The sequence below is a fragment of the Marinobacter sp. genome, from assembly GCF_048266785.1.
Lineage (GTDB): Bacteria > Pseudomonadota > Gammaproteobacteria > Pseudomonadales > Oleiphilaceae > Marinobacter.
Genome location: NZ_JBLWYX010000018.1, coordinates 1 through 56,066, shown reverse-complemented (window position 1 = coordinate 56,066; position 56,066 = coordinate 1). Strand labels below are relative to the sequence as shown.

At 55.3% G+C, this 56,066-nt stretch carries 58 protein-coding genes and 1 pseudogene (1 of these 59 running past the window's edge); 29 read left to right on the top strand and 30 right to left on the bottom strand.

Going from position 1 to position 56,066, the window contains the following annotated elements; translation table 11 throughout:
• Nucleotides 1-477, bottom strand: the 5' portion of a protein-coding gene (locus tag ACN0V1_RS18525; protein WP_417546412.1) for a succinyl-CoA synthetase subunit beta. Its footprint begins 459 nt before the window's first position; only the first 477 of its 936 coding nucleotides appear in the window; it begins with the start codon at nt 475-477; the stop codon falls past the left edge of the window.
• Nucleotides 478-757: 280 nt separating this feature from the next.
• Here ACN0V1_RS18525 and ACN0V1_RS18520 point away from each other — a divergent pair, with 280 nt between their 5' ends.
• The gene (locus ACN0V1_RS18520; RefSeq protein WP_417546411.1) at nt 758-1,117 is read left to right on the top strand and encodes a DOPA 4,5-dioxygenase family protein; all 360 of its coding nucleotides are present in this window, start codon (nt 758-760) and stop codon (nt 1,115-1,117) included.
• 66 nt (nt 1,118-1,183) lie between these two features.
• Here the strand turns inward: ACN0V1_RS18520 and ACN0V1_RS18515 are convergent, their stop codons facing one another.
• Genes ACN0V1_RS18515 through puuE form a run of 3 tightly spaced genes read right to left on the bottom strand, consistent with a single transcriptional unit; the run spans nt 1,184 to nt 3,473 of the window.
• Nucleotides 1,184-1,684, bottom strand: a complete 501-nt coding sequence (locus ACN0V1_RS18515; protein WP_417546410.1) for an ureidoglycolate lyase — start codon at nt 1,682-1,684, stop codon at nt 1,184-1,186.
• Between the two features lie 13 nt (nt 1,685-1,697).
• Nucleotides 1,698-2,546 (bottom strand): bifunctional allantoicase/(S)-ureidoglycine aminohydrolase, encoded by an 849-nt coding sequence (locus tag ACN0V1_RS18510; RefSeq protein ID WP_417546409.1) that lies wholly within the window; start codon nt 2,544-2,546, stop codon nt 1,698-1,700.
• Between the two features lie 9 nt (nt 2,547-2,555).
• Complete coding sequence (puuE, locus tag ACN0V1_RS18505; protein WP_417546425.1) at nt 2,556-3,473, bottom strand: allantoinase PuuE; 918 nt, start codon at nt 3,471-3,473, stop codon at nt 2,556-2,558.
• A gap of 175 nt (nt 3,474-3,648) precedes the next feature.
• Between puuE and ACN0V1_RS18500 the strand changes: the two genes are divergently transcribed.
• Nucleotides 3,649-4,392, top strand: coding sequence for an aspartate/glutamate racemase family protein (locus ACN0V1_RS18500; protein WP_417546408.1), 744 nt, complete (start codon nt 3,649-3,651; stop codon nt 4,390-4,392).
• 79 nt (nt 4,393-4,471) lie between these two features.
• Nucleotides 4,472-5,830: an NCS1 family transporter gene (locus ACN0V1_RS18495; protein ID WP_417546407.1), complete on the top strand. Its 1,359-nt coding sequence runs from the start codon at nt 4,472-4,474 to the stop codon at nt 5,828-5,830.
• A 132-nt stretch (nt 5,831-5,962) separates the two neighbouring features.
• On the opposite strand, the gene ACN0V1_RS18490 is transcribed toward ACN0V1_RS18495, so the two are convergent.
• The 3 genes from ACN0V1_RS18490 to ACN0V1_RS18480 all read right to left on the bottom strand — a co-directional run bounded on the left by ACN0V1_RS18490 (nt 5,963) and on the right by ACN0V1_RS18480 (nt 9,344).
• The gene (locus ACN0V1_RS18490; RefSeq protein ID WP_417546424.1) at nt 5,963-6,667 is read right to left on the bottom strand and encodes a GntR family transcriptional regulator; all 705 of its coding nucleotides are present in this window, start codon (nt 6,665-6,667) and stop codon (nt 5,963-5,965) included.
• Nucleotides 6,668-7,023: 356 nt separating this feature from the next.
• Nucleotides 7,024-7,719 (bottom strand): response regulator, encoded by a 696-nt coding sequence (locus tag ACN0V1_RS18485; protein ID WP_417546406.1) that lies wholly within the window; start codon nt 7,717-7,719, stop codon nt 7,024-7,026.
• Entirely contained in the window at nt 7,716-9,344 is a 1,629-nt protein-coding gene (locus ACN0V1_RS18480) for an ATP-binding protein (protein WP_417546405.1), read from the bottom strand. The genes ACN0V1_RS18485 and ACN0V1_RS18480 overlap by 4 nt, the downstream gene beginning before the upstream one ends.
• Nucleotides 9,345-9,528: 184 nt before the next feature.
• On the opposite strand from ACN0V1_RS18480, the gene ACN0V1_RS18475 reads away from it, so the two are divergent.
• From ACN0V1_RS18475 to ACN0V1_RS18460, 4 genes are all read left to right on the top strand, one after another.
• A complete protein-coding gene (locus ACN0V1_RS18475) occupies nt 9,529-10,506 on the top strand; it encodes a Bug family tripartite tricarboxylate transporter substrate binding protein (protein WP_417546404.1) in 978 nt (325 codons plus the stop codon).
• Entirely contained in the window at nt 10,503-10,949 is a 447-nt protein-coding gene (locus ACN0V1_RS18470) for a tripartite tricarboxylate transporter TctB family protein (protein WP_417546403.1), read from the top strand. Before ACN0V1_RS18475 ends, ACN0V1_RS18470 begins: the two co-directional genes overlap by 4 nt.
• A 2-nt stretch (nt 10,950-10,951) precedes the next feature.
• Nucleotides 10,952-12,478 carry a tripartite tricarboxylate transporter permease gene (locus tag ACN0V1_RS18465; RefSeq protein ID WP_417546402.1) on the top strand — a complete coding sequence of 509 codons (1,527 nt, stop codon included), beginning with the start codon at nt 10,952-10,954 and terminating at the stop codon, nt 12,476-12,478.
• A gap of 114 nt (nt 12,479-12,592) precedes the next feature.
• Nucleotides 12,593-13,417 (top strand): TSUP family transporter, encoded by an 825-nt coding sequence (locus ACN0V1_RS18460; RefSeq protein ID WP_417546401.1) that lies wholly within the window; start codon nt 12,593-12,595, stop codon nt 13,415-13,417.
• Nucleotides 13,418-13,577: 160 nt separating this feature from the next.
• On the opposite strand, the gene hmpA is transcribed toward ACN0V1_RS18460, so the two are convergent.
• On the bottom strand, nt 13,578-14,765 hold the full coding sequence (hmpA, locus tag ACN0V1_RS18455; protein ID WP_417546400.1) for an NO-inducible flavohemoprotein: 1,188 nt from the start codon (nt 14,763-14,765) through the stop codon (nt 13,578-13,580).
• 260 nt (nt 14,766-15,025) lie between these two features.
• Nucleotides 15,026-15,913, bottom strand: coding sequence for an alpha/beta hydrolase (locus ACN0V1_RS18450; protein WP_417546399.1), 888 nt, complete (start codon nt 15,911-15,913; stop codon nt 15,026-15,028).
• Nucleotides 15,914-16,023: 110 nt separating this feature from the next.
• On the opposite strand from ACN0V1_RS18450, the gene ACN0V1_RS18445 reads away from it, so the two are divergent.
• A complete protein-coding gene (locus ACN0V1_RS18445; RefSeq protein WP_417546398.1) occupies nt 16,024-17,028 on the top strand; it encodes a GlxA family transcriptional regulator in 1,005 nt (334 codons plus the stop codon).
• Between the two features lie 25 nt (nt 17,029-17,053).
• Here the strand turns inward: ACN0V1_RS18445 and ACN0V1_RS18440 are convergent, their stop codons facing one another.
• From ACN0V1_RS18440 to ACN0V1_RS18410, 7 genes are all read right to left on the bottom strand, one after another.
• Nucleotides 17,054-17,683, bottom strand: a complete 630-nt coding sequence (locus tag ACN0V1_RS18440; protein ID WP_417546397.1) for a DUF2894 domain-containing protein — start codon at nt 17,681-17,683, stop codon at nt 17,054-17,056.
• A complete protein-coding gene (locus ACN0V1_RS18435) occupies nt 17,683-18,330 on the bottom strand; it encodes an OmpA family protein (protein WP_417546396.1) in 648 nt (215 codons plus the stop codon). Before ACN0V1_RS18435 ends, ACN0V1_RS18440 begins: the two co-directional genes overlap by 1 nt.
• On the bottom strand, nt 18,330-20,189 hold the full coding sequence (locus ACN0V1_RS18430) for a DUF802 domain-containing protein (protein ID WP_417546395.1): 1,860 nt from the start codon (nt 20,187-20,189) through the stop codon (nt 18,330-18,332). The genes ACN0V1_RS18435 and ACN0V1_RS18430 overlap by 1 nt, the downstream gene beginning before the upstream one ends.
• A complete protein-coding gene (locus ACN0V1_RS18425) occupies nt 20,186-20,914 on the bottom strand; it encodes a DUF3348 family protein (RefSeq protein ID WP_417546394.1) in 729 nt (242 codons plus the stop codon). The genes ACN0V1_RS18430 and ACN0V1_RS18425 overlap by 4 nt, the downstream gene beginning before the upstream one ends.
• Before the next feature lie 155 nt (nt 20,915-21,069).
• Nucleotides 21,070-21,807: a glutathione peroxidase gene (locus ACN0V1_RS18420; RefSeq protein WP_417546393.1), complete on the bottom strand. Its 738-nt coding sequence runs from the start codon at nt 21,805-21,807 to the stop codon at nt 21,070-21,072.
• Between the two features lie 77 nt (nt 21,808-21,884).
• Nucleotides 21,885-22,739 carry a YihY/virulence factor BrkB family protein gene (locus ACN0V1_RS18415; protein ID WP_417546392.1) on the bottom strand — a complete coding sequence of 285 codons (855 nt, stop codon included), beginning with the start codon at nt 22,737-22,739 and terminating at the stop codon, nt 21,885-21,887.
• 19 nt (nt 22,740-22,758) lie between these two features.
• Nucleotides 22,759-22,962, bottom strand: a complete 204-nt coding sequence (locus ACN0V1_RS18410; RefSeq protein WP_417546391.1) for a PLDc N-terminal domain-containing protein — start codon at nt 22,960-22,962, stop codon at nt 22,759-22,761.
• A gap of 240 nt (nt 22,963-23,202) precedes the next feature.
• On the opposite strand from ACN0V1_RS18410, the gene ACN0V1_RS18405 reads away from it, so the two are divergent.
• The gene (locus ACN0V1_RS18405; RefSeq protein WP_417546390.1) at nt 23,203-23,646 is read left to right on the top strand and encodes a YHS domain-containing (seleno)protein; all 444 of its coding nucleotides are present in this window, start codon (nt 23,203-23,205) and stop codon (nt 23,644-23,646) included.
• Nucleotides 23,647-23,676: 30 nt separating this feature from the next.
• Nucleotides 23,677-24,003 (top strand): antibiotic biosynthesis monooxygenase family protein, encoded by a 327-nt coding sequence (locus ACN0V1_RS18400; protein ID WP_417546389.1) that lies wholly within the window; start codon nt 23,677-23,679, stop codon nt 24,001-24,003.
• 501 nt (nt 24,004-24,504) lie between these two features.
• Here the strand turns inward: ACN0V1_RS18400 and ACN0V1_RS18395 are convergent.
• The 7 genes and pseudogenes from ACN0V1_RS18395 to hutC all read right to left on the bottom strand — a co-directional run.
• Nucleotides 24,505-24,756, bottom strand: a pseudogene (locus ACN0V1_RS18395) (IS1380 family transposase); the annotation flags it as partial.
• Between the two features lie 155 nt (nt 24,757-24,911).
• Nucleotides 24,912-26,237: a YjiH family protein gene (locus ACN0V1_RS18390; protein WP_417546388.1), complete on the bottom strand. Its 1,326-nt coding sequence runs from the start codon at nt 26,235-26,237 to the stop codon at nt 24,912-24,914.
• A 64-nt stretch (nt 26,238-26,301) separates the two neighbouring features.
• The gene (locus tag ACN0V1_RS18385) at nt 26,302-26,955 is read right to left on the bottom strand and encodes a flavin reductase family protein (RefSeq protein WP_417546387.1); all 654 of its coding nucleotides are present in this window, start codon (nt 26,953-26,955) and stop codon (nt 26,302-26,304) included.
• A gap of 19 nt (nt 26,956-26,974) precedes the next feature.
• Complete coding sequence (gene hutU, locus ACN0V1_RS18380; protein WP_417546386.1) at nt 26,975-28,651, bottom strand: urocanate hydratase; 1,677 nt, start codon at nt 28,649-28,651, stop codon at nt 26,975-26,977.
• Between the two features lie 42 nt (nt 28,652-28,693).
• Nucleotides 28,694-29,635, bottom strand: coding sequence for a formimidoylglutamase (gene hutG / locus ACN0V1_RS18375; RefSeq protein ID WP_417546385.1), 942 nt, complete (start codon nt 29,633-29,635; stop codon nt 28,694-28,696).
• Nucleotides 29,625-30,842, bottom strand: coding sequence for an imidazolonepropionase (gene hutI / locus ACN0V1_RS18370; RefSeq protein WP_417546384.1), 1,218 nt, complete (start codon nt 30,840-30,842; stop codon nt 29,625-29,627). The genes hutG and hutI overlap by 11 nt, the downstream gene beginning before the upstream one ends.
• A 256-nt stretch (nt 30,843-31,098) precedes the next feature.
• The gene (gene hutC / locus ACN0V1_RS18365) at nt 31,099-31,812 is read right to left on the bottom strand and encodes a histidine utilization repressor (protein WP_417546383.1); all 714 of its coding nucleotides are present in this window, start codon (nt 31,810-31,812) and stop codon (nt 31,099-31,101) included.
• A gap of 294 nt (nt 31,813-32,106) precedes the next feature.
• On the opposite strand from hutC, the gene ACN0V1_RS18360 reads away from it, so the two are divergent.
• The 3 genes from ACN0V1_RS18360 to ACN0V1_RS18350 all read left to right on the top strand — a co-directional run bounded on the left by ACN0V1_RS18360 (nt 32,107) and on the right by ACN0V1_RS18350 (nt 34,656).
• Entirely contained in the window at nt 32,107-33,435 is a 1,329-nt protein-coding gene (locus ACN0V1_RS18360; RefSeq protein ID WP_417546382.1) for an NTP/NDP exchange transporter, read from the top strand.
• Nucleotides 33,432-34,376 carry an aldo/keto reductase gene (locus ACN0V1_RS18355; RefSeq protein ID WP_417546381.1) on the top strand — a complete coding sequence of 315 codons (945 nt, stop codon included), beginning with the start codon at nt 33,432-33,434 and terminating at the stop codon, nt 34,374-34,376. Before ACN0V1_RS18360 ends, ACN0V1_RS18355 begins: the two co-directional genes overlap by 4 nt.
• Nucleotides 34,377-34,437: 61 nt before the next feature.
• On the top strand, nt 34,438-34,656 hold the full coding sequence (locus ACN0V1_RS18350) for a VF530 family DNA-binding protein (protein WP_417546380.1): 219 nt from the start codon (nt 34,438-34,440) through the stop codon (nt 34,654-34,656).
• Nucleotides 34,657-34,705: 49 nt separating this feature from the next.
• Here ACN0V1_RS18350 and ACN0V1_RS18345 read toward each other — a convergent pair whose 3' ends face one another.
• From ACN0V1_RS18345 to ACN0V1_RS18320, 6 genes are all read right to left on the bottom strand, one after another.
• Nucleotides 34,706-35,968, bottom strand: a complete 1,263-nt coding sequence (locus ACN0V1_RS18345; protein ID WP_417546379.1) for a TRAP transporter large permease — start codon at nt 35,966-35,968, stop codon at nt 34,706-34,708.
• Nucleotides 35,965-36,483, bottom strand: a complete 519-nt coding sequence (locus ACN0V1_RS18340) for a TRAP transporter small permease (RefSeq protein WP_417546378.1) — start codon at nt 36,481-36,483, stop codon at nt 35,965-35,967. The genes ACN0V1_RS18345 and ACN0V1_RS18340 overlap by 4 nt, the downstream gene beginning before the upstream one ends.
• On the bottom strand, nt 36,484-37,479 hold the full coding sequence (locus ACN0V1_RS18335; RefSeq protein ID WP_417546377.1) for a TRAP transporter substrate-binding protein: 996 nt from the start codon (nt 37,477-37,479) through the stop codon (nt 36,484-36,486).
• A gap of 190 nt (nt 37,480-37,669) precedes the next feature.
• A complete protein-coding gene (locus ACN0V1_RS18330) occupies nt 37,670-38,287 on the bottom strand; it encodes a TPM domain-containing protein (protein ID WP_417546376.1) in 618 nt (205 codons plus the stop codon).
• A gap of 54 nt (nt 38,288-38,341) precedes the next feature.
• Nucleotides 38,342-39,127 (bottom strand): TPM domain-containing protein, encoded by a 786-nt coding sequence (locus ACN0V1_RS18325; RefSeq protein ID WP_417546375.1) that lies wholly within the window; start codon nt 39,125-39,127, stop codon nt 38,342-38,344.
• On the bottom strand, nt 39,128-39,685 hold the full coding sequence (locus ACN0V1_RS18320; RefSeq protein ID WP_417546423.1) for a LemA family protein: 558 nt from the start codon (nt 39,683-39,685) through the stop codon (nt 39,128-39,130). It abuts the gene before it with no gap.
• Nucleotides 39,686-40,075: 390 nt separating this feature from the next.
• On the opposite strand from ACN0V1_RS18320, the gene urtA reads away from it, so the two are divergent.
• From urtA to ACN0V1_RS18240, 16 genes are all read left to right on the top strand, one after another.
• Nucleotides 40,076-41,374: an urea ABC transporter substrate-binding protein gene (gene urtA / locus ACN0V1_RS18315; protein ID WP_417546374.1), complete on the top strand. Its 1,299-nt coding sequence runs from the start codon at nt 40,076-40,078 to the stop codon at nt 41,372-41,374.
• Nucleotides 41,375-41,481: 107 nt separating this feature from the next.
• Nucleotides 41,482-43,086: an urea ABC transporter permease subunit UrtB gene (gene urtB, locus ACN0V1_RS18310; RefSeq protein ID WP_417546373.1), complete on the top strand. Its 1,605-nt coding sequence runs from the start codon at nt 41,482-41,484 to the stop codon at nt 43,084-43,086.
• A gap of 3 nt (nt 43,087-43,089) precedes the next feature.
• Nucleotides 43,090-44,214: an urea ABC transporter permease subunit UrtC gene (gene urtC, locus ACN0V1_RS18305; protein WP_417546372.1), complete on the top strand. Its 1,125-nt coding sequence runs from the start codon at nt 43,090-43,092 to the stop codon at nt 44,212-44,214.
• Entirely contained in the window at nt 44,211-45,035 is an 825-nt protein-coding gene (gene urtD, locus ACN0V1_RS18300; RefSeq protein WP_417546371.1) for an urea ABC transporter ATP-binding protein UrtD, read from the top strand. The genes urtC and urtD overlap by 4 nt, the downstream gene beginning before the upstream one ends.
• A 17-nt stretch (nt 45,036-45,052) precedes the next feature.
• Nucleotides 45,053-45,751 carry an urea ABC transporter ATP-binding subunit UrtE gene (urtE, locus tag ACN0V1_RS18295; protein ID WP_417546422.1) on the top strand — a complete coding sequence of 233 codons (699 nt, stop codon included), beginning with the start codon at nt 45,053-45,055 and terminating at the stop codon, nt 45,749-45,751.
• Entirely contained in the window at nt 45,748-46,671 is a 924-nt protein-coding gene (locus ACN0V1_RS18290) for an urease accessory protein UreD (protein ID WP_417546370.1), read from the top strand. The genes urtE and ACN0V1_RS18290 overlap by 4 nt, the downstream gene beginning before the upstream one ends.
• Before the next feature lie 29 nt (nt 46,672-46,700).
• Nucleotides 46,701-47,003, top strand: a complete 303-nt coding sequence (gene ureA / locus ACN0V1_RS18285; RefSeq protein WP_292274427.1) for an urease subunit gamma — start codon at nt 46,701-46,703, stop codon at nt 47,001-47,003.
• Nucleotides 47,004-47,159: 156 nt separating this feature from the next.
• On the top strand, nt 47,160-47,471 hold the full coding sequence (locus ACN0V1_RS18280; protein WP_417546369.1) for an urease subunit beta: 312 nt from the start codon (nt 47,160-47,162) through the stop codon (nt 47,469-47,471).
• A 156-nt stretch (nt 47,472-47,627) separates the two neighbouring features.
• On the top strand, nt 47,628-49,331 hold the full coding sequence (gene ureC / locus ACN0V1_RS18275; protein ID WP_417546368.1) for an urease subunit alpha: 1,704 nt from the start codon (nt 47,628-47,630) through the stop codon (nt 49,329-49,331).
• 20 nt (nt 49,332-49,351) lie between these two features.
• Nucleotides 49,352-49,840 carry an urease accessory protein UreE gene (ureE, locus tag ACN0V1_RS18270; protein WP_417546367.1) on the top strand — a complete coding sequence of 163 codons (489 nt, stop codon included), beginning with the start codon at nt 49,352-49,354 and terminating at the stop codon, nt 49,838-49,840.
• On the top strand, nt 49,824-50,525 hold the full coding sequence (locus ACN0V1_RS18265; protein ID WP_417546366.1) for an urease accessory protein UreF: 702 nt from the start codon (nt 49,824-49,826) through the stop codon (nt 50,523-50,525). Before ureE ends, ACN0V1_RS18265 begins: the two co-directional genes overlap by 17 nt.
• Before the next feature lie 39 nt (nt 50,526-50,564).
• Nucleotides 50,565-51,203 (top strand): urease accessory protein UreG, encoded by a 639-nt coding sequence (gene ureG / locus ACN0V1_RS18260; RefSeq protein WP_417546365.1) that lies wholly within the window; start codon nt 50,565-50,567, stop codon nt 51,201-51,203.
• A gap of 42 nt (nt 51,204-51,245) precedes the next feature.
• Nucleotides 51,246-51,824, top strand: coding sequence for a HupE/UreJ family protein (locus ACN0V1_RS18255; protein WP_417546364.1), 579 nt, complete (start codon nt 51,246-51,248; stop codon nt 51,822-51,824).
• A 570-nt stretch (nt 51,825-52,394) separates the two neighbouring features.
• On the top strand, nt 52,395-53,777 hold the full coding sequence (locus tag ACN0V1_RS18250; RefSeq protein ID WP_417546363.1) for an ATP-binding protein: 1,383 nt from the start codon (nt 52,395-52,397) through the stop codon (nt 53,775-53,777).
• 103 nt (nt 53,778-53,880) lie between these two features.
• Nucleotides 53,881-54,624, top strand: a complete 744-nt coding sequence (locus ACN0V1_RS18245; protein ID WP_417546362.1) for a hypothetical protein — start codon at nt 53,881-53,883, stop codon at nt 54,622-54,624.
• A 2-nt stretch (nt 54,625-54,626) separates the two neighbouring features.
• Nucleotides 54,627-55,148 carry a hypothetical protein gene (locus ACN0V1_RS18240; protein WP_417546361.1) on the top strand — a complete coding sequence of 174 codons (522 nt, stop codon included), beginning with the start codon at nt 54,627-54,629 and terminating at the stop codon, nt 55,146-55,148.
• Nucleotides 55,149-55,524: 376 nt separating this feature from the next.
• On the opposite strand, the gene ACN0V1_RS18235 is transcribed toward ACN0V1_RS18240, so the two are convergent.
• Complete coding sequence (locus ACN0V1_RS18235) at nt 55,525-55,812, bottom strand: type II toxin-antitoxin system ParD family antitoxin (RefSeq protein ID WP_417546360.1); 288 nt, start codon at nt 55,810-55,812, stop codon at nt 55,525-55,527.
• Nucleotides 55,813-56,066 lie beyond the last annotated feature (254 nt).

Genomic DNA, 56,066 nt, shown 5'->3' with positions numbered 1-56,066 from the left:
CTGCGGCACCTGTCGGGTTATCTGCCACTGTTGGTGACCGATGGCGACCACGAGCCAAAGCTCCCATAGCAACAAAATGGCCACGCCAATACGGGCCAGCCACACGGCAAGTGGTTTTTTTTCTGACCATGAGAGACACACCAGCGCCAGCCATGCACCTACTAAATTGCGCAGCATATCGTGCCAATCAACGTCGCGGCCTATCCTACCCTGAACCAGCTCAATCAGCCCGCCCGAAACAAGTACCACCACAGTGGTGACAGTGACTAATCGCCAGCCACCAAGCTTGCGTTGCGGCTGAAGTAACAGTGTTATCAGAAAGAAGAACAGGATGTGACCCAGGTTCCACACGGCTTCATAAAACAGGCCGTCAGCCCAATCCGGGCCCCCGATGAAAAATAAAGGGAACAACGCAAAAATCAGGCTCACATGGATGACTTTAGCACCCCAATGCGTGGAGTCGTTTTTAAAACCCAATATCAGCTCCTGTAAGACTGGGTGATGGGCAGGCACAGCCATCGGGCATGTGATCGGACTGCGCTTTCACGAGCGCATTCTGAAAGCGAAGACACCGGTGTTTTTCCGCCAAAATATCAAGGGGACTCCTTGTCGCATTTTTATCGTGAAGGTGAGAGGCGGATTCTTATACTCTATGTTATGAGAGAGGAGCAACAGCTTGGAGCATTTATGCTCGGGAGCAGCTAATCTATCGCGTTGCTCGCCTTTTATGGCGGCGTTGAGGCAAATGGAGAGCTCAATGAAAGAAATTAAACGCCCTGTTAATTCTCATAAAGCTTATCATGCACATATATATTTTGAGAAAGAAACATTATCTTTTGCGACCGCTTTATGTGAACAGGCTGGTAAGAAATTCGGCCTGAAAGTTGGTCGCATTCATCAAAAGATGGTTGGGCCCCATCCAAAGTGGAGTTGCCAAATTACATTTGGCGCTCAGCATTTTGATGAATTTGTTACTTGGCTTGAATTAAATAGAGAAAGCCTCACAGTTCTAATACATGCTTTATCCGGCAATGATTTAGAAGACCATACAATATACGCTTACTGGTTAGGAGATAGCGTTGAGCTCGATTTATCAATGTTTGAGCCGAACAAATGATCGTCTTGACACTCTATATGAACAAGCCACTGCAATCGCCAGCCCAGACAACGTTCTTCGCCCCGATTACTCCAGCGTCACCCTCAGTGCCAGCGGATGCTCATCACAGTTGTGCCCTGCGCCGCCGCGATCCACTACCAGAAACTCCCCCTCACACTCGAGCACAGACTGAATGGCATGCCAGGTGCCTGCGCGGTAGTTGACGCCCTGTCGGCCATCGGTAACGAAAGCGCGCACCTGGGCTGGATCGATAACGTCCCCAGCCGGTGCCACCACAACCACAAAGCGTTCGCCGTGCAACGGCATAAAAGCCTGACTACCCAGCGGATGGCGCTCAAGAAAGGTCAGCTCCAACGGCATTTGTATCGGCTGGGTGACGAAGATACTGATCAGCGTTCTTGCTTCCTCGCCTAAGGTTTCGACCTTGGCCAGATCATGGTAGCGGCGGGTGCGCCCACCGTTAATTATAAAAAACTCGGAACTGCGGTGATCGATCACTTCGCCGAAGGCAACAAAAGCCTCCGGTGTCAGCGGCTCAGCTGTTAATTGCAATAACTGTTCACTCATCTGCATACTCCGCTTAACGACCGTAGGTCGGCAGCTTCATGTGTCGGTTCACATCCTTGTACAACAGATAGCGGAACGGACCAGGGCCGCCGGCATAACAAGCCTGCGGGCAGAAGGCGCGCAGCCACATGTAATCGCCGGCCTCAACCTCAACCCAATCTTTGTTCAGCAGGTACACAGCTTTACCTTCAAGCACATACAAGCCATGCTCCATCACGTGGGTTTCCGCAAAAGGAATCACGCCGCCGGGCTGAAAATTGACGATGTTCACATGCATGTCATGGCGCATGTCCTGAGTGTCAACGAAGCGGGTCGTGGTCCAGCATTCATTGGTGTCGGGCATGACCAGCGGGTCAACCAATGTTTCGTTGGTGACGAAGGCCTGCGGCACCTCAACGCCCTCTACCTTCTCATAGGCTTTGCGTATCCAGTGAAAGCGCACCACCTCGCCTGAGTTGTTGTGCGCAACCCAGTCACTGCTTGGCGGGATAAAGGCGTAGCCACCCGGCTCCATCGTGTGCTCTTTGCCGTTCAGGGTCAGGGTCAGCTCACCCTCGACAATGAACAGAACCGCTTCAGCGCCTGGGTCGATTTCTGGCCGGTCGCTGCCGCCACCCGGTTGTACTTCCATGATGTACTGGGAGAAGGTTTCGGAAAATCCGGTTAGTGGTCGCGACAATACCCACAAGCGAGTGCCGGTCCAGAACGGCAGATGGCTGCTGACGATGTCACGCATCACACCCTTGGGAATCACCGCGTAGGCTTCGGTGAACACCGCGCGATCTGTGGTTAGCTGCGTTTGCGGCGGGTGCCCGCCGGTGGGCGCATAGTAGGTTTTTGGTTGGTTCGGATGCTGAGTCACAGTAACTCCTTAAATAGGGTGATGTTCGGCCCAGTGATGGGCAATATCGATACGGCGAGTTACCCAAACGCGGTCATGGGTCTCGATATAATCCAGAAAACGCTGCAGAGCACGGAATCTTCCCGGGCGGCCAATCACGCGGCAATGCAGTCCCACGGAGAGCATTTTTGGTTGCTCGCAGCCTTCGGCATAGAGCACGTCAAACGCATCCTTCAAATAGTTGAAGAAATGATCGCTGGTATTGAAACCCTGCGGCGAGGCAAAACGCATGTCGTTGGTGTCCAACGTATATGGCACCACAAGGTGGTTGTGATGATCACCCTGGCTGTCGGTAGCGTGGGTCCAGAATGGCAGGTCGTCGCCATAATAGTCGCTGTCGTACAGGAAGCTGCCTTCATCCAGCAGCAAACGGCGGGTATTGGGGCTGTCGCGGCCGGTATACCAACCCTGAGGCTTCTCGCCATACAACCGTTGAAAAATGTCTATAGCATGCTGCATATGCTCTCGCTCAAGCGCCTCGGGCATATCCTGGTAATGCAGCCAGCGCCAGCCGTGGCAGGCAATTTCATGCCCTAGCTCCTTGAATGCCATGGCCACTTCGGGATGCCGCTCCAGCGCCATGGCCACCCCAAACACCGTCAACGGCAGGCCCCGTGTTTCGAACTCCTTGAGAATCCGCCAAACTCCGACCCGCGAGCCGTATTCGTAGATAGATTCCATACTCATGTGCCGGTCCGGGAACGCCTCGGCACCGACGATTTCCGAGAGGAATCGCTCAGAGTGACTGTCGCCATGCAGGATGCAGCTCTCGCCCCCTTCTTCGTAATTGAGCACGAACTGAACGGCAATACGGGCCTTCCCCGGCCATTTTGCGTGTGGCGGGTTGTTGCCGTAACCGACAAGATCCCGCGGGTAAAGGGTGCTGATGCTCATGACTGCTTAACCTTTTGTACGTGTATTAAGGACGGGCCGTTATGGCTGCAAAAAATCGAGGGCACATGTTCACCTCGGTGCGCACAAACTGTGTTATTAGTTTTTGACAAGATCAATTGTATACAATTACACTCGGCTTTGTGTACAAATACTTATACAGGCCAAAAAAATGCACATTCGCGTCATTAATCCGAACACCACTCGAGCCATGACCGATACCATAGGTGTCGCGGCACGGAGTGTTGCTTCACCTGGCACACGTATTACCGCCAGCCAACCGGAGAGCGGCCCCGTTTCTATCGAAAGCCATTTCGATGAAGCCGTGAGTGTTATGGGCGTTATAGAAGAAGTGCTTGCCGGTGAGCGCGAGGGTACCGACGCATACGTGATTGCCTGCTTTGGCGACCCGGGTATCTATGCCGCGCGTGAGTTGACCCGCGCACCGGTGATTGGTATTGCCGAAGCCGCCTTCCACATGGCGGGCCTGATCAGCACGCGATTTTCCATTGTCACCACGCTGCCCCGCACCATGATCATTGCCGAACACCTGCTGGAAAGTTACGGCCTCAGCCACAATTGCCGGCGTATTCGCGCGGCAGACATCCCAGTGCTGGATCTGGAAAACAACCCGGACGTGGCACTGCAAATGATCATCGATGAATGTCTGCGTGCCAAGCATGAGGACAACATTGGTGCCATCGTGCTGGGTTGCGGCGGCATGGCCGATCTGACCCCACAAATTAGCGAAGCGGTCGGGCTGCCGATCGTCGAAGGCGTCACCGCCGCCATCAAGCTTGCTGAAGCGTTGGTTGGTCTGGGCCTGGGCACCAGCAAACATGGCGACCTGGCGTTCCCCCTGCCCAAGCCGTTCCTAGGGGGCTTTGAGCGTTACTCGAACCTGAAAGCGGAATAGACCCTACGCTGAAAACTTTGCCAGCATTCGCAACAACTATGGATATAACAATGACAACTATCCACAACAAGAGCGTCTCATGAACACAACCACAGCAAAAGCAGGACCGCTGGACGGTCAGCAAGAGCATACGAAAGCCATAGGAGAAGAATCCCTGGCACCGCAACAAACCCGGATCATGGGGCGTGTGTCTTACTTGTTGGCCTGGTTTGGCGGCTGCGTGTCTATTGGCACCTTCACTATGGGCTCCAGCGTGGTCGGCACCCTGAACCTGATTCAGGCCACGGTGGCGATAGCCATTGGCTGCTTTGTAATCGGCATTGCCCTGGCACTTAACGGCGCTGCAGGCTACAAGTACGGCATTCCGTTTATGGTCCAGGCCCGCTCTGCCTTCGGTTTTTCCGGCACCCGATTACCGGGCCTGGTACGGGCCGTGCCCGCCATCGTCTGGTACGGTTTTCAAAGCTGGATTGGTGCCGGTGCACTCAACATGGTGTCCGCGACGCTGTTCGGCTTCGACAATCTGGTGTTCTTCTTCATCACCTTTCAGTTCCTGCAAATCGGACTGTCAGTCATGGGCTTTCAGGGTATCAAATGGCTGGAAAATATCGGCAGCGTTTTCATTCTCGCGTCGCTGGTGTACATGTTCTACAGCACGGTTCAGCGCTACGGAGATGAACTGTCGACCAACCTGCTGACCATGGAAGGTTCCTGGGGCGTACCCTTTTGGGGTGCGACCATGCTGTTTCTGGGCATTTACAGCACCATGATCCTCAACGTCAGCGACTATTCCCGTGAGCACAAGCACGGCACCGGGCCTGGCCTGCTGACCATAATCTACTCAATGTCGATTCTGCCCTGTACGCTGTTTATGGGTCTGATCGGTTACATGGTCTCGGAAGCAACCGGTGTCGCCGACCCGATCCAGGTGTTCGCCAACGCTGTCGATAACACCCCGCTGCTAATGACCACGTTGATGTTCATCGCTTTTGCCCAGGTCACCACCAACGTGCTGAACAACGTGGTGCCGCCAACCTATATCCTGATGGATGTGTTCAAGCTGCCATTCAAGCCTGCCACAATCATTGTAGGCCTGTTGGCGTTCGCCACCTTTCCGTGGAAACTGGTGAACGAAGAGTCCGCTGCCGGCCTGCAGGTATTCGTGCAGACTTACTCCGCTTTCCTGGGCCCGATCTTCGCGATCCTGGTGGTTGATTACTACATTATCCGCAAACGTACGCTGAATCTGGATCAGTTGTATGATGCCCTGGGGCCGTACAAAGGCTTTAACTATGCTGCGCTGATCGCAACAATAATAGGTGCGGTGGTGGCGCTGACGTTCTCTACTGTGTCCTGGTATGCCAGCCTGATACCGGCCGGTGTTACTTACTATCTATTGATGAAACACTGGGCACCCTGCCAGCGCTTCCGTCAGTAAATTGCTGTTACAGTTGCCGTAGTTGGCTACCGCTGGCTGGCCTCGACTAAACTCGAGGTCAGCCGCACATCATCTCCTTGCAAATACGCCTGGCGGGCACCGGCATCCAGGCTCTATCCAGCCTGTCCCCTCCTAGCCCTGATAGGCAGCAAACACATCGCCCAGATCCGGCGTTTCGTTCTCGGCTTCATCAATCGACAGGGAAGATTCGATCGCGTGCAGGTGTTTTCGCATGAACGCCACAGCAGCGTCACTGTCTCTCGCCTCAAGGAGATCAACCAGTTGGTGGTGGTCATTGCATTCACAGCCCAGATCGCCTGAATGGCCGTACACCGCCAGAATCAGTGAAGAGCGCGAGCATAACTGAGCTACAAAGTGCGCCAGTGCCTGATTGCCTGCCAGTTCGGCCAGGCGTCCATGAAAGGCGGCAGACACTTTGATCGCCGCGCTCTGCTCATGCCCTTGTAAAGCTTTTTGTTCGTCCTGAGCCATAGTGCGGAGTTCATTGACCTGTGCGGCGGTGATGCTCACAGCCAAGCGGGCCATGAGGGCACACTCGATCATCCGCCGCGCATCAAAAACCTCCCGTGCTTCCTCCGCTGAGGGTCGTGCCACGGTCGCGCCCTTGCCCGGGGTCAGGGTAATCAGTTGCTCCAGAGCCAGCCGCTGTAACACCTTGCGAATACCGGTACGACTGGTACCAAATACCTCGGCCAGAGCATCCTCACGCAAACGCGCGCCTGGCTTGAGCCGGTGCTCGATCACTGCATCGCTGATAGCTCGGTAGATCACGTGGTGACTGGAGCCTTTCGAATCAGGTTTTTCCTCACTGAGCATAACAGGGTCGTGATCGGCCTTTGCGGCGAAAGACTGTGGCCGGCGTGCTTTCATGTATAGGTGTCCATTAAATGAAGCTTGTGATTATTTGCGGATTTTGATTAGGTTTTATTCGATGCTCTCAACTACTGTAAGATCATTGGCCGATAAGGTATTACAAGACTTCAGCATCAGGATACTATCTATTAATAAAGCTTGTGATGCATGCCGAACTTTGACAGCTAATAATTAAGACAACCGGGTCAAAGCGAGATTGCTTGTTACTACTTCCCAAAGCCAGTTTACAGGGAGCATGTAGAATGGTGAAGCTGCCAAGAAAATTTCGATAATCGGCGTACTTGCTATCGAGTTAACGCTCAGGTCGGGAGACGCTGCATCCGGTAGCGCCGCTCCGGCCGGCCAATACTGCCATAGCTTACCTCGGCCACCAGAGTGCCGGTGCCGGTCATGTATTCCAGGTAGCGCCTGGCGGTGGTGCGTGATGCACCCATGGCGCTGCCCACCTCTTCTGCGCTCCAGGGCTTGCCGTCGGCAATCAATTCGCGAATCTTGTCCAGCGTAATGACATCAATGCCCTTTGGCAGTCTATGATGGCTGTCGTTGCTTGTGTCGCCGGCGTTGCGCGGGAGCAGGGCGTCTACTTCGTCCTGGCCCAGGTGTTTTAACGCCGACAAACGCGCATGGTGGTCACAGAAGCGGTTGATGGCGTCTTCCAGACGCTCGAACACCAGTGGTTTCAGAATGTAATCAAACACCCCACCGCGCAGGGCGGTACGCAGCGTGTCCACTTCTTTGGCGGCAGTAATCAGAATCACGTCGCTGCTGTTGTTGCCAGCACGCAACTCGCGCAATAAATCCAGGCCGCTGCCGTCGGGAAAATACACATCCAGCAGTATCAGGTCGGGCTGCAGCACCTCTGCCTGTTCCCGTGCGTCGGCCAGGGTGTGTGCGATGCCGCACAGTTCCACCTGACCCAGGCGCTGAATAAAGCGGCGCTGGATTTCCGCAATCTGGCGGTCGTCTTCGGCGATCAGCAGTCGGATGGGGGTCAAGGCTGGCTCCTGCCGGTGAATGATTTCGGTAAGTATAATGTGAAGCGGCTGCCGCCCGCATGGCCCAGGTTTTCCACGGTAATTGAGCCGCCCCAGGTATTAAGAAACTGGCGCACGAGATGCAAGCCAAAGCCATGCTCGTTTCCGGGCTTGCTGGTTACGCCTTTTTCAAAAATCCGGTCTTGTACCTCGGGGGCGATGCCGGGCCCCTGATCTTCTACCTCGAAGATAAGTTCCTGCCCCAGATCGGTCATCGACAGTTGAACCCGGCCGTTCGCGCCGGTGTGACGGCGGGTAGCCTCCAGGGCGTTATCAATCAGATTGCCCAGCACACTCACTAGCTGTTCACGGGGCAGGTTATCGGGCAGGTCGGCCATTTGGCTGTCCGGGTCTATTTCAAGTTGCAGGCCCATTTCCCGGGCGCGATTGTGTTTGCCCAGCAGGCAGCCGGCAATAATAGGGTCTGGCACGGCTTCCAGTAGCAGGTGAATCAGCGTCTGGTGACTGCTGACTTCACTACCGATTAGCTTCAACGCATCGTTATAGGCGCCTAGTTGAACCAGCCCGGCAATGGTATGCAGTTTGTTGGAGTACTCGTGGGTCTGGCTACGCAGGGTGTCGGCGTATTGCTGAATGCGGGTGAGTTGCTGGCTCACTTGATCCAGCTCGTTGCGCAGGCGGAAACTGGCGACCACGCCGATAATGTCGTCGCCCTGACGCATGGGCAGTCGGTTGACCACCATCTGCCGGTTGCGTAGCCATACCTCACGATCGAAATCCGGTATGCCGCTGCTCAAAACCGACATCAGATCGCTTTCCGGGAGCACCTCCAAAATGGGGCGCCCGGCCACTGGTATGTCGGTATTCAGGCCCAGCGTGGTCAGCGCCGCTCGGTTCACGGTGGTTATAATTCCGTCGCGGTTAATCGCAATAATACCTTCGCGCACCGATTGCAGTGTGGCGTCGCGCTCCTGAAACAGGCCCGCAATTTCTTCCGGTTCCAGGCCAAAAATGGCGCGCTTGAAACGGCTGGCAATCACCACTGCCGCAAGAATGCTTACCAGTAACACCACACCCAGAACGCCGTACAGTACGAAACTATAGCGCTGTACGGTGGTATCTACCTGGCTCACGCTGTAACCCACCGACACAACGCCAATAATGTCGCCGCTGTCGGGCTCGAACACGGGCGCTTTGCCACGCATGGACTCGCCCAGATTGCCCAGTGCACGGGCCACATAACCCTTTCCTTCTACCAGTGCGAGGTGGCCGTCATCGCCGTCATCGTCTGCCATGGAGTGGCCGATGCGCTCTGATACCGGGTGGGCCAGGCGAATAGCGTCGTGATCGCCAATCACGATAAACAAGGCTTCGTTGGTCGTGGCCATTTTGCGAGTAAGGGCGTTGAGAGCGTCAATGTCCCGTTCTTGTATACCCCGGATAACGGCGGGGCTGGCGGCAACGGTTTTGGCTACCATCAGCGCGCGTTGGCCAATTTCGTTGTACAGGGATTCGCTAAGATAATAACCCGCAAATACGCCGATAAACGCCGCTTGCAGCGCGCTCACCAGGCCCAGGGTGAGAATCATGCGGGTTTTGAGTTTTGTGCGTCGTTTTACAGGCATAGATTTCAGTCAGAGCTGTCCGTTGGTGGGTTGGGTAAAGGGTAGGGCACCACCGGTGGGTTTGCCCGTGAACTTTATGCACAAAATGCACAGTAGTTTTTTTAAATGCGTTACGTCCGCAAACTTCAGCAACTACGCATTGCCTTTTACTCTGTTTGTTCAAACAACAAGTGAGGCAATGTGTATGTTTCTCAAAACAACAATAGCATTTGCGGCTGCGGCCACCTTCAGTATGTCTGCCATGGCCTGGCAGCCTAGCGGCAAAGTTGAGTGCCTGGCACCGGCCGATCCGGGCGGCGGTTGGGATTTTACCTGCCGCAGTGTGGGCAATGTCATGCAGCAGCTTGATCTGGTAGATGGATCGGTACAAACCGTGAATATGGCTGGCGCCGGTGGCGGCGTGGCCTACGCGCACACCGTCAGCAAGCGTAAAAACGACGACAAGCTGATCGTTGCGGCGTCTACCGCCACCACCACCCGGTTGGCGCAGAAGCAGTTTCCCGGTATGGATGCTTCCATGGTGAAGTGGATCGGCGCGCTGGGTGCAGATTACGGCATCATCGCGGTAAGCAAAGATTCCAGATATGAAAACCTGAACCAGCTGATGGACGCGTTGAAAGAGAACCCGCGTGCAGTCAAATTTGCTGGCGGCAGTGCCCGTGGCGGCTGGGATCACCTGAAAGTACTTATCGCAGCGAAGGCCGCTGGCGCTGACAAACTGCCCTCCATCCCTTACCTGTCGTACAACAACGGCGGCGAAGCCATGACCCAGGTTGTGGGCGGCCAGGTGGATGCTTTCACCGGTGACGTATCGGAAGCGACCGGCTTTATGGAATCCGGTGATCTGCGCGTACTGGCGGTGCTTTCAGAGGAACGACTGCCGGGTAAGTTTGGCGATATTCCTACTGCCCGAGAGCAGGGGATTGATGCGCTTGGTCCAAACTGGCGCGGATTTTATATGCCGAAAGATACGCCTGAAGAAGCTCAGCAGTATTGGGTAGACGCAATCGACACCCTGTACGCCAGCGAAGAGTGGAAAGCGGTGATGAAAAGCAACGGTCTGATTCCGTTCCACCCCAAAGCCGCTGAGTTTGAAAGTTTTGTGACCAATCAGGTTCAGGAAATTGAAGACTTGTCCCGGGAAATAGGTCTGCTGAAATGACTGGCATGGGCGATCGTATTCTGGGTTTGTTCATGCTGGTGTTGGCGGTTGCCTATGGCTGGGTAGCGCAACAATGGCCTGAGCCCTTCGGCGGTGCCGAGGGCGTAGGGCCGGAAACTTTCCCCACCATACTGGCGATCGTGCTGGTGGTGGGCAGCCTGTATCTGATGATCAAGCCAGATGCCGATGCCAAGTGGCCGGTGGGCAGGTCAGCCCTGGAACTGGTGATTTCGATCATTGTGCTGGTGGTTTACGCGATGCTGCTGGAGCCATTGGGCTTTATTATCTCCACCACCCTGGCCGTTGGCGCCTTGAGCTGGCGCATGGGCGCGCCGCCAAAAGGGTCGTTTGTGACGGGGCTGCTCAGTGCCATTGTGGTGTTTGGACTGTTTAACTATGGGTTGTCGTTAAGCCTGCCCAATGGCTTGCTGGGGGGCTTTTGACCATGGAAACCATTGGCTTTTTGATGGACGGGTTTGCGGTGGCGTTGACGCCGTACAATCTGATGTTTGCGCTGTTCGGTGCCTTTGTGGGCACCTTGATTGGCTGCCTGCCTGGCCTGGGCCCGGCGAATGGCGTTGCCATTTTGATTCCGTTGGCCTTCACTCTGGGGCTGCCACCTGAAACCGCGATGATTCTGCTCACATCGGTTTACGCCGGTGCTATGTACGGCGGCCGGATTTCGTCGATTCTGCTGAATATTCCAGGCGACGAGCCGGCCATGATGACCTGCCTCGATGGCTATCCCATGGCGCAAAAAGGCCGTGCCGCAGATGCATTGGCTATTTCGGCGATTGCGTCCTTTGCGGGCAGCCTGATCGGTACCATAGGGCTGATCATGCTGGCGCCTGTGCTGGCGCGCTTTGCGCTCACTTTCGGGCCGGCAGAATATTTTGCGCTGTTTTTGCTGGCGTTCGCCACTCTGGGCGGTATAACCGGCAAAAACCCGATGAAGACGGTCATTGCGGCAACGCTGGGCATTATGATCTCTACTGTGGGTATTGATATATCCACTGGCACCCAGCGTTACACTGGAGGTGTGCTGGAGCTGTATGAGGGCATCGACTTCATTCTGGCGATTGTCGGTCTGTTTGCCATATCCGAGCTGCTGTTTTTTGTAGAAGCACGGATGGGCAAAGGCCGCAGCAAAGTGAAAGTGGGCAAGCTGACGTTGAGCTTCAAAGAAGTTGTATCGACACTTCCTACCCAGCTTCGTGGTGGCTTGCTGGGTTTTATTGCCGGCGTCTTGCCAGGTGCCGGTGCGTCTCTGGGCAGCTTTATCAGCTACACTCTGGAAAAATCGGTGCTGGGTAAAAAAGGCCGCTTTGGCGAAGGTGATATTCGGGGCGTAGTGGCGCCGGAAGCAGGGAACAATGGCGCAGCGTCTGGCGCTCTGGTGCCTATGCTCACTCTGGGTGTTCCGGGGAGCGGTACGACAGCGGTGTTGCTGGCAATGCTGATTTCCCTGAACATTACGCCGGGGCCTCTGATGTTCACCCAGAACGCCGACATAGTTTGGGGTGTGATCGCCGCGCTGCTGATCGGTAACGTGTTGCTGCTGGTGCTGAACATTCCGATGATCGGAGTGTTTGTGCGGCTGTTATCCGTGCCGCCGATGTATCTGCTGCCAATTGTGACCATGGTGGCATTTGTGGGTATTTACTCCATAAGTCACAGCACCTTTGATCTGTACTTCATGATCGTTTTCGGGGTTGGCGGGTTCATTCTGCGCAAGCTGGACATTCCCATGGTGCCCATTATTCTGGGCCTTCTGTTGGGGCCTGAAATGGAGAAGAATCTGGGCCACGCGCTGATCCTCTCTGATGGCGACTGGACAACGCTCTGGTCAAGCCCTTTGGCCATCGGTTTGTGGCTGGTGGCCGGGTTGGGCCTGGTGTTGCCGACCTTGTTCGGGCCTTTACTACGCCGGCGCATGCGTAATGCCATCAAGGAGGGGCCGGTCAGCGATTAAGTGTCAGGTAAGCCGCTTCGGCGCAGATATAGAAAATATGCACCGGGCTTTGCCCGGTGTTTTTTGTTTGAAACCCGTTAAACTTGAACGAGTTTTCTCACCGCTCAGGAATTTATGTCAGACCTTTCCCTATTCCAGTATGCCCTGATCGCGCTCATTTTCATCTGGAGTGGCTTTGTGCGCTCCGGGCTGGGCTTTGGCGGGGCGGTGCTGTCGCTGCCATTTCTGCTGCTGGTGAAAGACGACCCGCTGGTATTTCTGCCCATCATCGCGGTACACCTGCTGGTGTTTTCATCGCTGACCATCTGGATGAACAACCGCCGCAGTTACAACCGCAAAGGTGGTAAGAGCGGCCAGAAATTAACCGGATTTGGGCCTGACGCTGCCGCAAAAGCGCCGGAAGGCACGGTTGACTGGCCCTATCTGTGGCGCATGCTGGGCATTATGCTGGTGCCCAAGCTGATTGGCGTATTTGGCTTGTTTACGTTGCCAGCAAATGTGCTGAGTGCGATTATTTTTGTGATTGTCGCGATTTACTCGGTGTCGTACATTATTGACCGACCGTTTCGCAGTAATAGTAAAACCGTGGATGTGGCCCTGTTGATGGCTGGTGGTTACATTAGCGGCACCTCGCTGATAGGAGCACCGCTGGTTATTGCGGTTGCAGCGCAGCACGTGGCGCGGGAGAAACTGCGCGATACGCTGTTTGGGCTTTGGTTCATTCTGGTGTTGATCAAGCTGACAGCGTTTATTTGGGTCGGGCTTGATCTGCAGCTGATTCATCACCTGTGGTTGCTGCCCTGCGCCGCCGTAGGACATGTGATCGGACTGCGCTTTCATGAGCGCATTCTGAAAGCAGAGACACCGGTGTTTTTCCGCCTGCTGGGAGTGGTGCTGTTGGTGGTCAGCAGTGCCGGTATGATCAGCGTATTGCTTTAACGGCACTGATTGTGGGAAAACCGGAAACGCCAGGCTCTGAGAAATAAACTGTACCGGTTGTCCAAGGAGGTAAGACTGTGCGCTTGCGAATACTGTAGCGATCTGAGACTTCGCTGCGTATACGGACTGTGTACGCAGCGAGGGTAGTAGCTTTATGGCATCAGTGGGTTGCAGGCAGTTCGGTTGTGGGTCCGAACACTTCGTAGTGCAACTGATCGTCGGTGAATCCGATGCTGTTAAGTATGCCCTTGAGGGCGGCCATAAAGGGCATTGGGCCGCAGAAGTAGACGTGGGCAGTTTTGTCGGTCAGCCATTTATTGAGAATGTCAGCGGATAAGTATCCAACCCAGTCCGCACCTTCGCCAAACTCAAATGCCAGTCGAAGATCCAGCCCGGTTGACGCTTTCAGCTCTGCAAGCTCCGTGCGGAAGATCTGATGCTCGGCACTGCGGCAGCAGTCAATAAACTGTATGTCGTCGCCCGCGATGCCGGATGCCAGCGCTTCTCTCACCATGCTGTACAGCGGCGTGATGCCAACGCCACCGGAAATAAAGATGTGCTTCGGAGCGTTTTTGTTCAGCAGGAATTGCCCATTGGGCGCACTCAGTTCAACCGTATCACCGACCGCACACTGATGGAGTTGCTGCGATGCAGCCCCGTGAGTTTCGGCTTTGACCGAAATCCGGTAGTAATCCTCTGTGCCCCAGGACGACAGTGAGTACTGACGGATCTCATCATAGCTGTCACCGGTTCCAGTCAGCTTGATGCCAAGATACTGACCACCGGAATACGCGCAGATAGCGCCACCATCGGTTGGTTTGAGGTAAAACGATTTAACTTCCGGGGTTTCCTCAACAATCTGCTCAATGGTAAAGGGGCGAAATCCGCGCCAGCCACCGGGTTGAGTTTCTTTTTCGCTATACATGCTTTCTTCAGTTTCGGTAAAAATCTGTGCCAGCACGCCGTAAGCTTCTCCCCATGCGATGAGTGCTTCGTGATTGTCTGGCAACTGCAACACTTCCTGAATAGCCGCGATCAGGTTTTCCCCTACAATCGGGTAGTGCCTGGGCTCAATGCCAATGCTGGCATGCTTGCTGGCGATCCGCTGTACTGCGGGTACCAGTACTTCAATCTGGTCAATATTATTGGCGTAGGCAAACACCGCATCTGCCAATGCGGATGACTGGCCACCGCCACCGCTGCGTTGATTGGCCATGTTGAATATGTGCTGCAGATCGGGGTTGTTGGCGAACAACCGTTTATAAAACTCTTGAGTAATGGCCTGGCCATTTTCGGCCAGTAGAGGCACCGTCGACTTAACGGTAGCAATGGTATGTACAGTGAGCATGAAGTTGCCTTTTAACGAGTATGTAAAATGAATGTTAAATGCTACCGGGTGGTGAGAGTCGTAGTCAAGGTGGGTTGCTTGATAAAGGTCAAGCCGTGGGGCAGCGTCTTTCCAGGTTCACAATGCGGTCATGCGAGCAGTCAGTTAGCTTTCACGCCTTATCTCTGGGTCGAACTGAAACATGGAGAGGGCTTGGTAGCCCGCAAACCCTTGCGGCGCCTTGAACGGGCGCGGAACCCTCTCTCATGCCTTGGGTGAAGTTATCCGGCCCGGCTCAGATCCTGAAGAACGGTTTCAATGACCAGTGGGCTCCACAGCAGCCGGTGATGCCCCAGGCCATGCGTGCGCAGTACCTGGGCGGTTTGCCAGTTGGTAGAGATTCGCTCACTTTCATCTGGTGCTACCGAAGTATCGTCGTCGTCAATGACGATCACGCCACGCTGGGTCAGTGACCCGGACAGTGCTTCCAGATTCAGCTTATCCCAAACCGAATTCCCGAAACGCTCTTCCATTAGCCGAAGGTGAACGTCGAGAACGTCCTGATTTAACCCCCATTGCCGCCCCAGATTGTCCATCACAGCCGTTAAACTGAGTGGGGGCGCCAACATGGCCAGATGCCGGGAGTGAAGTCCGTCCTTAATTGCTCTTGCAGCCGCTATGCAGCCCATGGAGTGCGCCAGTATTCCGTGAACCCGGCCAACACTGTCAGCCACTTTCGCTGTGACCTCGGCCATCTCAAAGAGGTCGGTACTGCTGCCCTGGGCGCGCCCATGGGCTGGTGCGTCGAACAGCACCACGCGATAGCCAGCGTCTACCAGCGGATTCACCCAGGCACCAAACTGGATGCCTGCGCCGGCCCAGCCATGAACGCCCAGAATGACGGGCCCCTTGCCCCAGGAATACACCGGAATGCTGTGGGGACCATGTTTGAGTTGGGTATAGCTGTCTGTATTGTCCAGCATATATTCATAGCGAGAGGGCATTGGCAGGCGCGATGGCCGAAACGCCATGCGATTTACCAGTTGACCTGCTTTCTGCGGTGCCATCCGAGCGTAAAGCTGCAAAGCCAGCCGAGTGGCTGAAAGACCGGCATGGCGAACTCCAGGCTGTTGAGTAATCGAGAGTTGGGTGTTCAGTGGTGAGTTCATAGTGAAAGTCCTTCTTCCTGCTTTGGTTGATTACAGCTTCAGGTTAGGGCTTGCCGGTGGTCATTAGGAGTGTCATATTCGACATATAAAATGCGAAAAGGGCCATTCATATGTTTCATGTCGCGATTGTCGCATTGCCCGGATGCCATGCCTCCGGTGTGCACGGAATAATGGATTTCTTTACTGTTGCCAATTTCGTTGGTGACAAACCGGCGGGTCGGCGCCAGCCGCTGTTCGATTGCCAGATAATCACCGTGGCTGACGAGCCAGTGCGCGGCTACAGCGGTGCTGTGGTTACACCGACCATTTCGCGCGGAGCCTTTCAGGCAGATTTGATTGTGGTGGGATCCTCAGTGGAAGCGGTTGTTGGTGCAGACCGCCTGGATCAAGCGTTGGCCCCGGCGATCCCTCTGCATGGTTGGCTAAAGGAGGCCGCGGCACGGGGTACGGTGATTGCGAGTGTTTGCACCGGCAGTTTTATACTGGCGGAAGCCGGCTTGCTTGACGACCAGGTGGTCACCACCCACTGGCGAGCCGCCCCAATGTTCCGCAGCCGTTATCCACACATCCGCATGGATGCCGACCAATTGCTGGTGGATAACGGCCAGATCATCTGTGCCGGCGGGGCTTCGGCGTTTGTGGATCTGTGTGTTCATCTGGTGGAAAGGTTTGCTTCGCCTTCGGTCGCGCTTGCCTGCAGCAAAATGCTGGTGCTGGACGGTCGCCGAATGGAACAGACGCCCTATATGGCGTTTTACAGCCAGAAGGCTCATCAGGATGATGCCATTCGCAAGGCACAAACCTGGCTTGAAGGGCATTATGCCGATCCCGTGACCATCGATGAGGTTGCTGTCGTTGCGGGTCTTGGCACCCGTACGTTCAAGCGCCGCTTCAAGGAGGCCACCGGAGAAACACCCATTGGTTACCTGCAACACCTGCGGATTGAGGCTGCTAAACACTTGCTGGAATCCAGCCGTGAGCAAACTGCGCGTATTATCTGGAGTGTGGGTTATGAAGACGCCAGTTCGTTCCGGCGCCTTTTCAAAAGGATGGCGGGCTGCACCATGGAGCAGTATCGCAAGCGCTTCAGTTATGTATCGCTATCTGCAGCGTAGTTGCTCACCTGTGCGTTGTGGTGTTCTACACCTTCCGCCCCGGCCGCCTCAGCCGCTCCAGCGCCATCAGCGTATCCGTGTAATTCACAAACCGGCTCAGATACTCCGGTGACAGCTTCTGCATTTCAGCAATGGCCCGGCTCACCAGGCGATGGGCGTTTATGGGCCCGGCGTCTTTTGGGGCGTGTTCGATGGCGTGGCGAATACGGTCCTGCAGCGCTTGCTCGCCACGGTCGGCGTTTACCCTGGCCATGGCTTTTAGTGGCTGGCGCGTAGCGGTTGTTGCAGTGCGTTGTGCATGGCCCGAGCCCTCTTCCGGAGTTCCGAAAACCAGCTGTTCCAGCGTTGAACGGGATTCTGTTGCCGGTGCATCCGGTGTCTGATTGAGCCTGTCCAGCAGAGCTGAAAGCGGTGAGGGGTGTCGGGCTTCAACGGTTTGCGAAGGCTGGGCTGTTGATCCGTATTCGGCCTGATAAGCTGCGACAGCCTGTTCCAGCTTCTGCCAATGCCGGGCGTGCTGGAGGCCTTTGTCTCGAAGGCGCAGCGCCAGAGCTTCCAGATAGCGGAAGTGAACCGGGTCTGTCTGGTCAGCGCCGGAGTTTCGGAGCTCTTCAAGTTGCGGGTGCAGCGGGGCAGTCTCAACCGTTGTGGTCATCAGTTCTCGGCCCCGGCGTTTGCAGGCGTTTCTGGATCCAGGGGTACGGTACTGATCTCCACTCGCCGGTTCTGGGCCCGGGATTCGCCATCAATATTCGGTACCGCCGGGTGGTGCGGGCCAAACGCGGCGGCGAATACCCGGTCGTTGGGCAGGCCAAGTTCCATTAACGTTCGGGTGACCGTCAGCGCCCGTTGGGCAGACAGCCCCCAGTTGTCCTGATATCGGTTGCCACTGTGCATGGGCAGGTCATCGGTAAAACCGCTGATCATCAAGAGTTCTTCGTGCTGAGCCAGATAGGTTTGCAGCGGGGTAACGAGGGCTTCCAGTACTTCCACACCGTCTGCTTGCAACTGATCCGAGTTCAACTCGAACAGCACGTTGCCACTGATGCCAATGCGGCCATTCTGAAAGGTTACCAGGCCTTTGGTCAGTGGATCTTCCAGCGCTTGCTCCAGTGCAATACGGCGCTGCTGCTCGGCTTCCCGCTTGGCTTTCTCTTCCTCCAGAGACTGGCTGAGCTCTACCTGAACGCCGATCACCCACACCAGTATCAGCACCAGAATACCCACCAGCGCCGCCATCAGGTCTGAGAAAATCGCCCAGATTGGGGTGGACTGCTGTTCGCCGTCTTCCAGGTGTTCCATCAGCTGGCTCCGCCGGTCTCAGCGTGGCTGGTGATCAAGGCCGCAGCAGCGTCAATCACGTCTTTCTGGGAACTGACCGAGAGGTCGATCACTTCTCGGGCCTGGGCAACGTAATAGGCCAACTGCTCGTCGTGGCGGTTGCCCGCGCCATCCAGTGCTTTCTGGATGCTGGTCAGGCTTTCCTGTAGCTGAGTATTGGAAGCGCTGAACAGCTCCACTGCGTGCAGGAAGGCTTCGCTGAGGGCACCCACTTCCTGGCTGCTGCCACTGATGTCTTCACCCAGTTTGCCGAGTTGTTGGCTTTGCTCCTGAATCAGAACATTGAAGCGTTCGCTGATGCCTGTGAGGGTGTCGCCTGCGCCGCTGATCAGAGAATCCACTGCCTGGCGCTGGCTGTCTGCAGTGCTGCGCTGGGATTCGAGAAGGCTGTCCAGTTCCTGCACCAGCCTTTGACGTTCTTCCAGTAATTCATTTTCCCGCTCGCTGTTGCGTGCCATCTCGGTTTGTAGCTGGGAGATCACTTGTGCTGCTGCTTTGGGTGTTTCCGAGGCGGTTTCTATCAAGCGGGTCATTGGGGCTTCCAGGCCGGAGCCCAATTCAGTCAGGTGCCTGGTGACTGTGGTTTCCAGCTGAGCTAGCCGGTCATTGGCTGCTTCGCTCCGGGCTCCTTCTTGTTCATGCAGTTTGGTGAGCTGATCGCTGATGCGGTTGATGAGGGCGTCCAGGCCTTGTTGCTGATGGCTGGCGAACTTGGCACTTTCGTCCCGGAAGTGGCTTTGGTATTCCTGAAAGGTGCTCTGCAGATTGGTTGCCAGTTTTTCTGCAGTTAGCTGTTGCTGCTCAACACCTGTTTGCCAGCGCTCACCGGCCTCGCTGGTGGTTTTCTGGAAGCTTTCGGTGAGTTTTGCCAGTTGCTGCCTGGCGGTAGCAGACCAGTTTTCATGGAGCGTTTCAGCGTTGGACTGCAATGTTGCCATGGCTTCGGTGACAATCGGCTCTACGCGTTCAGAGCTCAGGCGAGTGCTGGTTTCCAACGCTTTTCCCAGAGACTGGGCAACAGAGTCCGCGAGGGTCTGGTAGTGATCACTAACGGTATTGTGGAACTCCTGCTGGTTGCGAGTCAGGCTTTGCTCCAGTTGTTGGCTAAGTTGCTCCATGCGGGCGGTCATGGTTTCCATTGCCGTGGCCATTTGGGGCAGGGCGCTGGCCTGTGATTCCAGTGCCAGGAACGCCTGTTGGCGCTGGTAGTCCGCCGACAGGTGGTGCAACCGCTGACGCAGGGTTTTATCCAGCTTGCGAGAAACCTGTAACCGTTCGCGCCGGCTCAGGGTGGAGGCCAATCCCAGCATGGCGGAGGCCGCAACGCCGGCGATGGAGGTGCCAAACGCAAGGCTTAGCCCGGCAATGGGGGCGGCGAGAGCGCCACGAATCACGCTGAGATCGGTGCTGCCGTCCAATGCAGATGCCGCACCGCTCAAGGTTACGATCATGCCGGCAAAGGTACCCAGTAAACCGAGCATCACCAGCAGGCCGACCAGATAGGGCGTTAGCTGCGGGCTGGGCAGCGCGGCAAAATGTCCATCAATCCGTTTCTGCACTGCAAACTGAACTTGCTCTGGCAGGCCAGAGAGCCACCCCTCCAGCTGTTCACGGCTCTGCGGAACACTATCAAGCCGCTCCGCAAGCTGCCGGGTGGTGCGGCGGAACCCCATCAATTCGACAAAGCCCAACCCGTACACCAGGGCAATGATGGCGGTAACGGACAGGGCCAGAAGGTCGGAGCCAAGAAAGCGCTGGCCAATCCAGGCCACCACGGCCAAGCCTATGGCAAAAGCGAAAATGAAGAAAAGTCTGCTCATGGAGAATTCGTTACCTCGTTGTGGCAGGCCTCAAGCAACCCCAGCACTGGCTCCAGCCGAACATCCAGTTCAGCGAGTAAAAGGTTCTGCGCTTCTTCGCAGTAACGGTGGAGCCAGTCACCGGGCGCACTGCCGGTTTCCTGGGAGGCTTCAGAGGGTGTCTGTTGTGCCTGGAATAGTGCCGGAAATAGTGCCGGGAATAGTGCCTGGAATCGCTGCTCCAACACCTTGGGAATATGGGAGAAACACTGGCTGGTGTACCCGGCCATGGCGTGGTCAAACGCCGAATCCAGTTCGGCCAGCCGGGCCAGGTTCTGGTTGTGGTCTTTCATCACCTTGCGGGTTTTGTCTCGAAGCTGGCGGCTGGCGGCGACAACTCTGCGCTGCAGGGTGAGCCATGCGTTCAGATACGGCTCGAAACCCACGCTCTCGGTGGGCTCAACTTCGCTACCGTAGCTGCTGATTTTGCGTATCAGCGCCCTGCGAGTGTTGGCCAGTTCCTGGGTTACCCGTTCAATAGCCGGCCCTTGGTTCATGCCGGATTGGCGCGTTCGAAAGGCAATTGCCGAATCCAGAGTCAGCGTGTTCGAAAGCCCGAACAGGCGCCCCAGCCGTTCACCGCAACAAGGCAGTGGGCCGTCCGCAAGTGGCGCTCCGGATTGGGCTAGCAACTGTAGCAGCCTTGGCGGCGCAACCCCAGCAGAGCTTGCGGGTGTTTGAGTCATCGAATAATCGCGCACAGGTTGGATACCAGTGAGAATCCCGGGCTTTAAGGGGCGACTATTCTAAAGGGTATGGGGAGTGAATGATAATGACTGAGTTGTCAGAACGGTGCGCCTGAACGGTCCATGTTCAGGCGCTGAGTAACCGGGCTAAACGATCACCGCTTGGCCATCACGGCCTCGAGTTCATCGGCGCCACCAATCAGTTGGCCGTCGATAAATACCTGGGGGGTTGTGCCCTTGCCAGTTACCGCCTGCAGGGTGCTGTATGACAGGCCGCCGGCGCCCAGAGTTATCTCTTCATACTTGTAGCCCTTCTTCTGTAGCAGCGTTTTGGCGCGAGTACAGTGCGGGCATCCGGGCTTTGTGAATATGCTTACCCGTGCCGGTAAGGTCACATCCGGCTTGATGTAATGAAGCATTGTGTCGGCATCGGATACTTCAAATGGGTCGCCAGGCTTGTCCGGTTCAATGAACATTTTTTCGATGGTGCCGTTTTTGACCAGCATTGAATAACGCCAGCTGCGGTCACCAAACCCTATTTCGCTCTTGCTGACCAGCATGCCTATTTCACGGGTAAAGTCGCCGTTGCCGTCCGGAATAAACTCAATGTTGTCAGCGTGCTGATCTTCAGCCCATGCCTGCATGACGAACGGGTCGTTCACCGACAGGCAGATTACCCGGTCTACGCCCAGCTCTTTGAAAACCGGCGCCAGCTCGTTGTAGCGCGGCAAGTGAGTGCTTGAGCAGGTTGGCGTAAACGCCCCCGGCAAGGCGAACACAACGACCGTTTGATCGCTAAACAACTCGTTGCTGGTTACCGATTTCCACTCGTTATCACGGCGAATGGGAAACGTAACCTGAGGGACTTTCTTACCTTCCGATGAACTTAACATTTTAAACTCCTTGGAGTTCGTGGGTGTCTCTTCGAACATGAGACTGTATCGCAATCAAACCTTACTGGACACTGTATTCAGTCCGGGGAGACATACCAGGGCAGGCCCAGCCGTTCGCTCCGCTCCAGCTCCGCGATCACCTGGGCCCCAAGCAACAGGATAATGGAGGCAATTTCCAGGCTGATCAGTATTACAATGATCGTGGCCAGTGACCCATAGATTGCGTTTACGAAGGATATATTGAGGAAGTAGTACATCAGCAGCAAGCGGGTAGTTTCCCAGAGAATGGCCGCAACCAGGCCACCCACCAAGGCTCTCCGTGGAGAGATGCGCACAATGGGCAAAACCTTATAGATAGCGCTGAATAGAACAAATACACCAATGAAACTGATCAGGTACAGAGTTAGCCCCGGGGTTTCGTAAAGTGCGTTGATTACGCTGAACAGCAGGGTCAGGGCCAGCAGGCCGGCGCCCAGTACGAGGATGAAAGCGTAGGGTAGAAAGGCAGACACCCAGAAGCTGCGACGTGGGTTGTCTGGCCGGTGGAAGATGATCGCAATGGAATCTTCCAGCATACGGAAAGCAAACGAACTGAAGAACAGCATCACTGGCAAGCCGACAATACCGATGATGTCCCTTGATTCCATAAACGCCCTTACCGCATCCAGCAGCAGGCCTGCGTTGGCCGGGGCAAAGTGCTGTGCCTGCATCGCCATGACTTCCAACAGTTGCTCTTCGTTTACCACGCGGGTAAGCAATACCGCCAGCAGAGCAAGCATTGGCACTGCCGACAGCAGCACGTTGTAGCCAACCCCGCCCGCCAGCAGTACCCCGTGATTGCGCAGAAAGTTGCGTAAAACCCGGTGGGAGAATTGCAGCAGCTGCCGAGCCGGACCTATAGGTGGCTGTGATTTGTCGGTTTTACCTGTCATTCGGTGAACCTTGTCGAAACTACGAACTCCTGGGACCGAAAAGATACCAGATGATCAAGCCGATCAAGGGGAAGAAAACCAGCACGATAATCCAGAACACTTTGGCGAGCGTGCCTGCCCCGCTTTTGGCAACGCTAATGATGGCCAGGATAACGATGATCAGCCAAATCAGACTCAGCAGGCCGCCGAAGACATTGCCTACACTGCTGAACAAACTCTCCATGTAATTCTCCTGGCGGAATCGGAACCGGGTGATCCTGCTGCGGACAGCAGAGCGAAAGGCTGAGCCATTCAATTGACCTGTCAGGTTAATACAAGCATAGGGTCCGGGGTTGTGCAAACAATGCGGAGGGAGCGCTCTGTGCCGGTGCGGGTATGGTAGCGTGTTGCTTTAAAGACTGGATGAAACAAAGTCCAACCAGTGCTGTCTAATTGTTCACGCCTCGACTGGAAGGAATGTGACATGGCCAGGCTTTTCGCTCTCGTGACTGTCATTCTGCTTTTTACCAGCAGCGCCCTGGCGTCGGAGCCGCCTGTTTACACCGGGCTGCTAAGCAACACCGCCGTTGGTGGGTACGACACCGTAAGTTATTTCGAGGCAGAGGGCCCAGCCGAGGGCTCCGCCAGGCACACAATCGAGTATAAAGGCGCTACCTGGCGGTTCGCGAACGCCGAAAATCTTGCGCTCTTCAAAGAAGATCCGGAACGCTACGCGCCGGCCTACGGTGGCTATTGTGCCTGGGCTATAAGTCAGGGCACCTTGACCAAAGGCGATCCGAAACACTGGTCTGTCAGAGACGGGCGGCTGTACCTGAATTATAGCAAATCAGTGCACGATCAATGGCTGGAAGATCCTGAAGGCTTTATTCGTCTGGCGAATGAAAAATGGCCAAAGATACTGGAATAGGAGTCCCGGTTTCCAATAGCGGAGGCATGCATGAAGTACATTTTCGAAGTGCGTATCAAGGACGGCTATGCCGCCGAGGATTACGCGGATGCCTGGGTGCGGGCAAGCGAGTTGATCCAGCGTGCACCGGGCGCGCAGGGAACGGAATTGCACCGCAAGATCGGTGATCCGGATACGCTTATCGCCATTGCCCACTGGGATAGCAAAACCAGCCGGGATGCGATGGAGGCAAAGCACAATCCCGACGTGGCTGCGATTATCCGCAGTGCGGCGCCTTTTTGTGAAATCCGGCCCCTGGGTGAGTTTGAAGATCCGGAATGGGTGGTTAATCCGACCGCTGGGGTTGCCAGTCAGTGACGGGTTTCTCTATGACTTCAATGGGTTGCTGGAAGCTCGATTGTTGGTCCGAACACTTCGTAGTGCAACTGATCGTCGGTGAAACCAAACTCAAATGCACGTCGAAGATCCAGCCCGCTCGACTGCGGGCACCAATACTTCAATCTGGTCAATGTTATTGGCGTAAGCAAAAACCGGGCAAGAACCCGGTTTGAGGCGTTAAGTTTGCTGGAAAGTCTGGGTGTTGAGTTGATGGGTTGAGAAACGCCCCAGCCTAGAACTCTTTGGCTGGGGCGTGGCAGGGTCTGATCATTTGTGATTGGAGACGGTCAGGCAGTGGGCTGCGGCGAAGTATGGCCGTAGAACAGTTCTGATGTCAGATCGTTGAGGCGCATGTTGTCGTGTTCACCGTAGGTGAGCACTGAGTTGATGCGCGAGCGATCACGCTGAAGTACTTTACTGACCTAGTCATAACACTCATCAGTCTTGGTGCGTAACGCGGGTACGTATTCAAATTCTCCGCCCCGTGGCCGACTTGAAGAACGGGTCGGTGCGGACCGTCTCAACCGCCTCAAAGTCGCATTTGCCCAAGCAGATCAGACCCAGATAAGTCCGCAAGAGGACGGTGTTCGGGATGCCATGACGCTTGATAAGGGCGCCGGCGGTTGTCGTCAACGAGGTATGCTGGTTTAAGGCAATGTCCCACCAAAGCGAGTCCGCCGTGGGGGGGGGGTAGACTTCAGTTCCGGATTGCTGGGGAATGAAGGTAGGCATGGGCTGATGCACTGACTGGGTGAATAGAATTGAAGCTCCATTGTACCTTTGAAAGCCTTTCCGTTACAGGCTTGTAGGGCTGTTTTGGGCGGACGAAGTCACGAATTCAGGTGTAAGATGAAACTAAAACGCCACCTAACGATGGCGCTTCATGTTCAGATTATGAAGGTTGCAATAGCCATTGATAAAGGTATAGCAACAACTAATGTAAGAGCAGTTCTTAATGCCCAGATAACTGTCAAACCGTAAAATGAGATTGGGATACTGGTTGCCATGATGCAAGGAATCGAAGCAGAAACGAAGAGTATAGAAGAAATGGCAGTTATGCCGGCCACCAACTTCGAAACAATATCAGCTTCCGCCATAATCAATGCTGGAAGGAACATCTCAGAATAGCTTGTTGACACAGCGGACGAAAGTTCCAACCCATTTTCCATGCCAAACAACAACGTTATGGGGTAGAAAATATACCCAATATAATCGAATACGGGCGTGTACTTCTCAATGAGAAGACTGATAGTACCAACTGACAGGATAGTTGGAAGAATAGTCATCGTCATTACAATGCCATCCTTGAGGTCATTCTTAACAAGCATTAAAAACTTCTTGGGACTATTAGCCACCCCAATGGCTTCTGCAACTGCTGTAGAAACTCGATTGCCTTTATTTGGTGTCAGCTCACGGTTCTCAGAGAAGTCATCCATATTAGAAATAGGGGGTATGCGAGCAGTTATGGCCGTTACCACCACAGTAGTGAACAGTGTGGCTATGAAAAACATTACCCAAATATCCATCAACCCTAGCGTCCTCGCTACGATTACCATGAAAGCCACCGAAACAGTAGAGAATCCGGTAGCAATAATGGCAGCCTCTTTTGCGGAATACTCTCCGCTCAAGTAGGCCTTATTGGTAATCAAGAGACCAACTGCAAAGCTAGTAATGAACGACGCGACAGCATCAATGGCAGAGCGTCCAGGAACTTGGAACGTTAGGCGCATGAAAGGTTGAGTAAGCGTTCCTACCAACTCAACTAGTCCGTAATTAACCAGGAGAGGCATAAAGATCGCGCCAATAGGTACCAAAATCCCTACTGGGATGACCAGAGCGGTCCAAAGGAACTCCAGCATGAAGGGCTCATAGAGCGCCGCTGGCCCAGCGTTCAGGATTACCATTCCGGCTAATACTAGGCCTATAAATTTAAAAATGGTGAATACGATACTTCCAAATCCCTGCTGCCAGAATTTATTCATGACCGGCAATACACAGCCACCAATTATTAATAGCAGCGCATACCACTGACTATTATCACCTAGCAAGCTCTCACACCATATAACTAGATGGTCCAGTAAAATTGTATTCTTATCAGCTATTGTAATCGGAACAAAGAACACCATGACCCCCATGAAACTGGGAATAACGACTCTCAATATTTCCGAAAGAGGATATTTTTTGGCTTTGTTTTCAACGACACCTTCTTTCATTTTTTCTCACCTTAAAAACTAGAGGGATAACCGGGGAGGCCATCCTCCCCCGCTCGATACCTTCTTAAGAGCGACCTTCCAATCCGTCCGCTTCATCAGGAGAGGCTTGAGGTATTTTCATTTCGAACATGTTATTAATTACTGTGTAATTGTGATATCCCATCCGTGCAATCGGGCTAATTTTTATTATGTCAATTTTTCCTTGCTCATCAATAAATTCGTCCTTTACGTGGATTTTGACCACCTCAGCAAAGACAACATCAATAGTTCCTACGTTAGAGTTGCCTTTCAGCCTATGCGTTGAAATATATCTGCACTCGAAGTGACACGGACTATCTGCCACCATTGGTACATCAGAAAGATCGGCTTTTACCGTCTTGAGCCCTGCAAGCTTGATCTCACTTTCACCGTAGGGCACCGCCATAGCTGTTGTGTTCATCGCGTCCCTAAGGGCCCAAGTGGCCATGTTCCATACAAACCAGCCGGTCTTTTCGGCATTGATAACCGTATCTTTTCTCCTGCCATCGGGATATTGATTAGCTGCAAACATAACCATCGGCGGATCGAAAGTCAGATTCTGCCACTGGCTGTAAGGTGCCAGGTTTTCCACCCCATCAGGGCTAATGGAAGAAAGCCAACCAATCGGACGCGGCACGGTGCAGCTCTTGAAAGGTGAAAACGGAAGCGGGCACTTTTCACTATTCGGCATGTATTTCATAATATATCCTCTTTGTTGTTTACTTAATCATCGGCAAGTCGAGGCCGTTATCCTCGGCGGATTGAATCGCGATATCGTAACCGGCATCCGCATGACGCATAACGCCAGTACCCGGATCGTTGCGCAGAACGCGGCCCAATCTGGCGTGGGCATCATCGGTGCCGTCGGCAACGATGACAACGCCTGCGTGTTGGGAGAAACCCATGCCGACACCACCACCATGGTGGAGGGAAACCCAGGTCGCTCCGCCGGCGGTGTTCAGCAGGGCGTTGAGCAATGGCCAGTCGGACACTGCGTCAGAACCGTCTTGCATGGATTCGGTTTCGCGGTTGGGGCTGGCGACAGAGCCCGAGTCCAGATGGTCGCGACCGATAACGATCGGGGCTTTGAGCTCACCATTGGCGACCATCTCATTGAAGGCCTGACCGAGGCGGGCGCGGTCTTTGAGGCCGACCCAGCAGATACGTGCTGGGAGACCCTGAAAAGCAATGCGCTCACGGGCCATGTCGAGCCAGTTGTGCAGGTGCGGGTCGTCCGGGATCAGCTCTTTGACCTTCTGGTCCGTCTTGTAGATGTCTTCGGGATCACCAGACAGCGCCACCCAGCGGAACGGACCTATACCCTGACAGAAGAGTGGACGGATGTAGGCCGGCACAAATCCGGGGAAATCGAACGCGTTGTCGACGCCTTCTTCCTTCGCCATCTGGCGAATGTTGTTGCCGTAATCGAAGGTTGGTACGCCCATTTTCTGGAAATCGAGCATGGCGCGCACGTGTACGGCCATGGACTGTTTCGCCGCCTTGACAGTGGCTTCCGGTTCGGATTTTCCGCGAGCCACGTACTCCTCCCAGGCCCAGCCAGAGGGCAGGTAGCCGTGAAGTGGGTCGTGGGCGCTGGTCTGGTCGGTGACCATATCCGGGCGTACGCCGCGCTTCACCAGTTCCGGCAGAATATCGGCGGCGTTGCCACACAGCCCAATAGAAACCGCACTGCCTTCATCGGTGTAGCGTTTAATCCGTGCCAGCGCATCGTCGAGATCGCTAGCCTGCTCGTCGAGATAGCGGGTACGCAGGCGGAAATCGATGCTGGACTGCTGACACTCAATATTCAGCGAGCAGGCACCGGCCAACGTCGCGGCCAATGGCTGAGCACCGCCCATGCCGCCAAGGCCGGCGGTAAGTACCCAGCGGCCTTTAAGGCTGCCGTCAAAATGTTGGCGGCCGGCTTCGACGAAGGTTTCGTAGGTGCCCTGAACAATGCCCTGAGAACCGATGTAAATCCACGAGCCGGCGGTCATCTGGCCGTACATCATCAGGCCCTTTTTATCCAACTCGTTGAAATGTTCCCAGTTGGCCCAAGCCGGCACCAGGTTCGAGTTGGCGATCAGCACCCGCGGCGCATCTTTGTGGGTCTCGAAGACGCCTACGGGCTTGCCGGACTGGACCAGAAGAGTTTGCGTGTCTTCCAGACGCTGCAGAGTCTCGATAATCTTGTCATAGGACTCCCAATCGCGCGCGGCACGACCGATACCGCCGTACACCACCAGATCCTCGGGGCGTTCGGCAACGTCTGGGTGCAGGTTGTTCATCAGCATCCGCATCGGTGCTTCTGTCAGCCAGCTTTTGCAACTGAGCCTGGTACCGGTAGGTGCGGCGATGTTGCGGCTGGAGTCGTGGCGCTTGTCTGTGCTGGGCATGTGATAGGTTCCTTTTTGTTGTCGTTGGCTAGTGATCAACAGTTAGCCATTCAGGGTTAGCAGATGGACGAGACGGGCAGCGACTTTTGCTGTCCGTTGATCAATATCGAATGTGGGGTTGAGCTCTGCCAGATCGGCCAGTTTGAGCTTGTCGCTATCCCGTACGGTCTCGATTAACGGTTCCAGTAAGGCGAGAGATACGCCGCGGGCAGCCGGAGCGCTTACGCCCGGGGCTTCTGCAGCGGGCAATACATCAAGATCAATGGTCAGGTACAGGTAGTCGCACTGCGCCATGAACGCTTTCACGTCACGCTGCAGTTCAGGGAGTGCGGCCGTGTGCATGTCGCGGTCTTCACGAACCATAACGTTCAGGGTTTCGGCGCGCTGATACAGCGCCTGGGTGTTGGCACCCCGGCTCACACCGAGGCAGGCATAGCGGAACGGCCAGCCCCGGGTCTGGCAGTCCTCTGCAATTTGCGAAAAGGGTGTGCCGGATGAACGCACATGAGCGTGGTCACGCAAATCGAAATGGGCATCAAGGTTAATGATGCCAACCCGCGGGCAGGACTCTTCGCGTGCCAGGTGCGAAGCCAGACCGCACCAGCTGGCGTAGGCCACTTCGTGCCCGCCGCCTAAAACAATGGGTAGATGGCCCGCATCGAGCAGCGGGACAAGGCGCTCGGCCAAGGCTTGCTGCGCGGCTTCGAGCGCGTCGCCGTCACAACTAACGTTGCCAGCGTCATAGGCGGGGTTCTGGCGATGCCAGGCTAATGGGGCTAAAGCCTTGCGAATGGCTGTCGGCCCTTCGGCGGCGCCGATCCGGCCGCGGTTACGAGCGACGCCGGCATCACTGGCGAAGCCAATCAATGCACAACCTGGGATTGCTTTGACAGTGAGCGGCTCTATGCGCTGGTGCCAGCGATCACTATTGGCTTCCGGGTCGATGCGACCCTGCCAGACAGTGCGATCCATTTCAGTGCTCATGAGTCAGCTCTCCTTGAAACAGGCGCTGGCTGAGGCGGCCGGATTGCACGGCATAGGCCAGTTCCGCCGGTGTTTCAATATTCCAGCGGCACAGGTCGGCCGACAGACCGGCTGCGAGGCGGCCAGTGTTGGTTAGCCCCAGCGCACGGGCACCATAGGCGGTCATGCCGGCTAGTGCCTCACTTGGAGTCATGCGAAATAAGGTGCAGGCCAGGTTAAGCATCAGCGTGGGCTGATACAGCGGCGAGGTGCCGGGGTTGGCATCGGTGGCCACCGCCATGGGCACTCCAGCCTGACGCAGAGCCTCGATAGGCGGCTGCTGGGTTTCGCGCAGAGTGTGAAAGGCACCGGGCAAAATCACCGCGACGGTACCCGCCTGGCGCATGGCTTCGATGCCGGCGGCATCGAGATACTCAATATGGTCCGCCGACAGAGCGCCATGGCGGGCTGCCGAAGCGGTACCGCCAAGATTGGACAGCTGTTCAGAATGGGTTTTGATCGGCAGGCCGTGAGCTTGGGCCGCTTCGAATACGCGTTCACATTGGGCTACGGAGAAGGCAATTTTTTCGCAGAACACGTCCACCGCGTCTGCCAACCCTTCGCGGGCGGCCTCAGGAATCATTTCGCGACAAACCAGATTAATGTAGCCGTCACTGTTGTTGCTGAATTCCGGTGGCAGGGCATGAGCACCCAGCAGGGTGGTGACGATTCTCACCGGGCGTAATTCGCCGAGCCGGCGCGCCACGCGCAGCATTTTCATTTCATGCTCGACACTCAGGCCATAGCCAGATTTAATTTCTACCGTGCAAACGCCATCTGCAATCATGGCATCCAGTCGTGGCAGTGCGCTTTCGATCAGTGCGTCTTCGCTAGCCTGGCGGGTAGCATTGACGGTGCTCAGAATGCCGCCGCCACGTCGGGCGATCTCTTCGTAGCTGACGCCTTCCAAGCGAGCTTCAAACTCATCGGCGCGGTGGCCACCAAATACCAGGTGCGTGTGGCAGTCCACCATTCCGGGAGTAATTACCCCGCCTGAACCCATGTTCTGATAGTCGCGGTAGCTCGAGCCCCTGACCTTTGTCATAGGTAAAATCTCAGCAATGGTCTCACCTTCGACGATAACGGCCTGAGGGCCGTCAAGGGTCTGCAAGCCATCGAAGACAACAACGTCGTGCCAAATGCGACAATTTTGAACATTGCGGGTCATGGTGACTTTTCCTTGTTCGTTTCAATGTATATACAATTGAGGTTAGCGAAGGATTGTTCATCGCGCCACCCCAATTTCATCCAAATCGATTGAATATGACGATCAAGCAAGATTTTTATAGGTATAACTATATATTTATAAAGGTTTTTTTGCGGAGCTATCCAAGGATTAAGATGAAAATAATTAGACTAAAGTCTAATTACAGAGTTGTTTTGTAGGGGGTGTTATGTATATACAAGTGGCGTGATGTTGATCGTCAGCCTGAAGTATGCAGTGAAGAGCGCAGTTTGTAGCGGTCGCCGGGGTGGGTCAGGCGTGCGTAGCTGATCAACTGGTCTCCTGACCAGGTGCGGCGAATCAGTTGCAGGCAGGGGTCCTGCACAGTGATGTCCAGAAGTGTTGCGGTTGCGCTGTCCACCAGCACCGCCTCGACAACATGTTCCACATCGGTGATCGGGCAGGCGGATACCAGAACTTCATTGGGAGTGTGTTGGTGAAAATCGGTGTTCAGATAGTGCGGCACGTGCCGGGGGTTGACGTAGCGGTCTTCTAGCTGAATAGGAACGCCATTTTCGCGATGCAGAATCAGGGTATGAAAAACCGCGGTATCCAGGCGCACGCCCAGGCGCATGGAGACTTCATCGTCGGCATTGCGGGCTTCGGCAACCACCACCACGCAATCGTGTTCGTGCCCACGACTGCGGATTTCGTCAGCAATGTTGTGCACTTCGACCAGTGACGATTCCGCTTTATGGTCAGTCACAAAAGTGCCAACACCCGCTTGGCGAACCAGATATCCCTGCTGGACCAGATCGCGGATCGCCTTATTGGCGGTCATGCGGCTTACGCCGAAATCGCGGGCTAACTGCTCTTCAGGAGGAATCTGATGTTGAGGGAGCCACTCGCCACTCTGGATTTTCTCCAGCAGGTGTTGTTGAATTTTGAGATAAAGGGGGAGTGTGCTGCCCATGCTGTATTAGCGTCCGTTCTGGTGGGTGGTCTCTAAGTTTAACCATTGTGCGAAAAAAGTCATCTTTGGCTATACATATAGACATTCTGGACCTTAAAGGGGCACACATGGACAGGCCCAGCAGGATTCATTTTCTTATGTAGGATATTAAGGGATAGTGGTGATTCAACTGGTAGCTGGTGAGTTTGAAGATCCCGAATGGGTGGTTAACCCGGCAGTGATGGTTTGCACTGTGCTCTCCCTGGTCTAAGGTGGGAAAAGAGGTTACTGCCCTCCCATATCAGGATCCCTCCCATGCGCCACCCGTTTCAGAACGCCTTTAATCTTCAGCGACATGAAATCCTGCCGGTGTGTGTGGCGGTGTTGTATTTTTTCTGTGTGCTGACCGCGCTGATGGTGCTGCGGCCCGCCCGGGAGGCGCTGGGCATTCAGGGCGGCATTGACACGGTTCGTTGGCTGTTCATTGGCACCGCAGTGGTTACTCTGGCCGTTAATCCGGTGTTTGGCTGGCTGGTCAGTAAATTGCCCCGGCGTATGTTCATCTCTGCAACTTATCTGTTTTTCAGTGTCAGCCTGCTGGTTTTCTACGGCTTGATGACGCTGACACCCAATGTGATCGGTGTAACCACCGGCCAGGTGTTTTACGTGTGGTTCAGCGTGTTCAATCTGTTTGTGACCATGGTGTTTTGGGCGCTGATGGCGGATCGCTTTTCGTTTGAGCAGGGCAAACGGTTCTTCGGTTTGATTGCGGTTGGAGGCACCTTGGGCGCCATTTTCGGGCCCTGGTTAGCGGGGCGTCTGGCCCAGCCCCTGGGCACACCGGCGCTGCTGTTGGTGGCCACCGGCTTTCTGGTTCTGGCGCTGGTTGCCGCCCTGGTTCTTATCCGCCTGCAGCCCCATTCGCCGTCACAACGGCGAAGCCCGGAAGACCCGCTCCCCGTGGACGAGCGTGCGCGCATTGGCGGCAGTGCCTGGGAGGGGTTGCGGGCGGTGTGCCGTTCCCGTTACCTGATGGGCATTGCCGCCTATGTGGTGATTCTTGCCGTGATGGCCACCTTCATCTACTTCACCCGGCTGCATATGGTGGCAGCCATGGGAGAAGGTACCGACCTGCGTACCACGCTGTTTGCCCGAATTGATCTGATTACCCAAATTGCCACTCTGGTGATGCAGGCGCTGGTGGCAGGCCATCTGATGAGACGGCTTGGGGTAGCGATCACTCTGGCACTGCTCCCGCTGACGGCTGCGCTGGGCTTTATCGGCCTTGCGATGGTGGGGTCTTTTGCCGCTCTTGTGGTGTTTGAAGCCACCTTCAGGGCCGTGCAGCGTGCGCTGATGCGCCCTGCCCGGGAAACCCTGTATACCGTTGCCAGTCGCGAGGAAAAATACAAAGCCAAGGCGTTTATCGATACCTTTGTTTATCGCTCTGGTGATGTGGTGGGCGCGCAAACCGAAGGCCTTCTGGCTCGTTTGGGAATGGGCCTGGCGGGCGTCGCCGCTGTTGCTGTTCCGCTTGCCCTGATGTGGGCGGCTCTTGCCTTCTGGCTTGGCCGATCCCAGAAACAAAAGGCGCTGGCTCATGAGACAACCAGTGCAGAACAGGAAAGGAGAATACCATCATGATATCCCGTCGCACCTATCTCAAACTCGCCCTGGCGGCCGGCATCAGCCTTACTATGCGGCCTGGCCTTCTGTGGGCAGAAGATCGCAAACTGGAGCTGATCACCCGCCCCATCCCTTCCACAGGCGAGCGCCTGCCGGGTGTCGGCCTGGGCAGCTCTGCCAGCTTCTCCAGCACCGCCCGACGCGAGGATTTCGAGGCCTTGCGGGAAGTGCTGGCTGCACTGGTCAAAGAGGGCGGTTCGGTATTTGACACGGCTCCAAGCTACGGGGCGTCTGAGGAAGTCGCCGGGAAAATCGCCAACGAACTGGGCATCGTCGACAAGTTATTCTGGGCGACCAAACTGAACGTAGCCGGCTGGGGTGGCCGTACCGCTAACATGGACGACGCCCGGGCCCAGGTAGAAACTTCCTTTGAGCGGATCGGCAAAAATCCCATTGACCTGATCCAAGTGCACAACATGGCGGACATTCCCAACCAGCTTGGCTTGTTAAAGGAGCTTCGGACCGAGGGCCGGGTGCGCTACATCGGGGTGACAACCACCTTCCAGCGCCAATACGAAGGCCTGGAAACGGTAATGAAAAACGAACCCATTGATTTCATTGGCGTTGATTACGCCGTCGACAACCTGACCATGGAAAAGCGCATTTTGCCATTGGCCAAGGACAAAGGCATCGCAGTGCTGATATACGCGCCGTTTGGCCGCGCCCGCCTGTGGGATAAGGTGAAAGGCAAGGAACTGCCGGAGTGGGCGGCAGAATTTGATGCCCACTCCTGGGCCCAGTTCTTCCTGAAATTCGTGCTTTCACACCCCGTGGTGACAGCTGCTACGCCCGCGACCAGCAAAGCCCGCCACATGATCGACAATATGGGTGGCGCAATGGGCGCGCTGCCCGATGAGGCGTTGCGCAAGCGGATGGTTGCTTATATCGAAAGCCTGTAAAATCCCGACTGCCCTCCTGGTCGGTCCCGGCCTAAACTATGAATAGTGGTGTATTAAAAACATGAGTAACGAACAACCGAATAACCCCTTACACGGGCTTACGCTTGAGAGAGTTGTGACAAGCCTTCAGGAACACTATGGCTGGGAAGGGTTGGCCCAACGAATCGACATAAAATGTTTTAAAAACGACCCGTCAATCAAGTCTGCGTTGAAGTTTCTACGCAAGACACAGTGGGCCCGGGACAAGGTTGAAGCTCTGTATATCTCAACCTTTGTGTAAAAGACCGGAACAGGCTGGTTTACGATATTCAGACTCAAGGATTCGGTATCTAACTCCCGGACCAACCGACGAGAATCGGAACATATACGACCAATAAAAGGACACTGATCAAGGTCAGCAAGTACGGAACGATTGCCCGTGTGATCCTTTCCAGAGGCAGTTGCGTGATTGAGGAAGCCACGTAAAGGTTAATTGCCACTGGCGGGGTGATCATGCCGATTGCCAATCCCACAACGATGACGATGCCGAAATGAATCGGGTCGATTCCCAACTGGAGTACCAGTGGCAGCAAAACGGGTGTCAGGATGATCAAGGCGCTGGCGGTTTCGATGAACACGCCAGTGAGCAGGATTATTCCGACCACCAGCAGCATGATGACGTAGGGGTTGCTAGACATGGACAGCACGGCTTGAGCAATGGCGCCAGGCACCTGCCAACTGGAGAGTGTCCAGCTCAGCACTGCCGAGGTGGCGATGACCAGCATGATGACTGAAGTGGTAATGGCCGAGCGAATCAGGATGCGATACACATCGCCCAGCTTGAGATCCCGGTAGATGAATAGCGACACTAGCAGCGCGTAGTTGACCGCTACCACAGCCGCCTCGCTGGGTGTGAAGATGCCCGAAAATATACCCCCCAGAATGATTACCGGGGTCATCAATCCCCAACTGGCGCTTTTCAGCGTGCGCCAGATGGTGGCCAGGGAGAGCGGTGTGCCTTTGGGGTACTGGCGCTTGTAGGCCTGGGTAATGGCAATCGCCATCAAGCCCAACCCCATGGCCAGCCCCGGCAAAAAGCCGTTCAGGAACAGCTCGGTTACCGATTGCTGGGCAATTACGGCATAGATGATCATGGGCACGGAAGGCGGGATCACCACCCCGAGCGTGCCGCTTGCGGCAATCAGGCTGGCGGCGGACGCCGGGTCATAGCCCTTTTTGCGTAATTCTGGCACCAGGCTTGATCCCACCGCGGCGGTAGTTGCCGCCCCGGAGCCTGAGATCGCGGCAAAGAACATCCCCGCCATCACCGAGACTAACGACAAGCCACCGCGTAGAAAGCCGAACAGGGAGTCTGCAAAGTTGACCAGCCTTTCGCTCACCTTGCCCTGCGCCATCAAGTCGCCGGCCAGAATGAACATGGGAATAGCCACCAGGGCAAACGAATTGATGCCCTGAAACATCTGCTGGGTGACCACCATCAGCGGCACCCCGGCCTGGCTCAGCGCGACCATGGTACTGGCACCTATCGCCAGGGCAATGGGTACGCCCAGCAGCATGAGCCCGAAGAACAGCCCGAACAGAAGCAGTGTCATGGCGCAGAATCCTCAACGCGTTCGCCATCCACCAGTAGCTCCAATAAATCGACCAAGGCATACCAGCTCATCAAGGCCGCTGTCAGCGGAATCACGGCATAAACGTAGGTCATGGAAAGTCGCAATGAGGCGGATTTCTGAAAGCTCTGGACTTGCATATAGCGATAGCCGATCACCACCAGTGCCACCAGAAAGGCCAGCACTGCCAGCGTGGCGGCAATACGCGCGGCTTGTCGCACACGCACGGGTAGGGCATCCACGGCAAAGGTTACAGCGATATGCCGGCCACGCTGAAAAGCCAGGGTGCCTGCCAAAAAGGTGATCCATACCAACAGAAAGCGGCTGACCTCTTCGGTCCAGCCGACCGCGCTGAATAACACCCGGGAGACAATCTGCAGGGTAATCACCCCAATCAGCGCCGCCATGGCAGCGAAGACCACGGGCTGGAGGATTGCATCCAGCCCGCGCTCAATTCGCTTTAGCGGCTTCAGCAGCGATTGAGTTGCTGTCGTCACTTACTTGAGCGCCTCCTGAATGCGTGGCAGGTAATCGCCGAACTGTTTGCCGTACTGTTCGTACACCGGCTCTACTGCAGACTGGAAGGCTTCCATATTCGGTTCATCGTTGATTTGCATGCCAGCTGCCCGCAGTTCCGCCAGTTGCTTGGATTCCATTTCGGCGTTTACCTGGCGCTCATGCTCAGCGGCTTCCTGGGCGGCTTGCTGCAACACGTCCTGAGCAGCTTCCGGAAGCTTGTTCCAGGCGGGCATGCCCATAACGAAGATTGCCGGGGCATAAGTATGCCGCGAGAGAGTCATATAATTCTGAGTTTCATTGAGCTTGAAGGAGTGGACCACGTTGACCGGATTTTCTTGCCCGTCAATGGTGCCTTGCTGCATGGCTGTCAGGGCTTCCGTCCACGCCATTGGAATGGCGTTGGCACCTAATGCCCGGAAGGTGTCTACATACACCGGGTTTTCCATCACACGAATGCGCAGGCCATCCAGATCTTCGGGCGTGTTGACCGGGCGCTCGCTGTTGGTCAGGTTGCGAAAGCCGCGTTCTGCATAAGCCAGGCCTTTCAGGTTAACCTCGGAGAGCTTATCGAGCAGTTCCTGGCCGATAGGCCCGTCGAGCACGGCGTAAGCTGCTTGCGGTGAAGGAAACAAAAACGGCAGCTCGAAAACCGCCATTTCTTCGACAAAGTTGGCCACCGGACCGTTGGTGATCACGCCCATATCGACGGTGCCGATCTGCATACCTTCCAGCAAGGTGCGCTCGTCACCCAGTGAGGCGTTGGGATAAAGCTCAATGCTCACCACACCTTCGGTACGCTCTGCGACCAAATCCTGAAATTTGACGGCGGCAATATGAAAGCCATCCTGCTCGTTGACCACGTGTGCCAAACGCAGAGTGACCGGGTCCATATCGGTAAAGTCAGACGCAAACGCTGTGCTGGCCAAAGCCAGCGAAATGCCTAGTGCCAGCGTATTCAAAGTGATTTTTTTCATTGTAATTTTCCTTGATGAATCAGGCGATAACCCAGTCGAAAAATGCACTCCCGCTAAAAAAGGAGAGGGACGTCGAGCTTAGTTGATTTCAAACAGAAAATCGATTGGCCGATGGCTATCTTGTAACGGTTTACCGGGCGCCAAACCCGGGGCAATTGTCCCGGCTCCCGATGCGCAACTTCAGGAGCCCTCAGGACAATATAACCAGGTGGTTTGGCAGTTCATCTTTTTGGTGAGTGGCTGGCACCTTGGCTTTCAGGTGCATGCCACAGGCTTCGATGCAGGTCATAAAGCCCTGCAGCGTCCTACCCCGTTTTACCTGCTCGGTGAAAGCCGCAATGATGTCTTCCCAGACGTCATTGTCTATTTGGCTGGATATACCCCGATCCACCAGAATCTCGACATAACGCTCGGCCTCAGAAACGAAGATCAACATGCCAGTGGCACCGGCCGTGTGGTGCAGGTTCTGCTCCAGAAACTGGCGCCGGGCCAGGTTGGAGGCGCGCCAGTAGCGCACGGAACGAGGGATTAACCGCGTATTGATACCGGGTATCCGGAACACAAGGCTGAGCAGGATAAACACACCCCACTGACCGAGCAGCAACATGTCTGCGGCCAGCCAGCCGGTAAAGTAATTGATGATGCCAGGCACCAAAAGCGCAATGAGCCCGGCCCAGAGTAGGGGGATATAGGCGTAATTGTCGGCCTGCGCCGTCAGCACGGTGACCATCTCAGCGTCTGTTTCCTGCTCAACCGCACTGATGGCGGCCGCGACCTGTTCCTGATCTTGCTTGTTCAATAATGTCATGGGGTATCGCTTTTTGATGGGTTGAGGGCTGTTCTACCGATGAAAGTCGCGTCGTTACCAGCCACCGGAGGCACCTCCGCCGCCGAAGCCACCGCCTCCGCCGCCAAAACCACCACCACCGAAGCCGCCGCCACGGCCACCCATGCTTGCGCCAAGCAACGCACCACCCAGTAGTGCAGCGCCAGTACGCCCGCCACGACCCCGGCCGCCACCAATGAAGTAAATCACGGCCATTATGATCAGGAAAAACAGCGACACCAGCGAGAGATTCGGCTTTTCCTGGGGCCCGTCAGCAGTTCGATTCGGCACGGCCAAAGGTTCGCCACCCAAAACTTGCACCATGGCGGCGACACCGTTTCCAATACCCTCTTCAAACTGCCCCTGCTTGAATGCAGGCGTCATAATCTGATTGATAATAGTGGCTGAGGCCGCATCGGTGAGACGGCCTTCCAGGCCATAGCCCACTTCAATCCGGATTTTGCGTTCTTGCTGGGCAACGATCAGCAGAGCGCCGTTGTCCTCGCCTTTCTGGCCTATGCCCCAATGCCGGCCTAGCTGATACCCGTAATCTTCTATGGCGTAGCCCTGGAGATCCGGCACTGTAACCACGACAACCTGTTCCGTGGTTGCCTGTTCGTGGGCCTGGAGCATCTGGGTAATCCGGGATTCGGTGGCTGGGCTCAGCATCCCGGCCTTGTCCACCACGCGGCCACTCAGCTCCGGGAACTCCGGGGTGGACTGAGCCAGGGCCGCTGATACCGGCAACACGATCAGGGCAAGGAAAGCCGCAATGGGGTAGAACAAAGAGCGGAACAAAGATTGGCGCGAAGGAAGCTGCATTTAAAACGTCACCTTGGGAGCTTCGTCGGCGTTTTCTGCGGTGGCCTCGAAGGTTTCACGCACCTCCATATCGCTGTACAGAATGCTGTGCCAGATTTTACCGGGGAAGGTGCGGATTTCGGTGTTGTAGCGTTCTACCGCCTGAATAAAATCGCGCCGGGCCACGGATATCCGGTTTTCAGTACCTTCGAGCTGTGATTGCAGCGCCAGGAAGTTCTGGTTCGATTTCAAATCCGGGTAGCGTTCGGAAACCGCCATCAATCGGCTCAATGCGCTGCTGAGTTCTCCCTGAGCCTGTTGAAATTGTTGGAGCTTCTGGGGGTTATTCAGAATGCTCTCGTCAACTTGAATGGAAGTCGCCTTGGAGCGCGCCTCGATGACGGCCGTCAGTGTCTCTTTTTCCTGGGCAGCAAAGCCTTTTACGGTTTCAACCAGGTTAGGCACCAGATCAGCGCGGCGCTGATACTGATTTTCAACCTGCGACCAAGCGGCTTTCACGTTTTCGTCGTAGGTGGGAATGTTGTTAATGCCGCAACCGGTTAGAAGAAACGCCAGCATGAGCAGCGCTGTCAGTTGCCGCACCGAGCGCAGGGTTGTGTAGGTTGGCAGAGTTTGCATGGTGTCGGGATTCCCTGAAGGTTAACCAGGCTCTTGAGCGAAGAGCCACGAATGTGTGAAAGGGTCTCACACTCAGCCACTTCAATACAGCCCGCCTCACCGTCTCTCTTCACCCCGCTCTCCAACCCGTTTGCACCATAGCTGAGCGTCGCTCTTTCGCCTGCACAGTTTTGGGTCCGCCGCTGTCTGGTGTGCGCCGAGAAGCGTCTTGGGTTTATCTATTAACCAGCTGAATTATAACGGGGTTTTTTAAGTCTGGAACGGCCCATGCAATGAAGGGTTGCGTTACTGACGAACCGCGCAACCCACTAGAATGCAAAGGATGATGAAATGAGCATCAAACAATACGTGAAGCTGGGCCTCTCTACACTGGCACTTTCCATCTCTTTCAACTCCGTTGCAGCGGAAGATCCTATCAGGGTCGGCATTCTGCACTCCCTCTCTGGCACCATGGCGATCAGTGAGTCCACCCTGAAAGACACCATGTTGATGCTGATCGAAAAGCAGAACGAAGCCGGCGGTGTGCTGGGCCGTCCGCTCGAACCGGTTGTTGTGGATCCTGCCTCCAACTGGCCGCTGTTTGCCGAAAAGGCCCGTGAGCTGCTGGCAAAAGAAAAAGTCGACGTGATCTTCGGTAACTGGACCTCGGTTTCCCGCAAATCCGTATTGCCGGTGATAGAAGAACTCAACGGCTTGTTGTTTTATCCGGTTCAGTACGAGGGTGAAGAATCCTCCGAGAACGTGTTCTATACCGGTGCAGCGCCCAACCAGCAGGCGATCCCGGCGGTTGACTACCTGATGAACGACATCGGCGTTGAGCGCTGGGTGCTGGCCGGTACCGACTACGTCTACCCGCGCACCACCAACAAGATCCTCGAGACCTACCTCAAGGACAAAGGCGTGGCCGCTGCAGACATCATGATCAACTACACGCCGTTTGGTCATTCCAACTGGCAGGCCATTGTTTCTGACATTAAGACGTTTGGCAGCGCTGGCAAGAAGACCGCCGTGGTTTCAACGATCAACGGCGACGCCAACGTTCCGTTCTACCGTGAGCTTGGCAATCAGGGTATCGACGCTGCAGATATTCCAGTGGTTGCCTTCTCCGTGGGTGAGCAGGAACTGTCTGGTATAGACACTGGCCCTCTGGTGGGGCATCTGGCGGCCTGGAACTACTTCATGAGCGTGGAGAGTGACGCCAACTACGATTTCATCGACGCTTGGGTTGACTATTCCGGTAACGAAGATGCCGTTACCAACGATCCGATGGAAGCGCACTACATCGGCTTCAATATGTACATTGAAGCGGTCAAGAAGGCCGGCACGGCGGATGTGGACGCCGTGAAAGACGCCATCATCGGCGTAGCCGTTCCCAACCTCACCGGTGGTTACGCCACCATGATGCCTAACCACCACATCACCAAGCCGGTGCTGATTGGCGAGATTCAGGACAACGGCCAGTTCTCCGTGGTCTGGGAAACGCCGTCTACCGTGGCGGGCGACGCCTGGTCTGATTTCCTGCCGGGTTCCAAAGATCTGATCAGTGACTGGCGCAAGCCGCTGTTCTGCGGAAACTTCAATGTGGTTTCCGGCACCTGCGGTGGCCAGGCGAAAGCTGCTGCCGAGTAACGTTTGAAGCGGACTTTACCGTTTCGCGGGCGAGGTTTTTTCCTCGTCCGCTTTTTTAACACGGCATTTCTCGCTGAACCCCTTATTCACCAGGACAGGATGCAACCATGGGCATTTACAGACTGCTCAGCCATCTGCTCTTCGCCTGCCTTTTGCTTTGGCCCGGCCTTTCGCAGGCGCAGGTAGAAGACACCGAAGCGCAACAACTGCTCACCGAACTGGCGGAAGCTTCATTTGCGGTGAAGAAAGACGTTGTTAACCGCATCGCAAGCAGTGGCGATGAGCGCGCCCGGGGCTGGCTCGAATCTTTCTCCAGCAACAAGCTGGCTCGTATTGAATCGAGCGGGCAATTTATCATCGTGCTGGAAAACCGGGGCCGGGACTGGACCATTGAAAGCGCACTCACTGGCGAAAACCTCGGTGAAATGTCCCGCCGCGACATCGACACCATTCGCGTCAACAACGCCTTGCGCAATGAGATTGAAGGCATCCTGTCGGTGATTGATCTGAAGAGCCCGGATGAGGGTAACCGTTTGTCCGCCGCTCGCGCCCTCAAGGGCAGCGTGAGCGGCACTCTGGCTGAGCGCCTGCCGGAACTGATAAAGACCGAAGAAAGTGAATCGGTTCAGGCTGCACTCACCGAAGCTCTGGCCATCTATAACGTGGAAGAGCAGGGCGACGTTGCTGCTGTGGCGACCCTCTCCGGCAGCCTTAACTCGGAAGCCCGCGCTGCCCTGCAACAAGCCATGCGCAGCGACGATACTGCGCTGGTAGCTGCAGCCACTAAAGCCATGGCAAGCATTGAACAGAAGCTGAAATTGAACCGCGCCGCCGAGACTCTGTACTTCGGATTGTCGCTCGGCTCGGTACTGATGCTGGCCGCCATTGGCCTTGCCATCACCTTCGGCGTGATGGGCGTCATCAACATGGCCCATGGCGAACTGATCATGCTGGGTGCCTATACCACTTGGGGCATGCAGCAATTACTGCCGGGCCAGCCCGGCCTGGCATTGATCCTGTCCATCCCTGCGGGTTTTCTGGTGGCGGCACTGGCGGGCATCGCGATAGAGCGCACCGTGATCCAGCATCTGAAAGGCCGACCGCTGGAAACCCTGCTGGCCACCTTCGGTGTCAGCCTGATTCTGCAGCAGCTTGTGCGCACCGTGATCTCACCGCTCAACCGCACCGTGATCACGCCGGACTGGATGAGCGGTTCGCTGATGATCAACGAAGCGCTGTCTTTAACACTTAACCGCCTGTACGTGATCGGCTTTGCGCTGGTGGTGTTCGCGGGCCTGATGCTGATCATGCGTAAGACCCGCCTTGGGCTGGAAGTGCGCGCCGTTACCCAGAACCGGGCCATGGCCCGTTCCATGGGTATCAAGGCTACGAAAGTGGACATCCTCACCTTTGCGCTTGGTTCCGGTGTAGCGGGCCTGGCCGGCGTAGCGCTCTCCCAGATCACCAACGTCGGGCCCAACCTGGGCCAGGCCTACATCATCGATTCCTTCATGGTGGTGGTGTTCGGCGGCGTGGGTAATCTCTGGGGCACCCTGCTGGCGGGTATGACGCTGGGCACCATCAACCAGCTTCTGGAACCTTGGGCCGGTGCAGTACTCGCCAAGATCATGGTGCTGGTTTTCATCATCCTGTTCATTCAGAAACGCCCCCGGGGACTCTTTCCCCAGAAGGGCCGTGCGGCAGAGGGTTAAGGTATGTGGTTAATGAGACCCTTGCAGGAACGTTCCACTCGAATTTTCCTGGGCGTGCTCTTCGCCTCCCTGGCGATTGTCAGTGTGCTGCATGTGTTCATGCCGCAGGACAGCGCCCTGTACGTAAGCGCCTACACCATTACGCTGCTGGGCAAGTATCTGTGCTACGCGTTGCTGGCGGTGGCGGTGGATCTGGTGTGGGGCTACCTCGGTATCCTCAGCTTGGGCCACGGCGCTTTCTTTGCCCTGGGTGGCTACGCCATGGGCATGTACCTGATGCGCCAGATTGGCGATCGCGGCGTCTACGGCGACCCGGTGCTGCCGGATTTCATGGTGTTCCTGAACTGGCAGGAACTGCCCTGGTACTGGCTAGGTTTCGACATGGCCTGGTTCGCCTTTGTGATGGTTCTGCTGGCGCCGGGGATTCTTGCCCTGGTGTTTGGCTTCCTGGCCTTTCGCTCACGGGTGACCGGGGTATACCTGTCTATCATCACGCAGGCGCTGACCTTTGCGCTGATGCTGGCCTTCTTCCGCAATGAGATGGGCCTTGGCGGCAACAACGGCCTGACTGATTTCAAGGACATGCTCGGCTTTGATCTGCGCACCGATGCCACCCGGCTTGGGCTGTTCATCGCCACCGGCATTGCGCTGGCCATGGGTTACCTTGTCTGCCGCGGCATTGTGACCAGCAAACTGGGCCGCGTGAGTGTTGCCTGCAGGGATGCCGAGGCACGCACACGCTTCCTTGGCTACCGCGTGGAACGGGTGCAACTGTTCGTGTTTGTTGTCTCAGCCATGCTGGCTGGTGTGGCGGGTGCGCTGTATGTGCCCCAGGTGGGCATCATCAACCCCAGCGAATTCTCGCCGCTGTTCTCCATCGAAGTAGTGGTCTGGGTGGCACTGGGTGGCCGCGCCACGTTATACGGCGCCGTCATTGGGGCGATATTGGTGAACTACGGCAAAACGGTGTTCACCGGCATCATGCCAGACGCCTGGTTGTTTGCTCTCGGTGGCCTGTTTGTTCTGGTGACTGTGTTCCTGCCCAAAGGCATTGCCGGCCTCTTGTTCAAACCACGGAAGTCCAGCGACGCCAGTAACACGCCCCCAGCGCAGGAGGCTACCGCATGAGCATTCTTCAGGAACTGACCAATCGGGAACGGGTATTTGAATTTCTTGCGCCGGCACAGTCTCCTGTGGACGTGCGGCACGGCCCCATTCTGTATCTGGAAGATGTGAACGTGAGCTTTGACGGTTTCAAGGCCATCAACAATCTCAACCTCACCATCGACGACGGTGAACTGCGCTGCATCATCGGCCCTAACGGCGCCGGCAAAACCACCATGATGGACATCATTACCGGCAAAACCCGCCCGGACAGCGGCTCGGTGTGGTTTGGCAGCCGCCACAACCTGCTCACCCTGAGCGAGCCAGACATCGCCTCCCTCGGCATTGGTCGCAAGTTCCAGAAGCCCACCGTATTCGAAGCCCTTACGGTCTTTGAAAACCTGGAGCTGGCCATGGCGGCGGACAAGCGGGTGTTCCCGACGCTGACTGCCCTGATGACACCGGAATACCGGGATCGCATCGATGAAGTGCTGGAAATGATCGGGCTCAAGGAGCTGCGCCAGGCCCTGGCCGGCATCCTCTCCCACGGCCAGAAACAGTGGCTGGAAATCGGCATGTTGCTGATGCAGAAGCCACGCCTGTTGTTGGTGGATGAGCCGGTGGCCGGTATGACCGAACAGGAAATGGAACGCACCGCCGAACTGCTCACCAGCCTTGCGGGCAAGCAATCGGTGGTAGTGGTCGAACACGACATGGGCTTCGTGCGCTCCATCGCCCGCAAAGTGACCGTTTTGCACCAGGGCAGCGTGCTGGCGGAAGGCTCCATGGACCAGGTGTCAAATCACCCGGACGTGATCAAGGTGTACCTCGGGGAGGAGGCGTGATGCCTACTGAAAGCGCGATGCTCAGGATCGACAAACTTAACCAATATTATGGCGAGAGCCACACCCTTTGGGACCTGGAACTGGACGTGCCCCAGGGCCAGTGTACTTGCGTGATGGGCCGCAACGGCGTGGGCAAAACCACGCTGATGAAATGCATCATGGGCGAGGAAAGCGTGAAAAGCGGTTCCCTCGCGTTCGCCCAGACCGTGGAGCTTACCCAAAAGAAAATAGAAGACCGTTCCCGCCTCGGCATTGGCTACGTGCCCCAGGGCCGGCAGATTTTCCCGTTGCTGACTGTGGAAGAAAACCTCCGCACTGGCCTGGCCGTGCGCAAAGACGGCAGCAAGATAATCCCCGAGCGGGTGTACGAACTGTTTCCGGTACTGAGGGAAATGCGCCACCGCCGGGGCGGCGACCTTTCCGGCGGCCAGCAGCAACAACTGGCCATTGGCCGTGCGCTGGTGATTGAACCTCGCCTGCTGATCCTCGACGAACCGGGGGAAGGCATTCAGCCCAACATCGTCGCCCAGATTGGCGAGGTTATCCGCAAGCTGATCAAGGAAGACGGCCTCACCGTGTTGCTGGTGGAACAAAAGCTGCCCTTTGCCCGCAAATACGCCCACCGCTTCGCCATCCTCGACCGGGGCCGCCGCGTTGCCGAAGGCGAAATTGCCGGCCTGACCGATGAGCTTATCAAGAAGCACCTCACGGTATGACGGCCTTCCAGCAGGTAGAACAGTGCCGCCAACCAGATCAGGACTCGGGACACCGATTCGATCTGGAGCGCCGCTGGGCCGCCGGCTTGTCTCTTGGCTTTGAAGCACGAGCGGAAGTGGAAAGGGGGGAAGAGAGCAAACCGGTTACCCGTCTGGCGCACCGAAAACACCATGGCCCGTTAAGAGTGCAGCGGCCGTTCTATCCGGAAGGACGAAACGGCTGCTGTCACGTTTACCTGTTGCACCCGCCCGGCGGGCTGGTCAGCGGCGACGAGCTTCGCATCGAGGCCTCGGTGGGAGAGGGCGCCCATGTGCTGCTAACCACGCCTGCCGCTGCCAAGCTCTACAAAGCAGATAGTCACGGCGTTGCCTGGGGGCAGCACACCCGTTTGCAGGTGGCAAAAAACGGCATCCTTGAATACCTACCCCAGGAAACCCTCGCCTTCGACGGCTCCCGGGGCGAGCAAACCACCACCGTCGAACTGCAAACCGGTGCCAAATGCCTGGGCTGGGAAATCCTCGCCCTCGGCCGCCCGGCCAGCAATTTGCCGTTTGTCTCCGGCCACTTGGAACAGCGTTTCCGCTTGTCGATGGACGGCAGCCCTTTATGGCTTGAGCGCCAGCTTATGGACCCCACACATCCCCGGTTCAAAGGCCATTGGGGCCAGGGCGGCGCTACCGTGCAGGCCACCCTGTGGGTTGTTGGCCTTGAAGATGAGCCTGGCGCTATTGAAGCGCTGCGGGAAGCCCTGCCAGCGAACCCGCGATGGGCCGTCACCCGGCGCCGTGGCGTTTTGCTGCTGCGCTATCTGGGGCAGGAAAGAAACGAAGCCTGGGCGCTTTGCCAACAAGCCTGGGAGCTACTCAGGCCAGAACTCACCGGCCAGCCTGCCAGCGTTCCCCGAATCTGGCTGACCTGAACAACATGCGCATAGCGGAGTGATAAACCATGGAATTGACGCCCAGAGACAAAGACAAACTGATGCTGTTCACCGCCGGTCTGCTGGCCGAACGTCGCAAAGCCCGGGGCCTGAAACTGAACTACCCGGAAGCCATCGCCCTGATCAGCGCTGAAATCATGGAAGGCGCCAGAGCAGGCCACTCCGTCGCGGAGCTGATGAGCAGCGGCGCGGAGATTCTGACTCGCGACGACGTCATGGATGGCATCGCCGACATGATCCCGGAAGTGCAGGTGGAAGCCACCTTCCCGGACGGCACCAAGCTGGTCACCGTCCACAACCCCATTGTTTGAAAGGCCAATGAGAAGCTACCTGCGTTGCCGCTGCGGCGTTAAAAGAAGGCTCAAAATGCTCATTTATACATGCATAAACTGCGCTTTTTCGCCTTCTTTTGCCTTGCATCGGCTGCCTCGCCAACGCTTCTCATCGGCCTTTAAAGGAGGCTGTTTATGATTCCCGGTGAATACAAGCTCAAAGATGGCGATATCGAACTCTGCGCTGGTCGCCCGCGCATCACGCTGGAGGTGGCCAACACCGGCGACCGCCCGGTGCAGATCGGCTCCCATTACCACTTCGCCGAGGCGAATCCCGCTCTGATCTTCGACCGTGAACAGGCAAAAGGCTGCCGACTGGACATAGCCGCCGGCACGGCCATTCGTTTCGAGCCGGGCCAGGTACGCCAGGCCACACTGATTCCCTTTGCAGGCAACCGTGAAATCTACGGTTTCCGGGGTGACGTCATGGGTAAGTTGAACGGCTAGCTGAGGACTGAGAGGAGCGAGTGGGAATGACTTTCCAAAACTGTGCGGAGCCATGGATGGCGGAGCCCAAGCGTCACATGGATGTGCCGCAAGGAGCGTGTTTTGGAAAGTCATTCCCGCTTGCTCCTGCACCCAAGCCAACAAATGAGGGATAGCATGAAAATAACAAGGCAAGCCTACGCCGACATGTACGGCCCCACCGTGGGTGATCGCGTGCGGCTGGGCGACACCGAGCTGTGGATTGAGATTGAGAAAGATCACACCCACTACGGTGAGGAAGTAAAATTCGGCGGCGGCAAAGTCATCCGCGATGGCATGGGCCAGAGCCAGCGCGCCGATGATGCCGTGATGGACACAGTGATCACCAATGCCCTGATTCTGGATTGGTGGGGCATCGTAAAAGCCGACGTCGGCCTGCAGAAAGGTCGCATCGCCGCCATCGGCAAAGCCGGCAACCCGGACACTCAGCCAGGCGTGGACATTGTTATAGGCCCGGGCACCGAAATCATCGCCGGCGAAGGCAAAATACTGACTGCGGGCGGTGTTGACCCCCACATCCATTTCATCTGCCCGCAACAGGTGGAAGAAGCCCTGATGAGTGGCATTACCACCATGCTTGGCGGCGGCACTGGCCCGGCAACCGGCACCAACGCAACCACCTGCACCCCCGGTGCCTGGCACATGGGTAAAATGCTGCAGGCGGTGGACAGCCTGCCCATGAACATCGGTTTTCTGGGCAAAGGCAACGCCAGCCTGCCCGAAGCTCTGGAGCTGCAGATAAAAGCAGGTGCCATCGGCCTGAAACTCCACGAAGACTGGGGCACCACCCCGGCCAGCATCGACAACTGCCTTGCAGTGGCGGAGCAGTACGACGTACAGGTGGCCATCCATACCGATACCCTGAACGAATCCGGCTTTGTGGAAGATACCCTGGCCGCGTTCAAAGGCCGCTGCATTCACACCTTCCACACCGAAGGTGCCGGAGGTGGCCACGCGCCGGATATCATCACCGCCTGCTCCAAAGACTACGTGCTGCCATCTTCCACCAACCCCACGCGGCCCTACACCGTAAACACCATCGACGAGCATCTGGATATGCTGATGGTGTGCCACCACCTGGATCCCAACATCCCGGAAGATGTGGCCTTCGCCGATTCCCGTATACGCCGGGAGACCATCGCGGCTGAGGATATCCTTCACGACATGGGCGTGATCTCCATGATCTCTTCCGACTCACAGGCCATGGGCCGGGTAGGGGAGGTGATCTGCCGCACCTGGCAAACCGCCCACAAGATGAAAGTGCAGCGCGGCCTGCTGCCGGAAGATGAAAGCCTGGGCGCCGACAACTTCCGCGCCAAACGCTACATCGCCAAGTACACCATCAACTCCGCCATCACCCACGGCATCGCCCACGATGTGGGGTCTGTGGAAGTGGGCAAACTGGCGGATCTGGTGCTCTGGAACCCGGCGTTTTTTGGTGTAAAACCCGCCTGCATCCTCAAGGGAGGCATGATCGCCGCTGCACCCATGGGTGATCCAAACGCCTCAATCCCCACGCCGCAGCCGGTGCACTACCGCCTCATGTTCGGTGCCTTTGGCAAAGCCGCCAGTGCCACCCGCCTGACCTTTGTCAGCAAGGCCGCGCTGGATGCCGGCATTGGCAAAGAGCTGGGTCTGGACAGCCCGCTCTCTGCCTGCACCGGTGTGCGACAAATTCGCAAGAGCGATATGAAACTGAACGACGCCTGCCCGCACATCACCGTAGACCCGCAAACCTACGAAGTGCACGCAGACGGCGAACTGCTTACCTGTGAGCCGGCCTCTGAATTGCCACTGGCCCAGCGCTACCACCTGTTCTGAGCCGAAAACCGGAGAATCGTATGCTGGAACTGATTAAACGCATCACCAACGTGGAAACCGCCGAAATCCACGACAACCTGACTTTGCCCTACGAACTGCGCATGCGGGGCCGGTTGCGAACCACCACCGAAACCAGTCAGGACGTTGGCCTGTTTCTGGATCGCGGCCCGGTATTGCGAGACGGCGACCTGCTGCAAGCCAGAACCGGCGAGATCATCCGGGTCCGCGCAGCGGAAGAGCCCGTGGTAACCGCCCGCATAGAAGCCGGCCTGCCGCTGGCCCGCCTGTGCTATCACCTTGGCAACCGCCACGTTTCCCTCGCCATCGGTGAAGATAAACAGGGCAGCTGGATTCGCTTTCCGCCCGACCACGTTCTGGAAGAACTGGCCGAACGGCTGGGCGCTGTGCTTGTTCGCCACACAGCGCCCTTTGATCCCGAACCGGGCGCCTACGCGCAGGCCGGGCACGCTTCTGGTCATCACGGGCATGGCCATGCTCACGCCCATTAATGCCCCTGCCGGCGCAACGAACGACCTGGCGCTGCTCGGTTTGATGCAGCTCGTCAGCCCTGCGCTGCCCATCGGCGCCTTTGCCTGGTCGCAGGGGCTGGAAAGTGCCTTTGAGCTAGGTTGGGTAAATAACGAAGCAGACTTGCAGGAATGGCTGGAAGGCGTTCTTGAAGATGGCCTGAGCCGCTGCGAGTTGCCTTTGCTGGTGCGTTTGCAAACAGCCTGGGCCGCCGACGATACAGAGGCGATTGCACAGTGGAACAACTGGCTGCATGCCACCCGGGAAACCGCAGAACTGAGTGATGAAGACTCCCGCCTTGGCGCTGCCCTGGTCACCCTGCTGCGCAACCTCGGCCTGCTGCCGGATGCAAGCCTGATCCCGCAGGAACCCGGCTACATCACCATGTTCGCCTGGGTAGCCCATCACCGGAATGTACCCGAGCGCCAGACCTTACTCGGCTTCGCCTGGGCCTGGCTGGAAAACCAACTGGCGGTTGCCTGCAAAGCGCTGCCCCTTGGCCACACCGCAGCCCAGCGCATCACTGAATACATGCGCCCGCTATTGGTAACGGCTGTGGAAGCCGCCCTGCAGCGGGACGACGAAGAGCTTGGCCCGATACTGCCCGGCCTGGCCCTCGGCAGCGCCTTACACGAAACCCAGTATTCGCGGCTTTTCAGAAGCTGAAGAACAAACGCTGATTACAAGAGACACGGAGAACACGCCATGAAACATTGTTTGAGAGTTGGAGTAGGTGGCCCTGTCGGCTCCGGCAAAACCGCCCTGTTGCGACAGCTGTGCAGTGCCCTGAAAGACCACTACGACATAGCCGTGGTGACCAACGACATCTACACAAGAGAAGACGCCGACTTCCTGCTCAAACACGACGCCCTGCCAGCCGACCGCATTCTCGGCGTGGAAACCGGTGGCTGCCCGCACACCGCCATCCGCGAAGATGCCTCCATGAACCTGGCGGCCATCGACGACCTGCAAAGCCGGCACCCGAACCTGGAACTGGTGATGGTCGAATCCGGTGGCGACAACCTCTCCGCCACCTTCAGCCCGGAACTGTCTGATCTCACCCTGTACGTGATCGACGTATCCGCCGGCGACAAGATCCCCCGCAAAGGCGGCCCCGGCATCACCAAATCCGACCTGCTGATCATCAATAAAATCGACATCGCCGAATACGTGCATGCCTCACTGGATGTGATGGAGCGGGACTCCAAAAAAATGCGCGGCGAGCGACCATTTGTGTTTGCCAATCTTTATGACGGAGTAGGGCTGGAGACCATTATCAGCTTTATTCTGGAGCGCGGGATGTTGCCGGAACGACGCCCTGAAAAACTCGCCGAAACAGCCTGAAGGCCCGGTGCACAGAATCTATTGAAAACCAGGAGAAACATTATGAAAGTAATCACCCGAGTACTGATGGCCACCGGCCTGATGGTTACCGCCAGTGCCGCCTCCGCCCACGCCGGCCACGACGCTGGAACCGGCTTCACCAGCGGCTTGTTGCACCCCATGCTGGGCCTGGACCACCTGCTGGCCATGGCCGCCATCGGCTTCTGGAGTGTGCGGCAGTCCGCCACCCTGAAAAACAGCACACCGCTGTTTGTGATCGGCGGCATGATCCTCGGTGCAGCCATTGCCTGGGGCGGAATGAGCCTGCCCGGCGTGGAAACCGGTATCGCCCTCTCGGTGCTGCTGGCAGGTATTCTGATTGCCACCATGGCCAAACTGCCGACTGCTGTGGGTGGTTCACTGGTTGGGGCGTTCATGGTGTTTCATGGCTTTGCCCACGGTAGTGAAATGCCGGCAGGCGCGGCACTGGTGGCTTATCTGGCAGGCTTCTCCATTGCCACACTGGCGCTTACGTTTGTGGGCCGGGGGCTTGGTGCTTTGATGCAGAAAACTGATAACCGGTTTGGCCGAGTGTTGGGTGGTGTGGTTGCGGCGATTGGAGCAGTGCTAGCTGCGGCGTAAAAGTTTTTGGGTTGGAAAGAGAGCAAACCAGAAAGCTGTGCGGGATTACCGCACAGCTTTTTTTGTGCCATATAAGATATGTATTTTTGTAATGGCGGAAGACAAAGTGTGCTGAGATGGTCTATCTTCGGTAGTTAAACGCTACAGAAGCACCAACTGCTATGGATAACGGCCGATGGATACCTCAGTACCGATACCGCATTTTTTCAATCTCTCGTATTTAATACCGCTTATTCTGCTAGCAATCACCCTGTGTGCACGCTGCTTCAACGGCGATCCGGAAGGCTTGGCTATTAGCGCTAATGCACGTTTGTTGCTTGGGAGAAAGTCAGGCGTCGAAACGGGAAAGGCGTTGTCAGCGCTTCTTTATTGCAATAACGAAGACGTCAAATTATCACAGGGGGATACACGAGTTTTGTATTTATAGGTATATGATTTTAATAAAGAATATAAAATTTCCGCATTGAAATATACATGTTTCGCCGCGGTCATTTTTTCGGTAATAACGAAGTGCGCTGTCTAACCACTGTTTGCACTCCGGGTGCTCGATTAAAGTTCTAAGGAAAATTGATGATAGATATAAAAAAGATAACACCGGATGATGCTCAAAAAATTAAATACTTAGATGAAGGTCATTTTCTAGATCTAAAGAGTAAAGATATTCGCCCGGCAAAACTTACGGAAACGATATCAGCTTTTGCAAATACGAGTGCAGGTGAAATATATATTGGAATTGAAGAAAATGACATATTGACGTTAAAAGATAGGTGCTGGAATGGCTTTAATGATATGGAAGAAGCAAATGCGATTCTTCAAACAGTCGAAGAACTCTCTCCATTAGGAAATCATTATAGCGCTATATTTTATGAGGCGGATGATCAGCAAGGCTTGGTTCTACATTTAACTATATACAAAACTAACAAGATTCTACGCGCATCCAATAGAAAAGTTTATATACGAAGAGGTGCGCAAAAGCTGCCTATTGATTCAGCAGAAGCATTGAAGAGGCTCGAATACGATAAAGGTATAACGACATTTGAGGATGATCTTTTAAGTATTCCTAGCGACTATATAACAAATTCAATTGTGACTTTGGGGTTCATGATTGATGTTGTCCCTATGTCAGAGCCTGATCCTTGGTTGAGAAACCAACTTGTGTTGATTGATGGCAAGCCAACAGTCGCCGGCGTCCTATTATTTGCAGAGGAACCACAAGCGATACTTCCTAAAAGATCCGCTATAAAAGTTTATCGTTATTATACAGCCAATGAGGAAGGCGAACGAGACACCCTGGCGTTTGATCCAATTACAATAGAAGGTCATCTATATCTTCTAATTGAGTCAGCCAAAAATAGGGTGAAAGAAATTGTGGAGAAAATCCAAAAGCTTGGTCCGGATGGTTTGGAGAATGTTTTATATCCGGAAGAGGCTTTACAGGAAATTATTACGAATGCTGTTATACATAGAGACTATAGTATCCCTAGAGATGTTCATATTCGAATATTTGATAATAGAATTGAAATTGAGAGTCCGGGGAGATTGCCTGGCCATATAACGATCGCAAATATTCTCGATGATCAAAGTGCGCGAAACCCTAAAATTATACGTCTTATAAACAAATTTCCAAACCCTCCTAACAAGGATGTTGGTGAAGGATTAAAAACAGCTTTCGAAGCAATGAGTAAACTGCGCTTAAAGAAACCTGAAATTACAGAGACAGAATCTTCGGTTTTAGTAATTTTGAGGCGTGAGTCGTTAGCCTCACCAGAACAGATGGTAATGGAGTATTTGCAGGGTCACGAGGAAATAACAAATGCAGTTGCGCGCCAATTAACTGGTATAAAGTCTGAAAATACAATGAAAGATGTTTTCTATCGCCTTAAAGATAGAAATGAAATTGAACAAGTTCCAGGAAAAGCTGGACGATCATCAGCATGGCGAAAACCAAAATAGGGGCTAACAAACGCATATTGCCGGACTGGTTTTTCGATACGCTCCTAACCAGCCGCAAATGCGGGCGTTATGACCTAAGCCAAATAACATAATGGAGTAGGAAATGTCCGATAAGATTAATTTGCCTTCATCGTCGTTTGACGAGCTTGTTAAGATTATTAAAGGATACTCACATGCATCAAAAGGTGCGTCACTCGACGAACTAGCGAAGCTGACCGGTTTGAATAAGTTCGCCATTAGTGGAAATAATAAATTCTTATCAGATATTTCTATCATTCAAGGCGGAAGGACAAAATCGTCTACTGATTTAGGAATCAAACTTGCGCGAGCGTTAGACCATTCCCAGGTCCAAGATGCCAAAAAAAATTGGAGTGATGCAGTCAGCTCTAATGAGGAAGTTTCAAAGCTCGTTACCGTAGTTCGCATAAAAGGTGGGATGAGTGTAGACGATCTTGCAGCTCACATCTTGTATGTTTCTGGACAAGGGAATAACGGTAAAAATAGGGCTGGTTCAAGGACTGTTGTTGAGATTCTCATTCAGGCAGGCTTGCTAGAGAATTTAGATGGCACACTCAAAGTGGCGACTCCATCAGATGAATCCATGGCTGAGAAAGAAGACTCTGGGGTAGAAAACAAAGATACCGGCGCCCCAGCTACGAAATTAGTTCCCACGGAACAGGAAGAAAAGCCCAATTCACGTCCCCCTGAAATAAATTTGTCAGGCCTGACGACCCCACCGCAAATTGCGATTAATATTCAGCTTCACCTTCCTGAAACGGATAACGCTGAGGTTTATGAGAAACTATTCAAGGCACTAAAGGATAATTTGTTGTCTGGGAATAACTAAACATGGAAATACTTCCGCTTGTCAGAAAATCTAGATTAGCTGAAAAAGCAGCCCATGAAGTTCTGTCTCAGCACGAACTTTCTTCCTCTCGGATCATTCATCTTGAGGCACTAAGCAAACGTCTTTCCGGGGCCCCGGTGGATGTCCAGAATTACTTCAAAGAAGCAATAACGTGCCTTGAGCAAGGATTATATAGAGCGGCTATTGTAATGGCTTGGGCCGGACACTTTAACGTGTTCTTTGATGCTCTCTACCAGAAGCACGAGGCAAACATTCGCAGCGAAAGGCCAAAGTGGAATTTTAAAGACTTGGCAGAGTTGAAAGAGAGCTATGCCGAAGCTCAACTCCTTGAGGTCGCTAAAGTTGTAAAATTCATAAAGAGAGCTGAGCTGCGTATCATGGACGGTCAATTATCTGTGAGAAATCAATGTGCACACCCGACAATGTATCGACCGTCGCATAATAGTGCAATTGGATATGTGGATGAGATGATCACTCAGACCATCAAGTGTATTCAGCCATAACCAGGAAAACCGGGACAGATTTATTTTTCCTCGACATCAGAGGTGGATTGCCGGGTCCATTCTCTCGTGCAGCACCCTGAGAATAATGACCTCTCTTACATCAGCATCGCTCCGGAAGCGAAGGTAAAAATGATGGGGTGATCCCTTGCCTGCCCTGGAAAGAGGGTAGGTAAATATCCCTGATTGTATATCTGACCGATCTTTTAGCAGGGCAGCATCTGGGCCACCGGCCTCAAGTTCTCTAATCGCTAATTGGAACTGGGCGGAATAGCGTGGAGTTGAATACTGCCGAACACCAACAGAGTCGCTTCAAGAATGTCATCGATATCTGCGAGAGCTGAATCTGTGAGAGTAACCATCCATGGTTGCATCGAGTTCAGACGTCCTCGGCTTTTGTGGCTATCTGTGTAGTCCTGTCTGAAAGGTAATTCGCAAACTCATCGCTGGTGAATTGGCGGATCTTTCCCGAATCAACGTCTTGCTGCCCCTGATCGATGGCATCCCTTAGCTTATTCATTTTCGTGAGGTAGGCGGATTCTGCTTCTTCTACCATCCTGAGACCTGATCTTAGAACTTCGCTGGCATTTTGATAACGGCCTGAAGCAACCAGGCGGTCAACCACTTCGGACTGGTGGTCGGTGAGTACGATGTTTCTCGTAGCCATGGCAAGTACCCTATAAATGACCCTATTGGCATATTATGCCAACGGGGTGTTGCCTGCAAATGACCGATACCTGGACAGATTTATTTTTGCAGTTTCGTGGTGCTCGGTTTTCCTCTCCTGGAGTCAGCACTGCTGCTGGTTATAATGGTATACGTCGAACCGTCGCAGAGAACCCTATGTAGTGGTTCAATGATTCCGGACACCAACGTAGGTGGTAATATCGCCACCATAAGTGAGGTGTCTGATGACCAGGA

Coding starts and splice junctions, on each gene's coding strand:
- ACN0V1_RS18465 (WP_417546402.1), top strand. CDS start 10,952: ATGGAAACCATTGGCTTTTTGATGGACGGGTTTGCGGTGGCGTTGACG.
- urtA (WP_417546374.1), top strand. CDS start 40,076: ATGAGCATCAAACAATACGTGAAGCTGGGCCTCTCTACACTGGCACTT.
- ACN0V1_RS18495 (WP_417546407.1), top strand. CDS start 4,472: ATGAACACAACCACAGCAAAAGCAGGACCGCTGGACGGTCAGCAAGAG.
- ACN0V1_RS18460 (WP_417546401.1), top strand. CDS start 12,593: ATGTCAGACCTTTCCCTATTCCAGTATGCCCTGATCGCGCTCATTTTC.
- ACN0V1_RS18250 (WP_417546363.1), top strand. CDS start 52,395: ATGATAGATATAAAAAAGATAACACCGGATGATGCTCAAAAAATTAAA.
- ACN0V1_RS18415 (WP_417546392.1), bottom strand. CDS start 22,739: ATGACAGGTAAAACCGACAAATCACAGCCACCTATAGGTCCGGCTCGG.
- urtB (WP_417546373.1), top strand. CDS start 41,482: ATGGGCATTTACAGACTGCTCAGCCATCTGCTCTTCGCCTGCCTTTTG.
- ACN0V1_RS18450 (WP_417546399.1), bottom strand. CDS start 15,913: ATGAACTCACCACTGAACACCCAACTCTCGATTACTCAACAGCCTGGA.
- ureC (WP_417546368.1), top strand. CDS start 47,628: ATGAAAATAACAAGGCAAGCCTACGCCGACATGTACGGCCCCACCGTG.
- ACN0V1_RS18425 (WP_417546394.1), bottom strand. CDS start 20,914: ATGACTCAAACACCCGCAAGCTCTGCTGGGGTTGCGCCGCCAAGGCTG.
- ACN0V1_RS18440 (WP_417546397.1), bottom strand. CDS start 17,683: ATGACCACAACGGTTGAGACTGCCCCGCTGCACCCGCAACTTGAAGAG.
- ACN0V1_RS18420 (WP_417546393.1), bottom strand. CDS start 21,807: ATGTTAAGTTCATCGGAAGGTAAGAAAGTCCCTCAGGTTACGTTTCCC.
- ureG (WP_417546365.1), top strand. CDS start 50,565: ATGAAACATTGTTTGAGAGTTGGAGTAGGTGGCCCTGTCGGCTCCGGC.
- ACN0V1_RS18245 (WP_417546362.1), top strand. CDS start 53,881: ATGTCCGATAAGATTAATTTGCCTTCATCGTCGTTTGACGAGCTTGTT.
- ACN0V1_RS18355 (WP_417546381.1), top strand. CDS start 33,432: ATGATATCCCGTCGCACCTATCTCAAACTCGCCCTGGCGGCCGGCATC.
- ACN0V1_RS18350 (WP_417546380.1), top strand. CDS start 34,438: ATGAGTAACGAACAACCGAATAACCCCTTACACGGGCTTACGCTTGAG.
- hutG (WP_417546385.1), bottom strand. CDS start 29,635: ATGAGCACTGAAATGGATCGCACTGTCTGGCAGGGTCGCATCGACCCG.
- ACN0V1_RS18325 (WP_417546375.1), bottom strand. CDS start 39,127: ATGCAGCTTCCTTCGCGCCAATCTTTGTTCCGCTCTTTGTTCTACCCC.
- ACN0V1_RS18345 (WP_417546379.1), bottom strand. CDS start 35,968: ATGACACTGCTTCTGTTCGGGCTGTTCTTCGGGCTCATGCTGCTGGGC.
- ACN0V1_RS18490 (WP_417546424.1), bottom strand. CDS start 6,667: ATGCTCAGTGAGGAAAAACCTGATTCGAAAGGCTCCAGTCACCACGTG.
- hmpA (WP_417546400.1), bottom strand. CDS start 14,765: ATGCTCACTGTACATACCATTGCTACCGTTAAGTCGACGGTGCCTCTA.
- ACN0V1_RS18445 (WP_417546398.1), top strand. CDS start 16,024: ATGTTTCATGTCGCGATTGTCGCATTGCCCGGATGCCATGCCTCCGGT.
- hutI (WP_417546384.1), bottom strand. CDS start 30,842: ATGACCCGCAATGTTCAAAATTGTCGCATTTGGCACGACGTTGTTGTC.
- ACN0V1_RS18515 (WP_417546410.1), bottom strand. CDS start 1,684: ATGAGTGAACAGTTATTGCAATTAACAGCTGAGCCGCTGACACCGGAG.
- ACN0V1_RS18400 (WP_417546389.1), top strand. CDS start 23,677: ATGAAGTACATTTTCGAAGTGCGTATCAAGGACGGCTATGCCGCCGAG.
- ACN0V1_RS18280 (WP_417546369.1), top strand. CDS start 47,160: ATGATTCCCGGTGAATACAAGCTCAAAGATGGCGATATCGAACTCTGC.
- ACN0V1_RS18435 (WP_417546396.1), bottom strand. CDS start 18,330: ATGGAACACCTGGAAGACGGCGAACAGCAGTCCACCCCAATCTGGGCG.
- ACN0V1_RS18360 (WP_417546382.1), top strand. CDS start 32,107: ATGCGCCACCCGTTTCAGAACGCCTTTAATCTTCAGCGACATGAAATC.
- ACN0V1_RS18520 (WP_417546411.1), top strand. CDS start 758: ATGAAAGAAATTAAACGCCCTGTTAATTCTCATAAAGCTTATCATGCA.
- urtE (WP_417546422.1), top strand. CDS start 45,053: ATGCTCAGGATCGACAAACTTAACCAATATTATGGCGAGAGCCACACC.
- ACN0V1_RS18255 (WP_417546364.1), top strand. CDS start 51,246: ATGAAAGTAATCACCCGAGTACTGATGGCCACCGGCCTGATGGTTACC.
- ACN0V1_RS18405 (WP_417546390.1), top strand. CDS start 23,203: ATGGCCAGGCTTTTCGCTCTCGTGACTGTCATTCTGCTTTTTACCAGC.
- ACN0V1_RS18480 (WP_417546405.1), bottom strand. CDS start 9,344: ATGCCTGTAAAACGACGCACAAAACTCAAAACCCGCATGATTCTCACC.
- hutC (WP_417546383.1), bottom strand. CDS start 31,812: ATGGGCAGCACACTCCCCCTTTATCTCAAAATTCAACAACACCTGCTG.
- ACN0V1_RS18410 (WP_417546391.1), bottom strand. CDS start 22,962: ATGGAGAGTTTGTTCAGCAGTGTAGGCAATGTCTTCGGCGGCCTGCTG.
- hutU (WP_417546386.1), bottom strand. CDS start 28,651: ATGCCCAGCACAGACAAGCGCCACGACTCCAGCCGCAACATCGCCGCA.
- ACN0V1_RS18235 (WP_417546360.1), bottom strand. CDS start 55,812: ATGGCTACGAGAAACATCGTACTCACCGACCACCAGTCCGAAGTGGTT.
- ACN0V1_RS18385 (WP_417546387.1), bottom strand. CDS start 26,955: ATGAAATACATGCCGAATAGTGAAAAGTGCCCGCTTCCGTTTTCACCT.
- ACN0V1_RS18390 (WP_417546388.1), bottom strand. CDS start 26,237: ATGAAAGAAGGTGTCGTTGAAAACAAAGCCAAAAAATATCCTCTTTCG.
- ACN0V1_RS18335 (WP_417546377.1), bottom strand. CDS start 37,479: ATGAAAAAAATCACTTTGAATACGCTGGCACTAGGCATTTCGCTGGCT.
- urtC (WP_417546372.1), top strand. CDS start 43,090: ATGTGGTTAATGAGACCCTTGCAGGAACGTTCCACTCGAATTTTCCTG.
- ACN0V1_RS18470 (WP_417546403.1), top strand. CDS start 10,503: ATGACTGGCATGGGCGATCGTATTCTGGGTTTGTTCATGCTGGTGTTG.
- ACN0V1_RS18265 (WP_417546366.1), top strand. CDS start 49,824: ATGCTCACGCCCATTAATGCCCCTGCCGGCGCAACGAACGACCTGGCG.
- ACN0V1_RS18475 (WP_417546404.1), top strand. CDS start 9,529: ATGTTTCTCAAAACAACAATAGCATTTGCGGCTGCGGCCACCTTCAGT.
- ACN0V1_RS18290 (WP_417546370.1), top strand. CDS start 45,748: ATGACGGCCTTCCAGCAGGTAGAACAGTGCCGCCAACCAGATCAGGAC.
- ACN0V1_RS18330 (WP_417546376.1), bottom strand. CDS start 38,287: ATGACATTATTGAACAAGCAAGATCAGGAACAGGTCGCGGCCGCCATC.
- ureA (WP_292274427.1), top strand. CDS start 46,701: ATGGAATTGACGCCCAGAGACAAAGACAAACTGATGCTGTTCACCGCC.
- urtD (WP_417546371.1), top strand. CDS start 44,211: ATGAGCATTCTTCAGGAACTGACCAATCGGGAACGGGTATTTGAATTT.
- ACN0V1_RS18320 (WP_417546423.1), bottom strand. CDS start 39,685: ATGCTGGCGTTTCTTCTAACCGGTTGCGGCATTAACAACATTCCCACC.
- ACN0V1_RS18240 (WP_417546361.1), top strand. CDS start 54,627: ATGGAAATACTTCCGCTTGTCAGAAAATCTAGATTAGCTGAAAAAGCA.
- ACN0V1_RS18430 (WP_417546395.1), bottom strand. CDS start 20,189: ATGAGCAGACTTTTCTTCATTTTCGCTTTTGCCATAGGCTTGGCCGTG.
- ureE (WP_417546367.1), top strand. CDS start 49,352: ATGCTGGAACTGATTAAACGCATCACCAACGTGGAAACCGCCGAAATC.
- ACN0V1_RS18500 (WP_417546408.1), top strand. CDS start 3,649: ATGCACATTCGCGTCATTAATCCGAACACCACTCGAGCCATGACCGAT.